The 57,671-nt window shown below is 74.2% G+C and carries 52 protein-coding genes (2 of these 52 only partly in view); 32 read left to right on the forward strand and 20 right to left on the reverse strand.

Annotated features, from left to right (window positions below):
* Positions 1 to 1,799, forward strand: partial view of an acyl-CoA thioesterase/BAAT N-terminal domain-containing protein gene (locus HH311_RS07815; protein WP_169183039.1) — the 3' portion only. Its footprint begins 175 nt before the window's first position; only the last 1,799 of its 1,974 coding nucleotides appear in the window; its start codon lies off the left edge, out of view; its stop codon occupies positions 1,797 to 1,799.
* On the opposite strand, the gene HH311_RS07820 is transcribed toward HH311_RS07815, so the two are convergent.
* Both HH311_RS07820 and HH311_RS07825 read right to left on the reverse strand, forming a co-directional pair.
* Positions 1,761 to 2,255: an Lrp/AsnC family transcriptional regulator gene (locus HH311_RS07820; RefSeq protein ID WP_169183040.1), complete on the reverse strand. Its 495-nt coding sequence runs from the start codon at positions 2,253 to 2,255 to the stop codon at positions 1,761 to 1,763. The genes HH311_RS07815 and HH311_RS07820 overlap by 39 nt on opposite strands.
* A 94-nt stretch (positions 2,256 to 2,349) precedes the next feature.
* On the reverse strand, positions 2,350 to 3,825 hold the full coding sequence (locus tag HH311_RS07825; protein WP_169183041.1) for a PLP-dependent aminotransferase family protein: 1,476 nt from the start codon (positions 3,823 to 3,825) through the stop codon (positions 2,350 to 2,352).
* A 114-nt stretch (positions 3,826 to 3,939) separates the two neighbouring features.
* On the opposite strand from HH311_RS07825, the gene HH311_RS07830 reads away from it, so the two are divergent.
* Positions 3,940 to 4,212 (forward strand): hypothetical protein, encoded by a 273-nt coding sequence (locus HH311_RS07830; protein WP_169183042.1) that lies wholly within the window; start codon positions 3,940 to 3,942, stop codon positions 4,210 to 4,212.
* A gap of 321 nt (positions 4,213 to 4,533) precedes the next feature.
* Here HH311_RS07830 and pgl read toward each other — a convergent pair whose 3' ends face one another.
* The 6 genes from pgl to tkt are packed head-to-tail and all read right to left on the reverse strand — an operon-like array spanning position 4,534 to position 12,769.
* The gene (gene pgl, locus HH311_RS07835) at positions 4,534 to 5,355 is read right to left on the reverse strand and encodes a 6-phosphogluconolactonase (protein WP_211189778.1); all 822 of its coding nucleotides are present in this window, start codon (positions 5,353 to 5,355) and stop codon (positions 4,534 to 4,536) included.
* On the reverse strand, positions 5,352 to 6,302 hold the full coding sequence (locus tag HH311_RS07840; protein WP_169183043.1) for a glucose-6-phosphate dehydrogenase assembly protein OpcA: 951 nt from the start codon (positions 6,300 to 6,302) through the stop codon (positions 5,352 to 5,354). The genes pgl and HH311_RS07840 overlap by 4 nt, the downstream gene beginning before the upstream one ends.
* Positions 6,303 to 7,850, reverse strand: a complete 1,548-nt coding sequence (zwf, locus tag HH311_RS07845) for a glucose-6-phosphate dehydrogenase (RefSeq protein ID WP_169183044.1) — start codon at positions 7,848 to 7,850, stop codon at positions 6,303 to 6,305.
* Positions 7,847 to 9,541, reverse strand: coding sequence for a glucose-6-phosphate isomerase (locus HH311_RS07850; RefSeq protein WP_169183045.1), 1,695 nt, complete (start codon positions 9,539 to 9,541; stop codon positions 7,847 to 7,849). The genes zwf and HH311_RS07850 overlap by 4 nt, the downstream gene beginning before the upstream one ends.
* A complete protein-coding gene (tal, locus tag HH311_RS07855) occupies positions 9,538 to 10,659 on the reverse strand; it encodes a transaldolase (protein ID WP_169183046.1) in 1,122 nt (373 codons plus the stop codon). Before tal ends, HH311_RS07850 begins: the two co-directional genes overlap by 4 nt.
* A gap of 31 nt (positions 10,660 to 10,690) precedes the next feature.
* On the reverse strand, positions 10,691 to 12,769 hold the full coding sequence (tkt, locus tag HH311_RS07860; RefSeq protein ID WP_169183130.1) for a transketolase: 2,079 nt from the start codon (positions 12,767 to 12,769) through the stop codon (positions 10,691 to 10,693).
* 470 nt (positions 12,770 to 13,239) lie between these two features.
* Between tkt and HH311_RS07865 the strand changes: the two genes are divergently transcribed.
* Positions 13,240 to 14,196, forward strand: a complete 957-nt coding sequence (locus tag HH311_RS07865; protein WP_169183047.1) for a heme o synthase — start codon at positions 13,240 to 13,242, stop codon at positions 14,194 to 14,196.
* Between the two features lie 87 nt (positions 14,197 to 14,283).
* Here HH311_RS07865 and HH311_RS07870 read toward each other — a convergent pair whose 3' ends face one another.
* From HH311_RS07870 to mptB, 6 genes are all read right to left on the reverse strand, one after another.
* Positions 14,284 to 15,165: a hypothetical protein gene (locus HH311_RS07870; protein WP_169183048.1), complete on the reverse strand. Its 882-nt coding sequence runs from the start codon at positions 15,163 to 15,165 to the stop codon at positions 14,284 to 14,286.
* A gap of 120 nt (positions 15,166 to 15,285) precedes the next feature.
* Positions 15,286 to 16,248: a quinone oxidoreductase gene (locus tag HH311_RS07875; RefSeq protein WP_169183049.1), complete on the reverse strand. Its 963-nt coding sequence runs from the start codon at positions 16,246 to 16,248 to the stop codon at positions 15,286 to 15,288.
* Between the two features lie 69 nt (positions 16,249 to 16,317).
* Positions 16,318 to 17,280: a COX15/CtaA family protein gene (locus HH311_RS07880; RefSeq protein ID WP_312029996.1), complete on the reverse strand. Its 963-nt coding sequence runs from the start codon at positions 17,278 to 17,280 to the stop codon at positions 16,318 to 16,320.
* 39 nt (positions 17,281 to 17,319) lie between these two features.
* Entirely contained in the window at positions 17,320 to 18,108 is a 789-nt protein-coding gene (locus HH311_RS07885) for an ABC transporter permease (protein ID WP_396027427.1), read from the reverse strand.
* Positions 18,105 to 19,031, reverse strand: coding sequence for an ABC transporter ATP-binding protein (locus tag HH311_RS07890; protein ID WP_169183050.1), 927 nt, complete (start codon positions 19,029 to 19,031; stop codon positions 18,105 to 18,107). Before HH311_RS07890 ends, HH311_RS07885 begins: the two co-directional genes overlap by 4 nt.
* 65 nt (positions 19,032 to 19,096) lie before the next feature.
* Positions 19,097 to 20,734 (reverse strand): polyprenol phosphomannose-dependent alpha 1,6 mannosyltransferase MptB, encoded by a 1,638-nt coding sequence (gene mptB / locus HH311_RS07895; protein ID WP_312029997.1) that lies wholly within the window; start codon positions 20,732 to 20,734, stop codon positions 19,097 to 19,099.
* Between the two features lie 202 nt (positions 20,735 to 20,936).
* Here mptB and HH311_RS07900 point away from each other — a divergent pair, with 202 nt between their 5' ends.
* The 7 genes from HH311_RS07900 to HH311_RS07930 all read left to right on the forward strand — a co-directional run bounded on the left by HH311_RS07900 (position 20,937) and on the right by HH311_RS07930 (position 27,538).
* Entirely contained in the window at positions 20,937 to 21,779 is an 843-nt protein-coding gene (locus tag HH311_RS07900) for a metalloregulator ArsR/SmtB family transcription factor (protein WP_312029998.1), read from the forward strand.
* The gene (gene sufB, locus HH311_RS07905; RefSeq protein ID WP_169183052.1) at positions 21,776 to 23,236 is read left to right on the forward strand and encodes a Fe-S cluster assembly protein SufB; all 1,461 of its coding nucleotides are present in this window, start codon (positions 21,776 to 21,778) and stop codon (positions 23,234 to 23,236) included. The genes HH311_RS07900 and sufB overlap by 4 nt, the downstream gene beginning before the upstream one ends.
* Positions 23,233 to 24,489 carry a Fe-S cluster assembly protein SufD gene (sufD, locus tag HH311_RS07910; protein ID WP_169183053.1) on the forward strand — a complete coding sequence of 419 codons (1,257 nt, stop codon included), beginning with the start codon at positions 23,233 to 23,235 and terminating at the stop codon, positions 24,487 to 24,489. Before sufB ends, sufD begins: the two co-directional genes overlap by 4 nt.
* A gap of 66 nt (positions 24,490 to 24,555) precedes the next feature.
* Positions 24,556 to 25,326, forward strand: coding sequence for a Fe-S cluster assembly ATPase SufC (gene sufC / locus HH311_RS07915; RefSeq protein WP_169183054.1), 771 nt, complete (start codon positions 24,556 to 24,558; stop codon positions 25,324 to 25,326).
* Entirely contained in the window at positions 25,323 to 26,654 is a 1,332-nt protein-coding gene (locus tag HH311_RS07920; RefSeq protein ID WP_169183055.1) for a cysteine desulfurase, read from the forward strand. The genes sufC and HH311_RS07920 overlap by 4 nt, the downstream gene beginning before the upstream one ends.
* 9 nt (positions 26,655 to 26,663) lie before the next feature.
* Positions 26,664 to 27,137: a Fe-S cluster assembly sulfur transfer protein SufU gene (sufU, locus tag HH311_RS07925; RefSeq protein WP_169183056.1), complete on the forward strand. Its 474-nt coding sequence runs from the start codon at positions 26,664 to 26,666 to the stop codon at positions 27,135 to 27,137.
* Positions 27,134 to 27,538, forward strand: a complete 405-nt coding sequence (locus tag HH311_RS07930; protein ID WP_169183057.1) for a metal-sulfur cluster assembly factor — start codon at positions 27,134 to 27,136, stop codon at positions 27,536 to 27,538. The genes sufU and HH311_RS07930 overlap by 4 nt, the downstream gene beginning before the upstream one ends.
* A gap of 51 nt (positions 27,539 to 27,589) precedes the next feature.
* On the opposite strand, the gene HH311_RS33180 is transcribed toward HH311_RS07930, so the two are convergent.
* The 5 genes from HH311_RS33180 to HH311_RS07955 all read right to left on the reverse strand — a co-directional run bounded on the left by HH311_RS33180 (position 27,590) and on the right by HH311_RS07955 (position 31,640).
* Positions 27,590 to 28,615: an adenylate/guanylate cyclase domain-containing protein gene (locus tag HH311_RS33180; RefSeq protein ID WP_169183058.1), complete on the reverse strand. Its 1,026-nt coding sequence runs from the start codon at positions 28,613 to 28,615 to the stop codon at positions 27,590 to 27,592.
* Positions 28,612 to 29,058, reverse strand: coding sequence for a universal stress protein (locus tag HH311_RS07940; RefSeq protein WP_169183059.1), 447 nt, complete (start codon positions 29,056 to 29,058; stop codon positions 28,612 to 28,614). Before HH311_RS07940 ends, HH311_RS33180 begins: the two co-directional genes overlap by 4 nt.
* A gap of 118 nt (positions 29,059 to 29,176) precedes the next feature.
* Positions 29,177 to 30,427 (reverse strand): lycopene cyclase family protein, encoded by a 1,251-nt coding sequence (locus HH311_RS07945; protein ID WP_169183060.1) that lies wholly within the window; start codon positions 30,425 to 30,427, stop codon positions 29,177 to 29,179.
* Entirely contained in the window at positions 30,394 to 30,792 is a 399-nt protein-coding gene (locus tag HH311_RS07950; RefSeq protein ID WP_211189779.1) for a hypothetical protein, read from the reverse strand. Before HH311_RS07950 ends, HH311_RS07945 begins: the two co-directional genes overlap by 34 nt.
* Before the next feature lie 47 nt (positions 30,793 to 30,839).
* Positions 30,840 to 31,640, reverse strand: a complete 801-nt coding sequence (locus HH311_RS07955; RefSeq protein WP_169183061.1) for an SDR family oxidoreductase — start codon at positions 31,638 to 31,640, stop codon at positions 30,840 to 30,842.
* Between the two features lie 183 nt (positions 31,641 to 31,823).
* Here HH311_RS07955 and HH311_RS07960 point away from each other — a divergent pair, with 183 nt between their 5' ends.
* The 19 genes from HH311_RS07960 to HH311_RS08050 all read left to right on the forward strand — a co-directional run bounded on the left by HH311_RS07960 (position 31,824) and on the right by HH311_RS08050 (position 53,713).
* Positions 31,824 to 33,446, forward strand: a complete 1,623-nt coding sequence (locus HH311_RS07960) for an ABC-F family ATP-binding cassette domain-containing protein (RefSeq protein WP_169183062.1) — start codon at positions 31,824 to 31,826, stop codon at positions 33,444 to 33,446.
* 198 nt (positions 33,447 to 33,644) lie between these two features.
* Complete coding sequence (locus tag HH311_RS07965; protein WP_169183063.1) at positions 33,645 to 33,854, forward strand: helix-turn-helix domain-containing protein; 210 nt, start codon at positions 33,645 to 33,647, stop codon at positions 33,852 to 33,854.
* Positions 33,855 to 34,185: 331 nt separating this feature from the next.
* Positions 34,186 to 36,042, forward strand: coding sequence for an ABC transporter ATP-binding protein (locus tag HH311_RS07970; RefSeq protein ID WP_169183135.1), 1,857 nt, complete (start codon positions 34,186 to 34,188; stop codon positions 36,040 to 36,042).
* A gap of 259 nt (positions 36,043 to 36,301) precedes the next feature.
* Positions 36,302 to 37,669: an ergothioneine biosynthesis glutamate--cysteine ligase EgtA gene (gene egtA, locus HH311_RS07975; protein WP_169183064.1), complete on the forward strand. Its 1,368-nt coding sequence runs from the start codon at positions 36,302 to 36,304 to the stop codon at positions 37,667 to 37,669.
* Complete coding sequence (gene egtB, locus HH311_RS07980; protein ID WP_169183065.1) at positions 37,666 to 39,027, forward strand: ergothioneine biosynthesis protein EgtB; 1,362 nt, start codon at positions 37,666 to 37,668, stop codon at positions 39,025 to 39,027. Before egtA ends, egtB begins: the two co-directional genes overlap by 4 nt.
* Positions 39,028 to 39,032: 5 nt before the next feature.
* The gene (gene egtC, locus HH311_RS07985) at positions 39,033 to 39,797 is read left to right on the forward strand and encodes an ergothioneine biosynthesis protein EgtC (RefSeq protein WP_169183066.1); all 765 of its coding nucleotides are present in this window, start codon (positions 39,033 to 39,035) and stop codon (positions 39,795 to 39,797) included.
* Between the two features lie 105 nt (positions 39,798 to 39,902).
* Positions 39,903 to 40,886: an L-histidine N(alpha)-methyltransferase gene (gene egtD, locus HH311_RS07990; protein WP_169183067.1), complete on the forward strand. Its 984-nt coding sequence runs from the start codon at positions 39,903 to 39,905 to the stop codon at positions 40,884 to 40,886.
* A 1-nt stretch (position 40,887) separates the two neighbouring features.
* On the forward strand, positions 40,888 to 41,421 hold the full coding sequence (locus tag HH311_RS07995) for a bifunctional 2-polyprenyl-6-hydroxyphenol methylase/3-demethylubiquinol 3-O-methyltransferase UbiG (protein ID WP_169183068.1): 534 nt from the start codon (positions 40,888 to 40,890) through the stop codon (positions 41,419 to 41,421).
* An 89-nt stretch (positions 41,422 to 41,510) separates the two neighbouring features.
* A complete protein-coding gene (locus HH311_RS08000; RefSeq protein WP_312029999.1) occupies positions 41,511 to 41,744 on the forward strand; it encodes an AbrB/MazE/SpoVT family DNA-binding domain-containing protein in 234 nt (77 codons plus the stop codon).
* Positions 41,741 to 42,133, forward strand: coding sequence for a PIN domain-containing protein (locus HH311_RS08005; protein ID WP_169183070.1), 393 nt, complete (start codon positions 41,741 to 41,743; stop codon positions 42,131 to 42,133). The genes HH311_RS08000 and HH311_RS08005 overlap by 4 nt, the downstream gene beginning before the upstream one ends.
* Positions 42,134 to 42,326: 193 nt before the next feature.
* Positions 42,327 to 44,435 (forward strand): hydantoinase/oxoprolinase family protein, encoded by a 2,109-nt coding sequence (locus HH311_RS08010; protein ID WP_169183071.1) that lies wholly within the window; start codon positions 42,327 to 42,329, stop codon positions 44,433 to 44,435.
* Positions 44,436 to 44,438: 3 nt separating this feature from the next.
* Positions 44,439 to 46,745, forward strand: a complete 2,307-nt coding sequence (locus tag HH311_RS08015; protein WP_169183072.1) for a hydantoinase B/oxoprolinase family protein — start codon at positions 44,439 to 44,441, stop codon at positions 46,743 to 46,745.
* Positions 46,746 to 48,386 (forward strand): FAD-dependent monooxygenase, encoded by a 1,641-nt coding sequence (locus HH311_RS08020; protein ID WP_169183073.1) that lies wholly within the window; start codon positions 46,746 to 46,748, stop codon positions 48,384 to 48,386.
* On the forward strand, positions 48,383 to 50,005 hold the full coding sequence (locus HH311_RS08025) for a (2,3-dihydroxybenzoyl)adenylate synthase (protein ID WP_169183074.1): 1,623 nt from the start codon (positions 48,383 to 48,385) through the stop codon (positions 50,003 to 50,005). Before HH311_RS08020 ends, HH311_RS08025 begins: the two co-directional genes overlap by 4 nt.
* Entirely contained in the window at positions 50,002 to 50,757 is a 756-nt protein-coding gene (locus HH311_RS08030; protein WP_169183075.1) for a maleate cis-trans isomerase, read from the forward strand. The genes HH311_RS08025 and HH311_RS08030 overlap by 4 nt, the downstream gene beginning before the upstream one ends.
* Before the next feature lie 25 nt (positions 50,758 to 50,782).
* A complete protein-coding gene (locus tag HH311_RS08035) occupies positions 50,783 to 51,520 on the forward strand; it encodes a TetR/AcrR family transcriptional regulator (RefSeq protein WP_169183076.1) in 738 nt (245 codons plus the stop codon).
* A 71-nt stretch (positions 51,521 to 51,591) separates the two neighbouring features.
* Positions 51,592 to 52,224 carry a VOC family protein gene (locus tag HH311_RS08040; protein ID WP_169183077.1) on the forward strand — a complete coding sequence of 211 codons (633 nt, stop codon included), beginning with the start codon at positions 51,592 to 51,594 and terminating at the stop codon, positions 52,222 to 52,224.
* A complete protein-coding gene (locus HH311_RS08045) occupies positions 52,221 to 52,466 on the forward strand; it encodes a hypothetical protein (protein WP_169183078.1) in 246 nt (81 codons plus the stop codon). The genes HH311_RS08040 and HH311_RS08045 overlap by 4 nt, the downstream gene beginning before the upstream one ends.
* A complete protein-coding gene (locus HH311_RS08050) occupies positions 52,463 to 53,713 on the forward strand; it encodes an alpha/beta hydrolase (protein ID WP_169183079.1) in 1,251 nt (416 codons plus the stop codon). The genes HH311_RS08045 and HH311_RS08050 overlap by 4 nt, the downstream gene beginning before the upstream one ends.
* 89 nt (positions 53,714 to 53,802) lie before the next feature.
* On the opposite strand, the gene HH311_RS08055 is transcribed toward HH311_RS08050, so the two are convergent.
* On the reverse strand, positions 53,803 to 54,189 hold the full coding sequence (locus tag HH311_RS08055; protein WP_169183080.1) for a hypothetical protein: 387 nt from the start codon (positions 54,187 to 54,189) through the stop codon (positions 53,803 to 53,805).
* Positions 54,190 to 54,390: 201 nt separating this feature from the next.
* On the opposite strand from HH311_RS08055, the gene HH311_RS08060 reads away from it, so the two are divergent.
* The 3 genes in view from HH311_RS08060 to HH311_RS08070 are tightly spaced (each overlapping or abutting the next) and all read left to right on the forward strand, a layout consistent with a single transcriptional unit that may run on beyond the window.
* Entirely contained in the window at positions 54,391 to 55,887 is a 1,497-nt protein-coding gene (locus HH311_RS08060) for an aldehyde dehydrogenase family protein (RefSeq protein ID WP_169183081.1), read from the forward strand.
* On the forward strand, positions 55,884 to 57,443 hold the full coding sequence (locus HH311_RS08065; protein WP_169183082.1) for an APC family permease: 1,560 nt from the start codon (positions 55,884 to 55,886) through the stop codon (positions 57,441 to 57,443). Before HH311_RS08060 ends, HH311_RS08065 begins: the two co-directional genes overlap by 4 nt.
* Positions 57,443 to 57,671 carry the start of a GMC family oxidoreductase gene (locus HH311_RS08070; protein WP_169183083.1) on the forward strand. The gene runs 1,343 nt beyond the window's last position, so the window shows 229 of its 1,572 coding nt (coding positions 1-229); the start codon lies at positions 57,443 to 57,445; its stop codon lies beyond the right edge, outside the window. The genes HH311_RS08065 and HH311_RS08070 overlap by 1 nt, the downstream gene beginning before the upstream one ends.

A 57,671-nucleotide genomic window follows, 5' to 3' on the forward strand; every position in this document is an offset into this window, starting at 1 on the left:
CGCTGCTCGCGGTGGCCGCCTTCGTCGTGCCGGACGCCCTGCTCGCGCGCTGGCTGCAGCCGCTGGGCAACGCCGGACTGCTGCTGGTCGCGCTCGTCGGGGTCCTCGCCGGGCATCCGTTCGTCCGGGACTACGCCGTGGCGTCGGTCGACGCGGCGACCGCCCGCTCCGACGGCTTCCGGGTCGTGACGACGGCGATGACGTGGCTGTGGGTCGGGGCGTTCGCCGCGATGACGGTGGTCTCCGCGGTCCCCCCGCTCCTCGACGGCGACGCGACCCTGCGCGACGCGGGGGACCCGCTCTCGGTCGTCTGCTACTGGGTGGTGCCGTTCGTGCTGCTCGGGCTCGCCGGCCTGGTCAGCGGGCTCTTCCCGCCGTGGTTCGACCGCGCGACGGCGGCCGTGGACGCGCGCACCGCCCACGACCCGCCGCCCGCGACCCAGCCTGTGCCGGTGCCGCCGGCCGCGTCAGGGCTCGTCGTCGAGGCCCCGGCGGACTCCCGCCACGACGAACCGTTCGCGCTGGTGGTCCGGGGTGCCGCGGCCGGCGCGACCGTCCGGGTCACGACCGAGGGCGTCGACCTCGCCGGCCGGCCCTGGCGGTCCGTCGCGGACCTCGTCGCGGGCGCGGACGGCGCCGTGGACGCCGCGGTGACCGCCCCGGTGGCCGGTGACTGGGACGGCGCCGACCCCGACGCGGCGCTGTGGGCGATGCGGTTCGCCGCGACCGGGGAGGTGCCCGACCTGTTCGTGCCTCCCGACCCGTGGCTGGTGACGGTGCGCGCCGCCGTCGCCGACGGCCCGTCCGGTGGCGTCGTGGTGCGGCGGCGGGCCGCGGACCCCGACGTGCGGACGCAGCCGTTCCCGGTGGAGGGCCGCCCGGGGCTCCTCGCCCTGCCCGCGGGCCCGCCCCCGGCCGGCGGGTGGCCGGGCGTGGTCTGTTTCGGGGGCTCCGAGGGCGGCCACGAGTCGCAGATCGGGTCCGCGCTCCTGTACGCCTCGCACGGGTATGCCGCGCTCGCCGCGACCTGGGTCGAGGCCGGGCCCGACGGCGAGGTCGTCGTCGCCCACGTGCCCCTGGAGCGCTTCACCACCGCGATCACCGCCCTCGCCGCCCACGCCGACGTCGACGCCGCGCGGATCGTCGCGACGGGCATCTCCCGCGGCGCCGAGGGCCTCCTCGCCGCGTGCGCGCAGCCCGCGACGCCCGCGCCGGCCGGGGTGGTGCTGCTCAGCCCGAGCAGCGTGGCGTGGCAGGCCGTGGGCGGTGACGGCGAGGTCCCCGGAACCGGGTCGTGGACGACGGGCGGCCGGCCGGTCCCGTGGCGACCGCTGCCCGCCGGGGCGCTCATGCCCCAGATCGTCCGCAACGCGTGGCGGCTCGGCGCCGACGAGCGCGCCCACCGGCCGAGCCTGCTGCGGCTGCGGCCCGCCTACGCCGCCGGCCTCGCGGCAGACGGACCGGGCGCGATCGACGCCGGGCGGGTGGCGGCGCCGGTGCTGCTGATCGCCGGCGACGACGACGCCGTCTGGCCCGGCGGTCCCATGGCCCGGGAGCTGGCCGACCGGCGGTGGCGGCCCGACGACGAACTCGTCATCCACCCCGGCGCGGGGCACCTGACGCGGCTCGGGACGCTGCCCACCGACGCGCCCTGGACCGGCGGCATCGCGCTCGGGGGCGAGCGGGCCGCCCAGGCCGCGGCGAACCGCGACGCCACGGCCCGCGTGCTCGCCTTCCTCGCCCGGGTCTGCGCCCCCGCGTCAGCCCGCGATGCCGACCGGCCGGGGCTCCACCAGTGACGTCTTGATCACCGAGGTGACCGTCGAGCCCCGGTCGATCCAGAGCTCGAGCACGCGGTCGAGGTCGGCCACGTCGCGCACCTGGATGCGGACGAGCAGGCAGTCCTCCCCGGTGATGCGGTGCGCCTCGACGACCTCGGGCTGGCGCGCGACGAGCTGCTCCACCGCCTTGCCCTGCCCGAGCGCGGGCCGCACCCGGACCCAGGCACCGATCGGGAAGCCGACGGCCGCCGGGTCGATGTCGAGCCGGTAGCCGCGGATCACCCCCGCGCGCTCGAGACGCTGCACCCGCTCGGTCACCGCGGGCGCGGACATCCCGACGCGGCGGGCGAGCGCGCTCATCGACGCCCGCGGGTCGTCGGCGAGGGCCCGCAGGATGGCCCGGTTGACGTCGTCCAGGAGGCCCTTGTCGTTCTCCAGGCCGTGGGCCGTCCCGGCTTCGCGAACTGCAGTCACCTGGCCACTATGACCGTGGTTCCGCCATGGAGTCCAGCCCTCCGGCTTCGGAGGATGGAGGCCTCGGTGACGGAGGTGGGACGCGGTGACCAGGTCAGACGACGGGCGCGAGCATCGCCGGAGCACCGACCCCGAGCGTCTCCCACGCGGTGGCGAGGCGGGCCACGGCGTCGTCGAGCACGTCGACGGGGTGGGTGTAGGGCACCCGCAGGAACCCCTCGAACGCGCCGCCGGTGCCGAACCGCGGCCCCGCCGCGAGGTGCAGCCCGTGCCGTGCGGCCGCCTCGACGAGCACGCTCGAGCGGGGCGCGCCGAGGTCGACCCACAGGCTGAGCCCGCCGCCCGGCCGCGGGGCGTGCCAGTCGGGCAGGGCGCGCGCGAGCGCGGTGAGCAGGTGGTCGCGGCGCGCGGCCATGACCGCGCGGCGTTCGGGCAGCAGGTCGTCGAGCCGGCGCAGCAGGGCCGCCGCCACGAGCTGCTCGAGCACCGGCGAGGCGATGTCGTCGGAGGCCCGGCTGGTGGCGACCCGGCGCAGCACCGCCCGCGGCCCGCGCAGCCAGCCGATCCGCACGCCACCCCACACCGACTTGGAGAGGGACCCGAGGGTCAGCACCGGCGCCTCGCCGGGCACCGTCGCCCAGGACCCGAGCGGCGGCGGCACGGGGTCGTCGAGCCACAGGTCGCGCAGGCAGTCGTCGACCACCAGCGGCACCCCGTGGCGGCGGGCGGCCGCGGCGACGCCGCCCCGGGCCTCGGCGTCCATCACGCCGCCGGTGGGGTTGTGGTGGTCGGGGACGAGGTAGGCCAGCGCCGGGGACGACTCCCGCAGTCCCGCGGCGAACGCGGCGACGTCCCAGCGGGCCCGCCCGGCGGCGTCGCGGTCGAGGGCCATCGGTACCGGGCGCGCCGAGGCGTGGCGGACCAGGTCGATCGCGTTGGGGTAGGTGGGCTGCTCGAGCAGCACCCGGTCCCCGGGCCGGACCAGGGCGCGCACGACGAGCGCGTGGGCGTGCTGGGAGCCCGCTGTCACCATCACCTCGTCCGGCGTGGTCGGCAGGCCCTGCGCGGTGAGCCGGTCCGCGACGAGCCCGCGCAGGACGGGCAGGCCGAGCAGGTCGTACCCGGGCCCGACGAGGTGGCCCGGCAGCTCGGCGAGGGCCTCCTGTCCGGCCTCGGCCATCGCGTCGGCGGGCGCCGCGGGGGCGGCGTGGGCGAGGTCGATGACGTCCGAGGCGATCCCCGAGGGGCTGGCGCTGGTGGGCGCGAAGGGGACGACGGGGGTCGACGACGAGCCCTCGCCCGGCAGCGCCGTCCAGGTGCCCGAACCGCGTCGCCGCGCGAGGTGCCCGCTGCCGCGCAGGTCGTCGTAGGCGGCGGCCACCGTGCCCCGCCCGATGCCGAGCGCGGCGGCGAGCTCGCGCTCGCTGGGGACGCGGGTCCCGACGGCGAGGCGGCCGTCGGAGAGCAGCGTGCGCACCCGGTCCGCCAGCGCCGCGTACCCGGCCCGCCCGTCGGCCGAGAGGTCCCCGAGGTGGCGCACGAAGGCCGACCCGTTCAGCTGCTGCTCCATGGTGCGCCTGCCACTTCTGCCACTGTTCCTGCCACTCGGCTGCCACTGGCGGTGTCGCCACCTGCCACTGGGGGCCACTGTAGACCCAGAACCTGCCACCGGAGGAGAACCACCATGCTCACCGTGCTCGGAGCCCTCGTCGTCCTCGCCGTCCTCGCGGTCGCCCGCTACGGCGCCGACACCCGCTTCGACAGCGGGCCCGATCCGCGCGATCCGGCCCGCCCGCGGGGACCGCAGTACGCGCACACCCCGGCGGCCGACCTCCGGCTGCTGGCCGCGTTCGGCCGGCGCGTGGCCGCCCACCGGCACCTGTGGGACGCCCACGACCGGGCGCTGCGCCCCTGGGAGCGCGAGCGCGCCGGCGCTCGGCCGCGCGTCAGGGGCTGAGGTTCGGTGCCGGCGCCGAGTGGGCTCCCACGGCTGCCCGGGGAGCCGTGAGGGTCCACTGGGCCGGGCCGCCGGTGCCGAGCGGGCTCCCAAGGTTGTCGAGGGAGCCGTGTGGGTCCACTGGGCCGGGCCGGCGATGCCGAGTGGGCTCCCACGGCTGTCGGGGGAGCCGTGAGGGCCCACTGGGCCGGGCCACCTATCCCGAGTGGGCGCCCACGGCTGTTCGGGGAGCCCTGAGGGCCCACTCGGCCGGCTCGACAACCGGCCGGCCGGTCCCGAGTGGACTCCTACAGCTGCCCGCCGAGGACGGCGGACCGGGGGTCAGAGCTGCGACGCGGCCTCGCGGTCCAGCAGCCACAGCGTGTGCTCGGACCCGGCGAGCCCGGCGAGCGGGACCTCGACCTCGCTCGCTCCCCGCGCGGCCCGGCCCAGCGCCTCGGCCTTGGCGGAGCCCGTCGCGAGGAGCCAGACGTCGCGGGCGGCCCGCGACGCGGCGAGGGTCAGCGTGATGCGCGTCGGTGGCGGCTTCGGGCAGTCCCGGACCGCCACCACGCCGGCCGCGGTGGCGTGCACGGCGGGGGAGTGGGGGAAGACCGAGAGCGTGTGGCCCTCGGGCCCGCACCCGGCGAGGAGCACGTCGAACGCCGGCACCCCGGGCACCCCGGGGGCCTCGCCGAGCCGCGCGGCGGCCGCCGTCAGGACCTGTGCGTAGGCCTCGGCGCCCTGGTCGGGGTCGGCCGTGCCGTGCAGCTCGACGTCCCCCGCGTCCTGCGCGGCGTGCCCCGGGGACGAGGACGCCATCGGGTGCACCCGGGCGGGGTCGAGCGGCAGCGAGTCGAGCAGGGCCTCCCGGGCCTGGGCGTCGTTGCGCTCGGGGTCCCCGGCCGGCACGAAGCGCTCGTCACCCCAGAAGACGTCGACCCGCGACCAGTCCACCTGGTCCCGGCCCGCCGTGGTGGCGACGGCGCGCAGCATCGCGATGCCGATGCCGCCGCCGGTGAGCACCACCGACGCGACCCCGCGCGCGGCCTGCGCCTGCGCGAGCGCGGCCACCAGCCGCGCGGCGCCGTCGGCCGCGACCTCCTGCTCGTCGTCGTGCACGACCACCTCGCGGCCCGCCACGACCCGTCCGCCGGTGCTCATGCCTTCACCTTCGCACGCGACGACCGCCTGCCGTGCGACCGCGGCACGTTCTCGAGCGCCTCGCGGAAGATCTCGTCCGGGTCGAGGCGCCGCAGCTCCTCGGCCAGGCACTCCCGCACCGTGCGGCGCGCCAGCGCCACGCGACGGGTCGGCTGACCGGGCTGGGAGAGGCGGGCGGTCTTGCTGTCGATGCGGCGGAGCTCCACCGGCCCGGAGGGACGCTCGAGGCGCACCGAGCCGATGCCACCACCCGGCACGTCGGCGACGGTGACCTCGACGGGCGCCCCGAGCCGGGACGAGAGCCATCCGGCCAGCAGGTCCGCCGAGGCGGAGTCCGCCTCGCCGGACACCTCGATGCGGGTGACGTCCTCGTGCGGCGGCTCGTCGAGCGCCGCGGCGAGCAGGCCCCGCCAGGAGGTGACGCGGGTCCAGGCGAGGTCGGTGTCGCCGGGCCGGTAGTTCCCGCCGACCTTGGCGAGGGTCTTCGACGGCGAGCGCGTGGTGGACACGTCGGTGATCCGCCGCCCGGCGACCGACCCGATCGGGTCCTCGGCCGGCGCGGCCGGCGGCTCGCCGGGCCACCACGTGACGATCGGGGCGTCGGGGAGCAGCAGCGGCACGATGATGCTGCCGCCCTGGTCGGAGAGCGGCCCGTACATCCGCAGCACGATGACCTCGCTCGCGCCGGCGTCGCCGCCGATGCGGATCTGGGCGTCGAGCCGGGAGGCCGCCCGCCGCTGACCCCGCGCGAGCACGAGCACGCGGCACGGATGCTCGCGCGAGGCGTCGTTGGCGGCCTGGATGGCGCTCTCGGCGCCGGACCCGTCCTCGGTGGAGATGACGAGCGTGAGCACCCGGCCCAGCGCCACCGCGCCCGCGCTCTCGCGCAGCTCCACCATCTTGCGGTTGACCGCCGACGTGTCGGTCGACGGGAGGTCGACGATCATCTACGGACGCCTCCAGACGCGGCCGGTGCGCGAGAGCATCTCGTCGGCGGACTTCGGGCCCCAGGTACCCGCCGGGTAGGCGTCGGGGGAGCCCTCGCGGTGCCACTTCTCGATCACGGGATCGAGGATCCGCCAGGACAGCTCGACCTCGGTGTTGGTGGGGAAGAGCGACGGCTCGCCGAGCAGGACGTCGAGCAGCAGGCGCTCGTAGGCCTCGGGGGAGGCCTCGGTGAACGCGGTGCCGTACCCGAAGTCCATCGTCACATCGCGGACCTCCATCCCCGACCCGGGGACCTTGGAGCCGAACCGCAGCGTCACGCCCTCGTCGGGCTGCACCCGCACGACCAGCGCGTTCTGACCGAGCTCCTCGGTCATCGTCTGGTCGAACGGCAGGTGCGGGGCGCGCTTGAACACCACCGCGATCTCGGTGACGCGGCGCCCGAGCCGCTTGCCGGTGCGCAGGTAGAACGGCACCCCGGCCCAGCGGCGGGTGTCGACGGTGCAGGTGATGGCCGCGTAGGTCTCGGTGACCGAGTCCGGCGGGAAGCCCTCCTCCTGCTGCAGGCCCTTGACCTCGGTCGAGCCCTGCCACCCGGCGGTGTACTGCCCGCGGGCGGTGGTCTCGTCCAGCGGCTCGGCGAGCTTCGTCGCCGAGAGGACCTTGATCTTCTCCTCGCGCAGGTCGTGCGGGGAGAACGACAGCGGCTCCTCCATCGCGGTGAGCGCGAGCAGCTGCAGCAGGTGGTTCTGGATGACGTCGCGGGCCGCGCCGATGCCGTCGTAGTAGCCGGCCCGGCCGCCCACCCCGATGTCCTCGGCCATCGTGATCTGCACGTGGTCGACATGGTGGGAGTTCCAGATCGGCTCGAACAGCTCGTTGGCGAAGCGCAGCGCCAGCAGGTTCTGCACCGTCTCCTTGCCGAGGTAGTGATCGATGCGGAACACCGACTCCTCGGGGAAGACGTCGTTGACGATCTCGTTGAGCTCCCGCGCGGAGGCAAGGTCGTGCCCGAACGGCTTCTCGATGACCACCCGGCGCCAGGCGTCCTCCGTGGAGTCCGCGAGGCCCGACCGGGAGAGCTGCTTGCACACCGTCGGGAACGCGTCCGGCGGGATGGAGAGGTAGAACGCGTGGTTGCCGTTGGTGCCGCGGCTCTCGTCGAGCTCGTGCACGCACGCGGCGAGCGTGTCGAACGCGTCGTCGTCGTCGAAGGTGCCCTGCACGAAGCGCAGGCCCTCGGCGAGCCGGTCCCACACCTCCGAGCGGAACGGCGTCCGCGCGTGCTCGCGCACCGCGTCGTGCACCACCTCGGCGAAGTCCTCGTCCGCCCAGTCCCGCCGGGCGAACCCGACCAGCGCGAAGCCCGGCGGCAGCAGGCCCCGGTTCGCCAGGTCGTAGATCGCCGGCATGAGCTTCTTGCGCGCGAGGTCGCCGGTCACGCCGAACAGCACCAGCCCGCTCGGGCCGGCGATGCGTGGCAGCCGCTTGTCCCGCGGGTCGCGCAGGGGGTTGTTCCAGCCGTCGGTCGGGGAGCCGTCACGGCTCACCGCGTCACCTCCGTGACCGCGTTCGCGAGGGCCACCAACCCGGCCGCCCGGTCGGCCAGGTGCACGCGCAGCACGGGACGCCCGTGGTCGGTGAGGACCTGGGCGTCGCCCGCCGCCTGGGCGTGCTGGAGCTGGCCGAACGTGAAGGGCTGGTCGGGGATGGCCAGGTCGTCGGCCACCGAACCCGTGATCTGCAGGAACACGCCGTTCTGGTGGCCGCCCTTGTGGTACTGCCCGGTGGAGTGCAGGAAGCGCGGACCCCAGCCGAACGTCGTCTGCAGGTGGGTCCGCTCCGCGACCTCGGGGCGCAGCACCCCGGCCGAGGCGTCGTCGAGCCGGTCGAGATAGGCCTGCACGGCGACGTAGCCGTGGTCGGGCGCGGCGTCGATCAGCGCCTGCAGGGCCTGGGCGAGCGTGCCCGGCGAGCCGAGCCAGTCCCCGCCGCGCACCTCGACGGGTCCCTCGACGAGCACCGGGGGCTCGTCCTGCGCCGGGCCCGAGCCGGAGCCGGCCGCCGCGAGCAGGTCACGCGTGGCCTGCTTGGCCGACTCGACGTCGGGCTGGTCGAACGGGTTGATCCCGATGAGCCGCCCGGCCAGCGCGATGGCCGTCTCCCACAGCAGGAACTGGCCGCCGAGGGTGCCCTCGGCCGCGATCTGGGCGTTCCCGACGGCGGGCCCGATCGTCACCACGGTCGCGTCGCTGCCGTGGTCGGCGAAGCCCGGGGCCTCGGGCGACTCGACGACGACGGGCAGCAGCCCGAGGCCCTGCTTGCCCGTCGACTCCGCGATCAGCTGCTCGGCCCAGTCACCGAAGCCGATCAGGCCGGAGCCGGAGTCGGCCAGCACGACCTTCTCGGCGCCCGCGTTGTGGGCGGCGGCCAGCGCCGCACCGAGCAGGACCGCCGGGTTGTCGGCGCTGTCGGCCTGCAGCGCGGGCGCCGCGGCCGCGGCCTCGTCGAGCAGCTGCCCGACGTCGACCCCGGCGAGCGCGGACGGCACGAGCCCGAACGCGGTGAGCGCCGAGTAGCGCCCGCCCACCTCGGGGTCGGCCTCGATCGTGGCGCGGTAGCCCAGCTCGGAGGCGAGCTGCTCGAGCTTCGTGCCCGGGTCGGTCACGACGACCATGCGGCTCGCCGCGTCGATGCCGTTGGCCTCGAAGACCTGGGTGAACGTGCGCCGCTGGCTGTCGGTCTCGACGGTGCCGCCGGACTTCGAGCTCACCACCAGCACCGTGCGCGACAGGTCCCCGGCGAGCGCGTCGGAGACCTGGCCGGGGTCGGTGGTGTCGAGCACCGTGATCGGGTGCGCGCCCCCGACCGCGGAGCCGGAGCGGGTGTGGCAGATGACCTCGGGGGCGAGCGACGAGCCGCCCATGCCGGCGAGGACCACCCGGTCGACGCCCTCGGCGTGCAGGTCACCGCGCAGGGCGGAGAGCCGCTCGACCAGCGGGCGCGACGTCTCGTGCAGCGACACCCAGCTCAGGCGCTTGGACGCCTCGCTCTGCGCGTCCGGCCCCCACAGCGTGGGGTCCTGGCGGGCCAGGGCCGACGGCACGGCGTCGCCGACGAGCTTCTCGACGAGCGCCGCGGCGGCGTCGGCCAGCTGCGGGTCGACCAGGGAGACCGAGACGCCGCTGCCCCCCGCTCCATGGGTCGAGCTCCGCTGCGCTCCGTCTCCCGCCGCGCTCACGCCTGCTCCGGGCTGCGCCGCGTCAGCTGCTCGGACACGGTCTCGAGCAGCTCCTTCCAGGCGTCGTCGAACTTCTGGACGCCCTCGTCCTCGAGGACCTGGTAGACGTCGTCGACGTCGATGCCCACCTCGGAGAGCGCGGCGAAGACCTCGGCCGCGGCGTCCGCCGTGCCCGACACCGCGTCCCCGTGCAGCTCGCCGTGGTCGGCGAACGCCTCGAGGGTGGCCTCGGGCATGGTGTTGACCGTGTTCGGGGCGACCAGCTCGGTCACGTACATCGTGTCCGGGTAGGCCTTGTTCTTGACGCCGGTGGAGGCCCAGAGCGGGCGCTGCGGGTTGGCGCCCGCCCCCTGCAGCGTCGCCCACCGCTCGGTGCCGAACACGTCCAGGTAGGCCTGGTAGGCGAGGCGGGCGTTCGCGACGGCGGCCGTGCCCCGCAGCGCGAGCGCCGCGTCGGTGCCGATCTTCTCGAGCCGCTTGTCGACCTCGCTGTCCACGCGCGAGACGAAGAACGAGGCGACCGAGGCCATGCCCGAGATGTCGTGGCCGTTGGCCTTGGCCTGCTCCATCCCGGCGAGGAAGGCGTCCATGACGGCGCGGTAGCGGTCGACCGAGAAGATCAGCGTGACGTTCACGCTGATGCCCTCGGCGAGCGTCCGCGTGATCGCCGGGATGCCCTCGGGCGTCGCCGGGATCTTGATCATCAGGTTGGGGCGGTCGACCGTCTTCCACAGGTCGACGGCCTCGTCGACGGTGGCGTCGGTCTTGTGGGCGTTGCGCGGGTCGACCTCGAGGGAGACCCGACCGTCCTTGCCGCCGGTCTCCGTCCAGACCCCGCGGAAGATGTCGCACGCGTGCCGGACGTCGTCGGTGGTGATCTCGCGGACCGCCTCGTCGACGTCGGCGCCGCGGCGGGCGAGGTCGTCGAGCTGCTCGGCGTAGTAACTGGCGTCGGCCAGGGCGTTCTGGAAGATCGACGGGTTCGAGGTGACCCCGACGACGTGCTTCTGCTCGATCAGCGTCTTGAGGTTGCCGCTCATGATCCGCTGACGGGAGAGGTCGTCGAGCCAGATGGAGACGCCGGCGGCCGAGAGGTCGGCCAGGGGGGTGGTGCTCATGGTGTCCTCCGGATGGGACGTTGGTGGCCGGTCAGGACGTCGCGCGGGCCAGTGTGCGGCGCGCCGCGTCCACGACGGCCTCGGCGGTGAAGCCGAACTTCTCGAACAGGGTCTTGTAGTCCGCGCTCGCGCCGAAGTGCTCGATGGAGACGGGCTCGCCGACGGCGCCGAGGTGGCGGAACCACGGCTGGGCGACGCCGGCCTCGACGGAGACGCGGGCGGTCACGGAGGAGGGCAGCACGCTCTCCCGGTAGTCGTCGTCCTGGTTCTCGAACCAGTCGAGGCAGGGCACCGAGACCACGCGGGTCGGCACGCCGTCGGCCTCCAGCGTGGTGCGGGCCTCGACCGCGAGCTGCACCTCGGAGCCGGTGGCCATGATGATCACCTGCGGGGTGCCGCCACCCGCCTCGGCGAGCACGTAGGCGCCCTTCGCGACGCCCTCGGCCGAGGTGCCCTCGAGCACCGGCAGGTTCTGGCGGGTGAGCGCGAGGCCGGCCGGTCCCGTGGGGTTGTCGAGGATCGCCTTGAACGCGTGGGCGGTCTCGTTCGGGTCGGCCGGGCGGACCACGGACATCCGCGGGATCGCCCGCAGGCTCGCCAGCTGCTCGATCGGCTGGTGGGTCGGCCCGTCCTCGCCGAGCCCGATCGAGTCGTGGGTCCAGATGTAGAGGGTGTTGAGGTTCATCAGGGCCGCGAGGCGGACCGGCGGGCGCATGTAGTCGGAGAAGATGAGGAAGGTCCCGCCGAACGGGCGGGTGCCGCCGTGCAGCGTGATGCCGTTGAGGATCGAGCCCATGGCGTGCTCGCGGACCCCGAAGTGCAGGACCCGGCCGTAGGGGCTCATCTGGCCCCACATGTTCGTCTTCACCGTCGACGGCCCGAACGACGGCGAGTCCGGGATCGTCGTGTTGTTGCTCTCGGCGAGGTCGGCCGAGCCGCCCCAGAGCTCGGGGAGCGCGGGACCCACGGCGCCGAGGATCGCCTGCAGCGCCTTGCGGGTGGCGAGCGGCTTGTCGTCGGTGCTCCAGGTGGGCAGGTTCTCCGCCCATCCGGCGGGCAGCTCGCGCTTGGCCATGCGGTCGAAGAGCTCGCGACGCTCCGGGTTGGCCGAGGCCCAGTCGTCGAACTGCTTGTTCCAGGCCTCGTGGGCCTCGCGCCCGCGGTCCTTCACCTTGCGGGCGTGGGAGAGCACCTCGTCGGAGACCTCGAACGACTTGTCCGGGTCGAAGCCGAGGATCTTCTTGACGGCCGCGACCTCGTCGGCGCCGAGTGCGGCGCCGTGTGCCGTGCCGGTGTTCATCTTGTCCGGCGCCGGATAGCCGATCACGGTCCGCAGCGCGATGAAGCTCGGCCGGTCGGTGACCGCCTTGGCGTTGTCGATCGCCTCGCGGATCCCGACGACGTTCTCGCCGCCGCGCACCACCTGGGTGTGCCAGCCGTAGGCCTCGTAGCGGCCGACGACGTCCTCGGAGAGCGCGACGGTGGTGTCGTCCTCGATCGAGATGTGGTTGTCGTCGTAGAAGACGATGAGGTTGCCGAGCTGCTGGCGGCCGGCGATCGAGCTGGCCTCCGCCGTCACGCCCTCCTCGATGTCCCCGTCCGAGGCGATGACGTAGATGAAGTGGTCGAAGGGGCTCTCCCCGGGCGCGGCGTCCGGGTCCCAGAGGCCGCGCTCCCGGCGGGCCGCCATCGCCATGCCGACCGACGAGGCCAGGCCCTGGCCCAGCGGGCCGGTGGTGATCTCGACGCCGGTGGTGTAGCCGTGCTCGGGGTGCCCCGGGGTGCGGGAGCCCCAGGTGCGCAGCTGCTCGAGGTCCTGCAGCTCCAGGCCGTACCCGGAGAGGAAGAGCTGGATGTAGAGCGTGAGGCTCGAGTGGCCGGCGGAGAGGACGAAGCGGTCCCGGCCGGGCCAGTCGGCGTCGGTGGGGTCGTGCCGCATCGTGTGCTGGAACAGCGTGTAGGCCAGCGGGGCCAGGGCCATCGCCGTGCCGGGGTGGCCGTTGCCGACCTTCTGCACCGCGTCGGCGGCCAGCACCCGGATGGTGTCGACCGTGCGGTCGTCGATCTCGGACCAGTCGTCCGGCCGGTGCGGGGTGGTGAGGGCCGCGATCTCGTCGGGCGATTCACTCGCCGGGTGGGTGCCTTCCACGTCGGTCGTCGTCACGAACGTGCTCTCCCTGCTCTCGCGTGGTGAGCCGCGGTGCGGCGCCCGCAGCTCCGTTTCCTCCGGACCCACCGGCGGGCCGTTCGGGGTCTGACCTGCTGGTCGGCCGGCTGGATCGATCCCGAACTCCCGTCGAGACCATCGTGCCACGCCGAGGTGGCACCTGGCTGCACCCTCGGATGCCGGTTCGCATCTACCCGTTCCCGCGTGCGCGGACACGCGCGCCTACGATCGGTGCCCGCTCCCGCGGATGCGCCTGCGTGTGGACCGGCCCGCACCTCCACCGCCGGACCGGGGGCCGGGCGAGCGCGACCGGCGCCCGGGGTGCAGACTGCACCGACGACAGCGTGTAGGAGGCGGCGGTCCGGGACGCTCCGGACGCCGCCGGTGGACGCGGGAGAGGACCGGGTGATCGGGTGAGCACGGCGGTCGGTCCGGCGCCGACGGGGGACCGGACCAGGCTCGGCGGGCTGTGGGCCCGCGCAGTGGCCACCGTCCGGGCCTACCTGGCGCTGACCAAGGCCCGGATCATCGAGCAGCTGCTCGTGGTCACGGTCCCGGCGATGATGCTCGCCCAGCGCGCCGTGCCGTCCCTGTGGCTCGTGCTCGCCGTCCTGCTCGGCGGGGCGGCCGCGGCGGCCAGCGCCCACGCGCTCAACTGCGTCATCGACGCCGACATCGACGCGAAGATGGCCCGCACCCGCAAGCGGCCGCTGGCCCGTGACGCGGTGCCGCGCTCGCACGCGCTCGTCTTCGGGCTGGTGCTCGGAGCCGCGTCCGCGGTGTGGCTGGGGCTGACCGCGAACTGGGTGGCCGCCGGGCTCTCGGTCGCCGCGATCGCCTTCTACATCGTGGTCTACACACTGGTCCTCAAGCGCCGGACCTCGCAGAACATCGTCTGGGGCGGCGCCGCGGGCTGCATGCCGGTGGTGATCGGCTGGGCGGCGGTGACCGGCTCGGTCGGCTGGCCCGCCCTCGTGCTGTTCGGGATCATCTTCTTCTGGACGCCGCCGCACTTCTGGGCGCTCGCGATGCGCTACCGCGACGAGTACGCCGCGGCCGGGGTCCCGATGCTGCCGGTCGTCGCCGCGCCGCAGCGGGTGAGCCGCCAGATCGTCCTGTACTCGTGGGCGATGGTGGCGTGGTCGGCCCTGCTGATCCCGGCGACGTCGTGGATCTACCTGGCCACGGCCGTCGTCGGCGGGGTGTGGTTCCTCGTGGCCGCGCACCGTCTCGACCGGGCCGTCCATCGCGACGAGGTCGTCAACTCGATGCGCCTGTTCCACCTGTCGAACACCTACCTGACCGGGTTGTTCGTGGCCGTGGCGGTGGACTCGGCGTTCGGCTGGCCCGCCCTCGGGTGGCCGTTCTAGGACGTCGCTCCTGCTCGGGGTCCGCGATTCCGAGGGGCCACTGAGCGCAGCTCGGTCGGGCTCCGGGTCTGCCTCGTGTGCTCGTGATCAACGTCCCCGGGTGGACAGGGCCGCCTTCACCCGCACGGCGAACGCGTGCGGGAAGCGCAGGTCGAGGGCCGTGCACGGGAGCACGAGCCACCCGGCCGCCGCAAGCGCCGCGAACCGGGCCTGGTCGCGCCTCCACTGCTCGCGGTCGGTGCGGTGGTGGTCGCCCTGGTAGTCCGCGGCCACCTCGACCTCCTCCCAGCCGAGATCCACCCGCCCGACGAACCAGCCGTCGTCGTCGAACACCTGCACCTGGGGCACCGCCGGCGGGACGCCCTCGTCCGTGAGGCCGAGGCGCATCCGCGTCTCCGGAGGTGATCCCGCGCGGGGGTCGGCACGCGCCACGGCAGGGGCGACGCGGCGCCATCCGCGGCTGCCGGGCCGGCTCTCCCCGAGCACCAGCAACTCCTCCGGGGCGAAGCCGCCGACGCGTGCCAGTGCGTCGAGCGCGACGACCCGCTCGACCGGGTCCCCGAGCCTCCGGACCAGGTCCCAGGCCGTCCGTAGCGCCGAGGTGACCAGGACGTCCTCGACGGCCACCACCTCGTCGGCGGCGAGCACGTCCTGGTGCAGCCGCAGGCCCGGGCGCGGACGGAGGCGCCGGCGCCCGACGACGAGGTCGACGGGCACCGTCGCCGGCCCACAGCCCGCGCCGAGGAGCTCGGCCGCGGCGTGCCCGCCGACGACCGGCGGCTCGCCCCGGACGTAGAGGACCGCCTCACGCGCCCGGCCCGCGAGGTCGTCCGCCGCGGCGACCTGTCCGGCGAGGGCGTGCACGTTCGGGAAGAGACGCCGCACGCCGGGACCCGCCACGCGACCGCGCGTGATCCGCCCGGCCCGGACCGCCTCGCTCGCCCGGAACGGCCCCGCGATGTCCTCCACACCTCTTCGAGTCCGCGGACGGCCTCCGGGTTCCACCCTTCCGCGAGGGGTACAACAGGCAGCTCCAGCGGCCGCGGGACCTGCCCCACGTGCTCGTGATCATGAGCAGGGGAGCCGCGCTCACGGGATGAGCAGCAGCTTCCCCGTCGTCGTCCGGCCCTCGAGGTCGCGGTGCGCCTGGGCGGCGTCGTCGAGCGGGTAGCGCCCGCCGACGCGGATCGGCAGCGACCCGTCGGCGACCATCGCGAACACGGCCGCCGCCCGCTCCCGCAGCGCCGCCGTCGTCATGACGTGCCACCCCAACGAGGGCCGCGTCAGGTACAGCGACCCCCCGGAGTTCAGCCGCTGCGGGTCCACCGGCGGCACCGGCCCGGACGCCGCCCCGTAGAGCGCCAGCACGCCGCGCACCCGGAGCGAGGCGAGGGAGCCGTCGAACGTCGTCGCGCCCACGCCGTCGTAGACGACCGCCACGCCCCGGCCCTCGGTGAGCTCGCGGACCCGGTCGGCGAACCCCTCGTAGCGCAGCACGTGGTGCGCGCCGGCCTGCCGGGCGAGCTCGCCCTTGGCCTCGGTGGAGGTGGTGGTGATGACCGTGGCGCCGAGCGCCGACGCCATCCGGCACAGCAGCAGGCCCATCCCGCCCGCCCCGGCGTGGACGAGGACGGCGTCGCCGGCCGCGACGGGATGCGTGTCGTGCACCAGGTAGTGCGCCGTCATGCCCTGCAGGAGCGACGCCGCGGCCAGCTCGGTGGGCACCGCGTCGGGGATCGGCACCACCCGGGCCGCCGGGATCACCGCCCGCTGCGCGTAGCTGCCGGGACCGTCGGCGAAGGCCACCCGGTCGCCCACGGCCACGTCGGTCACCCCGGGCCCGACCGCGGTGACCGTCCCGGCGCCCTCGAGGCCCGGCGTCGTGGGCAGCGTCGCGGGGTAGATGCCCTGGCGCAGGTAGGTGTCGATGTAGTTGATCCCGACCGCGCCCACCTCGACGAGGACCTCACCGTCCCCCGGCGAGGGGTCGGGGACGTCCTCCGGCACCAGGACCTCGGGCCCGCCGTGGGCATCCACCCGGACGGCTCGCATCGCCGCTCCCTCTCCGCTCCTCGGCAACCGGCAGCTCGTCGGCAACCGGCACCCCGACGAGAGGATGCCCTACGACGCCGACAACGCGGGCGACGCGACCGCCCCGGTCCCGCCCGAGGGCTCGCGCGGCACGGGCGCCGTCGTCGCCGCCCAGAGCCACGCCGTGGTCGCCGTCGTCAGCATCGCCCCGAGCACGTGCAGCGCCACGAGGACCTCCGGCACCCCGAGCGCGTACTGGACGCCCCCGAGCGCGCCCTGGGCGAGCGTGATCAGCACGAGGACGCGGAAGCGCACCACGACCGGGCGCGGCGCCCCCACGGCGTGCAGGAGGAACCCGAGGCCCACGAGCAGGCCGAGGAAGACGCAGAGCAGGTCCGCGTGCAGCGTCGCGAGCTGCGGGACGGTGAGGGCGTCCAGCCGCGGCGTGGCCGCGTCGCCGGCGTGCGGGCCGGCGGAGGTCACCAGCGTCCCGGCCACGAGCAGCGCGACCAGCACCACCCCGGTGACGACGAGGAGCCCGCGGACCGCGCGCGGCACCGTCGTCACCCGGGACTCCCCGGCGCGGCCGAGCGCCCAGGCGTCGCGGGCGAGCAGCACCGCGAGCCACACCAGCGGCACGGACACCAGGAAGTGCGCCGCGACGGTGTACCAGGCCAGTCCGGTCAGCACGGTGATCCCGCCGAGGACGGCCTGCGCGACGACGCCGAGCGGCATCGCCGCCGCCAGCCAGCGCAGCCGGCGCCGACGGGGCCGGACGAACACCGCCGCGACCACGCACGCCGCGACGACGACCACCAGGGCGATCGTCAGCAGGCGGTTGGAGAACTCGACCCACTGGTGCAGCGTCGCGACCTCGGGGTTCGGGGTGGGGACGAGGCTGCCGGGGAAGCACTCGGGCCACGTCGGGCAGCCGAGACCGGAGCCGGTCACGCGCACGACGGCCCCGGTGACGGCGATGCCGCCCTGCCCGACGACGGCGAGCACGGCCAGCACGCGCATCAGCACCGGGGGCGTGGACCACCGTGTCGTCACGTCGCCCAGCCTACGACAGCCGGTAGGAGAGCCACGGGGTCAGTCCCAGCGCAGGGTCCGCGCCGCCGCGGTCCCGGCGACGAGGGTCCACACGAGGAGCACCACGATCTGCGAGAGCGCGGGCGTGCCGCCCAGCAGGACGGTGCGCAGGCCCTCGGCGAGCGCCCCGCTCGGGAGCAGCGCGACGACGGCCCCGAGCGGGCCGGGGAGCTGCGCGGCGGGCACCACGATCCCGCCGACGAACAGCAGGACGAACCAGACGACGTTCGCGATGACGAGCACGAGGTCGGCGCGGACGGCCCCGCCGAGCAGCAGCCCGCAGGCCCCGAACGCGGCGGCGCCGAGCACCACGAACAGCAGCGCCCAGCCGACCGCCGCCCCGTCCGGGCGCCACCCCAGCAGCAGCGCGACCCCGCCCAGCACGACGACCTGGATGACGACGACGGCCGCCGTCCCGCCGAGGCGCCCGGTGACCACGAGCCAGCGGGGGATCGCGGTGGCGGCGAGCCGGCGCATCAGCCCGTAGCGGCGGTCGAACCCGAGGGCGATGGCCTGGCTGGTGAAGCCGGTGGACATCATCGCCAGCGCGAGCACGGTGCCCAGGGCGGCGTTCACCCGCGGGTCGGGCAGCGCGACGAGCCCGCGCAGCAGCGTCAGGCCGACGAGCAGCGCCAGCGGGATGACCAGGGTGAGCAGCAGCTGCTCGGAGTGGCGCAGCGCGAGCACCGTCTCGGTGCGGGTGTGGACGGCGAGCATGCGGGCCCGCGAGCCGATCCCCGGGTCGGGGGTGAAGGTGCCGCCCGGGAACGGCGTGGTGGGGGTGCTCACGAGCGCAGCTCCCGTCCGGTGAGGTCGAGGAAGACGTCCTCGAGGCTGCGGCGGCCGACGCGGACGTCGTCGGCGAGCACGCCCTGGCGCGCGCACCACGCGGTGACCGCGGCGAGCACCTGGGGGTCGATCGCGCCCTCGACGGTGTAGTGCCCGGGCGGTCCCTCGGAGCTGGCGTGGCCCTCCGGGAGCACCTCGGTGAGCAGGCCGAGGTCCATCCCCGGCGCCGCGCGGAACCGCATCCGCTGCTCGGAGCCGGAGGCGGTGAGCTCGTCGGGCGAGCCGGCGGCGACGACCCTGCCGTGGTCGACGATGACGACGTCGTCGGCGAGCGCCTCCGCCTCCTGCATGAGGTGCGTGGTGAGCAGCACCGCGACGCCGTCCGCGCGCAGGGCGCGCACGAGGTCCCAGACGAGGTGGCGGCCCTGGGGGTCGAGGCTGGCGGTGGGCTCGTCGAGGAACACCAGCTCCGGGCGCCCGACGACCGCGCACGCCAGGCTGAGGCGCTGCTGCTGGCCGCCGGAGAGCCGCTTGTAGGGGAGCCGGGCGCACGACTCCAGCCCCAGCGTGCGCACCAGCCAGCCGGTGTCGAGGGGCCGGGCGGAGCAGGCCGCGACCAGGTCGAGCATCTCGCGCACCCGCACCATCGGGTACGCGCCGCCGCCCTGCGGCATCACGCCCATCCGCGCCCGCAGGGCTTCGGGGGCGCCGGCGGGGTCGGCCCCGAGCACCCGGACGGTCCCCGAGGTGCGCTCCCGGAAGCCCTCGCACACCTCGACGGTCGTCGTCTTGCCCGCGCCGTTCGGGCCGAGCAGGGCGAGGACGCGGCCGTGGTGCAGGTCGAGGTCCAGCCCGTCGACGGCGGTGGTGGTGCCGTAGCGCACGACGAGGTCGCGGACCTCGACGGCCGGTTCCGTCCCCACGGCGCCCAGCCTAGGTCCCGCAGAGCCGGACGGCCGGGCACGGGTGGGGCCGGGCGGGTGCCCGCTCAGGAGACCTCCTCGGGCTCCGGCGCGACCGGTGCCGGGTCGCGGCGGGGCGGGATCCGGGGGATGTTGCCGCGCGCGGCGAGCAGCGGGACCACGGCGACCGCCAGCGCGGCGAAGATCGCCATCGGGAGCTGGTAGGCCCGGAACGTGAAGTCGTTGCCGGTGGGCGGGACGAGCAGCGCCACCGCGGCGCAGATCGCGACGGCGGCCCCGCGGATGCGCGGCGCGGTGACCGAGGCGGCCAGCGGCACCATCAGCCACAGCAGGTACCAGGGGTGCAGCACCGGCCCGGCGAGGAACACCGCGCCGAACCCGTACGCGACGCCCGCCACCGGGTGCAGCCGCCCGCGCACCACGGCGAGCACCAGCAGCGCGCACACCAGCGCCGACACACCGAGCCCGGCGGACCGGGTGAGCGAGAGGACCGCGTCGGTGTGGTCGCCCAGCCCCAGCGCGATCCCGATCTGGCCGCCGAGCACGCCGAGGTCGGTGGTGACCGACAGCCAGCTGCGCAGCAGGTTGGGCACGGACAGCGCGGCGATCCACCCGAAGCCCAGCCCGGAGAGCACCGACACCGCGACGACCACGCCGAGCCCGGTGGCCGTCACCAGCGCACCCCACCCGACGAGCGCGACCAGGCCGTCCCGCCCGCGGGGGTCGCGGCCGGCCGCCAGGCAGCGCTCCCGGGCGACGTGCGCGGCGAGGAACGCCAGCGCCAGGATCGCCGGGATCTTCCCGGAGGCGCCCAGCCCGATGATCAGCGCGCCGAGGAACCAGCCCTTGCGGAAGCCCATCTCCAGGCCGAAGAAGACGACGCCGAGCATGATCGCGTCGTTGTGGATGCCCGAGACCAGGTGGAAGAGCACCAGCGGGCTGACCGCGAGCCACAGGGCGGCGATGGGCTCCACCCCGGCGCGGCGCGCCAGGTGGGGCGCCGCCCAGATCACCAGGCCGATGCCGACGAGCGCCAGCACGCGGTGCAGGTAGACGCCGAGCACGATGTCGTCGCCCGCGATCGCGGTGACCAGCCGGCCGAAGGTGAGGAAGCCGGGGCCGTAGGGCGACGGGGTGGTCCGCCAGATCGTCGGGATCGAGGCGACCAGGGGATCGTCGAGACCCAGCGCCTGCGCTGCGCCGTAGACGTAGGGGTCGAAGCCCCGGGAGACCACCTCGGACTGCGAGAGGTAGCCGTACACGTCGGTGGAGAACAGCGGGGGTGCGACGGCGAGCGGCGCGGCCCACATGACGAGGATGCGGGTGAGCTGGCGGACCGACAGGCGCACACGTCCCGGCCAGGCCAGCCGGCCGAGCCAGAGCCACGCCAGCACGACCATCCCCATGCCGACGTAGGCGAGCGTCAGCGAGACCGTCGGCAGCCGGGCGGGGAGGCCGAGCACGCGGACCCCGAGCACCGGGTTGTAGGCCGAGGCCGGGGCGGCGCCGCACCCGAGCGCGCCGACCGCCATGAGGAGCGAGCCGGTGAACCCGAAGCGCCGGCAGAAGCGCAGCCGTCGGCGCTCGTCGGGGGTGGCGGGCGCCTCGGGCCCCGTGATCTCGCCGGGCCCGCCCGCGCCCGGCGCGGCGGTGCCCGACGGCGGGGGCTCCTCCGGGGGCGCCGTCGGGGCCGTGGCCGTCACTCCGGGAACGATACCGAGGGGCTGATCGGCCTCCGGCCGGACCCGGCCGGGTGAGGCGCGACACGCCCCCGGGCACCGACTTTGCCGCCCGTCGCCATATAAGCAAGACTGGTGTTGTCAAAAGCGGCGGTGCGGGGTCATGATCGGCCCCGGTGATCGCGGCGACGCGACGCGACGCACTCGCGGGACGGGAGGTGACGACGTGACGGGGTCCACGCAGAAGACGGCGGGGCACGGTCCGGCCCACGCCGAGCACGCCCGTTCCGCGGCGGACGGGCGGACCCGGGACGCCGTCGTGCGCCTGCTCCTCGAGCAGGGCCCGACGACGGCGGCCGGGCTGGCCGAGGCGCTGAACCTGTCGGGGCCCGGCGTGCGGCGCCACCTCGACGCGCTGGTCGCCGAGGGCACCGTCGCCACCCGGGACGCTCCGCAGCCCGGGGGGCGCAAGCGTGGCCGGCCCGCGCGGCAGTTCCTCCTCACCGCGTCCGGGCGTGCCCGGGCCGGCCGGGAGGAGCACGGCTCGGCCGAGCTCGCGGTGGCGGCGCTGCGCCGCCTCGGCGAGGCGGCCGGCGAGGACGCGGTGCGGGCCTTCGCCCGGGACCGGGCGCTGGCCATGGTGGGGGAGCACCGCGAGCACGTGCTCGCGGGCGCCGACCGCGGCGAGCGCGCCGCCCGGCTCGCGGGGGCGCTCACCGCCGAGGGCTACGCCGCGACGACGCGGGGGGCCGGGTCGCACGACGGCCTGGACGCCCGGGTCACCGGCGAGCAGCTCTGCCAGCACCACTGCCCGGTCGCCGACGTGGCGGCCGAGTTCCCGGCGCTGTGCGAGGCGGAGGCCGAGGTCTTCGCCGAGCTCCTGGGCACCCACGTCCAGCGGCTCGCCACCATCGCGCGTGGTGACGCCGCGTGCACCACCCACGTCCCGGCGCAGCAGGCGCGCGGGGCGGAGCAGGACCAGCACGACGAGCACGACGAGCAGACGGGCACCATCCCCGCCGTCACCACCGGTGCGGGGCCCGACGTCAAGGGAAGGCAGGTCGTATGACCACCGCCGCGGAGCGGACCACCCCGCAGGAGAGCCCCCAGAAGGAGGCCCTCAGCCAGGAGGAGACCCTCGCCTCCCTGGGGAGCTACCAGTTCGGCTGGCACGACAGCGACGTCGCGGGCGCCAGCGCCCAGCGTGGGCTCAACGAGGCCGTGGTGCGCGACATCTCGGCCAAGAAGGACGAGCCGGACTGGATGCTCCAGCTGCGCCTCAAGGCGCTGGGCATGTTCGAGAAGAAGCCGATGCCGCAGTGGGGCTCGGACCTCTCGGGCATCCACTTCGACAACATCAAGTACTTCGTCCGCTCGACGGAGAAGCAGGCCGCCTCCTGGGAGGACCTGCCCGACGACATCAAGGCGACCTACGACAAGCTCGGCATCCCCGAGGCCGAGAAGGAGCGCCTGGTCGCGGGCGTCGCGGCGCAGTACGAGTCCGAGGTCGTCTACCACCAGATCCGCGAGGACCTCGAGCAGCAGGGTGTCATCTTCATGGACACCGACACCGGGCTGCGCGAGCACCCGGAGCTGTTCGAGGAGTACTTCGGCTCGGTGATCCCGGCCGGCGACAACAAGTTCTCCGCGCTGAACTCGGCGGTCTGGTCCGGCGGCTCGTTCATCTACGTGCCCAAGGGTGTCCACGTGGACATCCCGCTGCAGGCGTACTTCCGGATCAACACCGAGAACATGGGCCAGTTCGAGCGGACGCTGATCATCGTCGACGAGGACGCCTACGTCCACTACGTCGAGGGCTGCACGGCGCCGATCTACTCGAGCGACTCGCTGCACTCCGCGGTCGTCGAGATCGTCGTGAAGAAGGGCGGCCGCTGCCGCTACACGACCATCCAGAACTGGTCGAACAACGTCTACAACCTGGTCACCAAGCGCGCCAAGGCCGAAGAGGGCGCGACGATGGAGTGGGTCGACGGCAACATCGGCTCCAAGGTGACCATGAAGTACCCGGCCGTCTGGCTGACCGGGCCGCACGCCAAGGGCGAGGTGCTCTCGGTGGCGTTCTCCGGCGAGGGCCAGCACCAGGACGCCGGCGCCAAGATGGTGCACCTCGCGCCGCACACGTCGTCGACGATCATCTCGAAGTCGGTGGCCCGCGGCGGCGGCCGGACCTCCTACCGCGGGCTGGTCCGGGTCAACAAGGGTGCGCACCACTCGCGGTCGACGGTGAAGTGCGACGCGCTGCTGGTCGACACGATCAGCCGCTCGGACACCTATCCCTACGTCGACGTCCGCGAGGACGACGTGACGATGGGCCACGAGGCGACCGTCTCGAAGGTCAGCGAGGACCAGCTCTTCTACCTGATGTCCCGCGGCCTCACCGAGGACGAGGCCATGGCCATGATCGTGCGCGGGTTCGTCGAGCCCATCGCGCGCGAGCTGCCCATGGAGTACGCGCTCGAGCTCAACCGCCTGATCGAGCTGCAGATGGAGGGTGCTGTCGGATGACCGAGCCGGTGGCTCAGTCGGGTGGCGGGATCGTCGACGCACCGGGTGCCCCGGTGCTCGACGTCGACCCCGGCATCAGGACCGCGGGGCCGGTCACGGCCCCGTGGGAGGAGCGTTTCACCTCCTACGACGTCGAGGCCTTCGAGGTCCCGCGCGGGCGCGAGGAGCAGTGGCGGTTCACGCCGCTGCGGCGCCTGCGCGGGCTGCACGACGCCTCGGCACACGTCGACGGGGCCGTCGACGTGTCGGTGCGCGCCGGCTTCGGCGAGGACGCCGGCGAGCTGACGGGCAGCGGGGTGCGCCTCGAGACCGTCGGCCGCGACGATCCGCGGATCGGCGACGGCGGCATCCCCGCCGACCGGGTCGCGGCCCAGGCGTGGTCGGCCTTCGAGCAGGCCCACGTGGTGACGGTGAACGAGGCACGGTCCGACGACGACCCGCTGACGATCACCGTGACGGGCCCCGGCGAGGGCGCCACGGCGTACGCGCACCTGCAGCTGCGCCTCTCCCACCACGCTGAGGCTGTGGTGGTCCTCGACCACCGGGGCTCGGGCACGGTCGCGGCGAACACCGAGTTCGTCGTGTCCGACGGCGCCAAGCTGGTGGTCGTCGAGGTGCACGACTGGGCCGACGACGCCGTGTACGTCGGCGCCCAGCACCTCTCGGTGGGCCGCGACGCGACGATCCGGCACACCTCGGTGACCCTCGGCGGCGACCTGGTCCGGCTCTCGCCGGTGGTCAACTACCGGGCGCCCGGCGGCGACGCCGAGCTCGACGGGCTGTACTTCGCCGACGGCGGGCAGCACTTCGAGCAGCGCCTCCTCGTCGACCACTCGGTGCCGAACTGCCGCTCCCGCGTCATGTACAAGGGCGCGCTGCAGGGGGCCGAGGGCGACAAGGCCGCGCACACCGTGTGGGTCGGCGACGTGCTCATCCGCAAGGCGGCCGAGGGCACCGACACCTACGAGCTCAACCGCAACCTGCTGCTCACCGACAACGCCCGCGCCGACTCGGTGCCGAACCTCGAGATCGAGACCGGCGAGATCCTCGGGGCGGGGCACGCGTCGGCGACGGGACGGTTCGACGACGAGCAGCTGTTCTACCTGATGGCGCGCGGGATCCCCGAGGTCGCCGCCCGCCGGCTCGTCGTGCGCGGGTTCTTCGGCGAGGTCATCCAGAAGATCCGCGTCCCCGCGCTGCGCGACCGGCTCGAGGCCGCCGTCGAGACCGAGCTCGAGGCGATCGGATCGTGATCAATGGTCGGCTCGTGAGCCGGCCGCCGTTCCCCACCACCACCGCTCTGTGCTGAAAGAGGCTTGATGTCCACCCTCGAGATCCGCGACCTGCACGTCGAGGTCGAGACCGAGTCGGGCCCCAAGGAGATCCTGCGCGGCGTCGACCTGACGGTGAACTCGAACGAGACCCACGCGATCATGGGTCCGAACGGGTCCGGCAAGTCGACGCTGGCCTACTCCATCGCGGGCCACCCGAAGTACACCGTCACGAAGGGCCAGGTGCTCCTCGACGGCGAGGACGTCCTGGAGATGGCCGTCGACGAGCGCGCCCGCGCCGGGCTCTTCCTCGCGATGCAGTACCCCGTCGAGGTGCCCGGCGTCTCGATGTCGAACTTCCTGCGATCCGCCGCCACGGCCACCCGCGGCGAGGCGCCGAAGGTGCGCCATTGGGTCAAGGAGGTCAAGAACGCGATGACCGACCTCGAGATCGACCCGTCGTTCGCCGAGCGCTCGGTCAACGAGGGCTTCTCCGGCGGTGAGAAGAAGCGCCACGAGGTGCTCCAGCTCTCGCTGCTCAAGCCCCGGTTCGCCGTCCTCGACGAGACCGACTCCGGCCTCGACGTCGACGCCCTGCGCGTCGTGTCGAAGGGCGTGAACGACTACAAGGCGTCCTCGGACGTGGGGATCCTGCTGATCACCCACTACACCCGCATCCTGCGCTACATCGCGCCGGACAAGGTGCACGTGTTCGTGAACGGCCGGGTCGCCGAGTCCGGGGGCCCCGAGCTCGCCGAGGAGCTCGAGGAGAACGGCTACGAGCGCTTCACGGGCACCAAGGAGGAGCAGCCGGCATGACCACGTTCGCATCCGCTCCCACCACGGCGGGTGCGACCCTGGATGTCGAGAAGATCCGCGCGGACTTCCCCATCCTGAGCCGCACCGTCCGGGACGGGAAGCCCCTGGTCTACCTGGACTCGGGCGCCACCTCGCAGCGTCCGCGCCAGGTGCTCGACGCCGAGCGGACGTTCCTCGAGACGTCCAATGCCGCCGTGCACCGCGGCGCGCACGCGCTCTCCGAGGAGGCGACCGACGCCTACGAGTCGGCGCGCTCCCGGATCGCCGCGTTCATCGGCGCCGAGCCCGACATCGAGACCTCGGAGATCGTGTTCACGAAGAACGCGACCGAGGCGCTGAACCTCGTCGCGTACTCGATGTCGAACGCGACGTCCTCGGACGACCCGGCCGCCCGGCGCTTCCGGGTCGGGCCCGGCGACGAGGTCGTCGTCACCGAGATGGAGCACCACGCGAACCTCGTGCCCTGGCAGGAGCTCTGCCGGCGCACCGGGGCCACGCTGCGCTGGTTCTCCGTCCAGCGCGACGGGCGTCTGGACCTCGACTCGCCCGAGGCGCAGTCGGTCATCAACGAGCGCACGAAGATCGTCGCCTTCACCCACCAGTCCAACGTGCTGGGCACCGTCCCGCCGGTGGCCGCGCTGGTGGAGCGGGCGAGGGCCGTCGGGGCGTACACCGTGCTCGACGCGTGCCAGTCGGTGCCGCACACCCCGGTCGACGTGCACGCCCTCGGCGTGGACTTCGCGGCGTTCTCCGGGCACAAGATGCTCGGCCCCTCGGGGATCGGCGTGCTCTACGGGCGGCGCGAGCTGCTCGAGGCGATGCCGCCGTTCCTGACCGGTGGGTCGATGATCGAGCTGGTGCGCATGGAGGGCTCCACCTACGCGGCGCCGCCGGCCCGGTTCGAGGCCGGCGTGCCCATGACCTCGCAGGCCGTCGGACTCGGCGCCGCCGTGGACTACCTCTCGGCCATCGGCATGGAGAACGTCCACGCCCACGAGACCGCGCTGACCGCCGCGGCCCTCGAGGGGCTGCAGGCCATCGACGGCGTCACGATCATCGGGCCCCGCACCACCGAGGCGCGCGGGGGAGCGGTGTCGTTCGAGATCGACGGCGTGCACCCGCACGACGCGTCGCAGGTGCTGGACGACTCCGGCATCGCGGTCCGCGTCGGCCACCACTGCGCGTGGCCGCTGCACCGCGCGTTCGGCGTCCAGAGCTCCATCCGCGCGAGCTTCCACGTGTACAACACGCTCGACGAGGTGCAGGCCCTGCTCGACGGGGTACGCCGCGTGCAGGACTTTTTCTCCGGTGGCGGCGTTGCTCTCTAGGGAGGTGCCGTGAAGCTCGAATCGATGTACCAGGAGATTATCCTGGACCACTACCGCAACCCGCACGGCCACGGCCTGCGCGACCCGTTCGACGCCGAGGTCCACCACGTGAACCCGACGTGCGGCGACGAGGTGACGCTGCGGGTGCACCTCGACGGGTCCGGGCGCGACGCCAAAGTCGTCGACGTCTCCTACGACGCGCTGGGCTGCTCGATCAGCCAGGCCGCGACGTCGGTGCTGAACGACCTCGTCGTCGGGCACACCGTCGGGGAGTCGTTCGACGTGCTGGCCGAGTACCAGAAGATGGTGCAGGGCCGGGGCAAGGTCGAGCCCGACGAGGACGTCCTGGACGATGCGGTGGCGTTCGCCGGCGTGGCCGCCTACCCGGCGCGGGTGAAGTGCGCGCTGCTGGGCTGGTTGGCGTTCAAGGACGCGGTGGCCCAGGCTGACCAGAACGCTCCGGAGCTGGAGGGGCAGGCATGACCGAGACCGAGACCGACACCACCCGCGGTGCCGAGGGGATGCCCGACGCGCCCGCGCCGACGGCGGAGACGCCGTCGATCGACGACCTCGAGGAGGCCATGCGCGACGTCGTCGACCCCGAGCTGGGGATCAACGTCGTCGACCTCGGCCTGCTCTACGGCATCGACGTGCACCACGAGGACACCGGCACGGTCGCGACGCTCGACCTGACGCTGACCTCGGCGGCGTGCCCGCTGACCGACGTCATCGAGGACCAGTCCCGCGCGGCGCTCACCCGCGGTCCGGGCGGCGGGCTCGTCGACGACGTGCGCATCAACTGGGTCTGGATGCCCCCGTGGGGCCCGGACAAGATCACCGACGACGGCCGCGAGCAGCTGCGGGCACTCGGCTTCACCGTCTAGGTGGCCTTCGGCCTGGTGAGCAGAAAGTGTCGGTATACCGACACTTTCTGCTCACGAGCGCGTGCGCCCCTCACGCACCACGTGCGGCTTGAGGTGCTTGTAGCCGCGGACGTTCAGCGGCGGGACGGAGCGCAGCTCCACGTCGAGGCCCTGCTCGCGGACGGCGGCGGTCAGCTCGTCGTCCAGCAACGTCGTGCCCGGCCGGGCGTGCGACGTCAGCCGGCTCGCGATGTTCACCACCGGCCCGTAGACGTCGCCGTAGCGGGGGAGCACCTCGCCGTGGGCCAGGCCGATCCGCAGCGCGAGGCGGCCCTCGTCGTCGGGGACCTCGCGGTGCAGGTCGGCCGCGATCCCGAGCGCGCCCGCGACGTCGGGGCAGACGAACAGCACCTCGTCGCCCAGCGTCTTGACGATCCGCCCGCCGCGGCGTGACACGACGTCGGTGCTGACGCTCTCGAAGCGCTCCAGCAGCGACCGCAGCTCGTCGGCGTCGACGGCGCGGGACAGCGCGGTGAAGCCGACGAGGTCGGCGAACCCGACCGTCGTCGTCGTGGTGCGCCCGTCGCCGTCGTCGTCGGCCTCCGCCTCCGCGATGGCGGACAGCATGCGGCCCGCGGTCACCGTGAGGTGCCGCCGCCACGTGTAGGCCTGGAGCTTCTCGAGCAGCGGCACCAGGGTCCGGACGGAGTCCACGACGGCGTCCGGGTCGTCGACGTCCCCGCGGTCGGCGATCGTGCGCCGCAGCAGGTTGGCCTGCCACTCGGCGAGCCGGGCCATGCTCTGTCCGAGGGTCCGGGCGATCGCGAGCGCCTCGGCCTCGTCGAGCGCCTCGTCACCGAGGAGCTCCTCCACCAGGGCCAGCGCGTCGAGGTCGGCCTGGGCGAACGCGGCCACGTCGTCGGGGACCCGCGGGAAGCCGAGCGCGCTCCACAGCCGCGCGGTCTGCTCGAGGCCGACCCCGGCGCGCTCCGCGACGTCCCCACGCCGCAGCGTGCGCTCACCGCCGAGGAGGAAGTCCTCGACCTCGCGCTGCGCCTCGCCCCAGCGACCCGACGGGTCCTCCGACGACGGGCTCACGTGGTGTGGACGATGAGGACGTCCGTCGGCGCCTTCCGCGAGATGCCCTGCGGGACGGAGCCGAGCAGCCGGCCCGACAGGCTGTTGAGGCCGCGGTTGCCGATGACGAGGAGGTCCGCCTTGCGGTCGGTGACGACGTCGGTGACGACCTCGATGGGGTCGCCCTCGACGGCCACGGTCTCGACGCTGCCGGCGCCCTTCGCGGAGGCGCGCTCCTTGGCGTCCCGCAGGGTCTCCTCGGCCGGGGTGGACCCGACGACGTGGTAGGCGGCGTCCTCGCCGAGCTGCTGCTCGGCCTGGCCGGTGTTCCGGGCCGGGTGGTACGCGCAGATGATCAGCAGGGTGGCCGAGGAGTCGGCGGCGACGGTGGCCGCGCGGTCGACGGCGCGGTAGGAGGACTCGGACCCGTCGGTCCCGACGGCGACGAGCTGGTAGGCGCCCATGGCGTGCTCCGATCTCAGGGCTCTGGTCCGGACGTCAGTGGAACGAACGTGTACCGGAGGGGCCGCATGCTAGCGCGATGACCCGGACGGAGGCATTCGACCCCCCGGTCGGCGGCGGTCAGGGGCGTTGCGCCTCACCCGGTCCACACAGCGTTCCGGCGACGAGGTGCCCACGGAGGCGGGGGTTCAGTCGTGCGAACACACACAGCATCGCCCGCATCGCCTCGGCGACGTCCTCGTCCGACCCGTCCGACCCCAGGTACGCGCGCCGGTGCGGGGCGGGCAGCGAGAAGAAGCGGTCGAAGAACTCCGGCACCTCACCTGCGGGGAGTCGCAGGAGGACGTCGAGTCCGCGGCGCCGCATGCCGTGCACGACGCGGGCCGACCGGCTCCGTGCGGCACGCCGCGCGCGGGTCGCTCGACTCGCGGCGTCGACGCCCGCACGATCGTCCGATCGAGCGACGACGGCGTCAGCCAGTCGAGTGGCGACCCGCAGTGAACGTGCCACCGAGAAGCCGGACGCGGGGTGGACCAGGGGAGCCGCGGCACCGAGCGCGACGACACCGTCCGGGGAGCGGTGCGACGGGGTGTCGACCGGGAACCGGACGTGCTCGACGCGCCCCGGGTCGTCGAGGGGGACCTCGGCGTCGCGCAGCCCGGCCGCGCGCAGCCGCCGGCGGAGGCGCTCGGCGAGCTCGGGCAGCGGCAGACCCGGCCGGCGGGCCAGCGAGGTCTCCTCGAGCAGCACCCGGCCGTCCCCGAGCGGCACCGCGTACAGGAACGTCGGCCAGCCCGGCAGGCCGTGCAGCGGTCGCCAGTCCATGAACAGCAGCCGCCCGTCGGTCACGCGGGCCGCCGTGGCCGCGTCGACGACGACGCCGAGCGCGGTCTGTTCGGCGCGCCGCCCGCCCCGGGCGCCGGTCGACAGCGCCTGGACGGCGCCGGTCGCGTCGGCGACCACGTCCGCGGCGAGCTCGGTGCCGTCGGCGAGCACCGCCCGGCCCCGCCCGGCCGCGACCACCCGCCCCCGGTGCACCCGCACCCCGTCGTGGTGCAGCGCCCGCTGGAGCCCCGGCGTGTCGAGGATCGCGTACTCGTCGTCGAGCCGGTGGGCGTGCGTCGCGATCGCCCACCCGACGTCGTGCGCGGCGACCACCCCGGGGGGCAGCGGGTCCGGTCCGGCGGGCAGCTCGTGGCACCACGCGCCGTAGGTGTGGCGCCAGGTGCGGTCGGGCCGGGGGTCGACGAGGACGACGTCGAGCCCCTGACGTGCGCAGGCGCGCGCGGCCGACCAGCCGGCGGGTCCGCCGCCGGCGACCAGCAGGTCGGCCCCCGTCAGTCCCGGTCGGTGCCCATCTCGCGGTCCCACGCGCGCAGCGTCTCGCGATCACGCTTGGCCCGCGCGTTCCAGTCCCGCATCGTCTGGGGGTAGCCGGTCACCGTCACGTCGTAGATCGGCACGCCGCACTTGCGGGCGAGGCGCTCGGCCGCCCGCGGGGTGCCGACGCGACGGCGGGTCCACTCACCGTCGACCGCCACGGCCACGACGGTGGTGTCGGTCGCGGTGGTCTCCGGCTCGACGAAGAACTCCACGCCGCCCCGAGACCGGGCGAACGAGCGCAGGTGCTCCAGGTCGGCCGGGCCGCCCTCGCGGTCGAGGACCTGGCGCCGGCCGTCGGCGCCCACCCCGCCGCCGCCCGATGCGCCGCCGCGCAACCAGCTGAACAGGCCCATGACGCCCAGTGTCCACGATCTCGGGCGGGAGGGGTGTGAAGCGACCCCTATCCGGCGGCCAGCGTGCCGCCGTCGATGCGCACCGTCTCCCCGGTGATCCACGACGCGGCGTCGGTGCAGAGGAACCCCACGAGCGCGGCGACGTCGGCGGGGTCGCCGAGCCGCTTGAGGGGATAGCCGTCCGCGACCCCCTGCTCGTCGGCGGTGTAGAGCGCCTCGGCGAAGCGGGTCCGGACGATGGCCGGGGCCACGGCGTTCACGCGGATCCGCGGACCCAGCTCCGCGGCGAGCTCCTCGGTGAGGCGGATGAGCGCGGCCTTGGACGCGCCGTAGGCGGCGATGGCCCGGGTCGACCGCAGCCCGGCCACCGAGGCGATGTTGACGACGCTGCCGCCGTGCTCGCCCATCCACGCCGCGTGGGCCTGCTGGAGGAAGCCGAGGGCCGCGACCACGTTGACGTCGAAGATCTTCGAGACGGCGCCGAGGTCGGCCTGCATCAGCGGCCCGTACACCGGGTTGACCCCGGTGTTGTTCACCAGCACGTCCAGGCGCCCGAAGCGCTCGACGGTCCCCGCGACGGCGGCGGCGCGCGCCTCGGCGTCCCCGGCGTTGCCGGGGTGGGCGAGCACCCGGTCCGGCGCCCCGAGGCCCTCGGCGGCCGTGTGGAGCACGTCGGGCTTGCGGGCCGTGATCGTGACGCTGGCGCCGCGCGCGAGCAGGTCGGCGGCGATGGCGAGCCCGATGCCGCGGCTCGCCCCCGTGACCAGCGCGACCTTCCCGTCGAGGCGGTCGCGCGGGCCGCCGGGGGAGGGCGCGGTGGTGGGCTCGCCGCCCGCGGTGACGCTCATGACAGGCGACCCTAGCCACGTCGCGGGGCGCGGGGCCGGGGGCCGCCGACGAGGCTCACCTACACTGGGGTGGAACACCAGCGGCGTGGTGTCCGCACCTCGGCGTCCCCTGTGGCCCGTCGCGACCGCCGCCTGCGTCGCCGCCGACGCGACGCGAACCCCGACCCCGGGATGAGGCCCCCTGTGATCACCGCGTCCGATCTCGAGCTGCGTGCCGGCTCCCGTGTCCTGCTCGCGGGGGTCACCCTGCGCGTGCAGCCGGGGGACCGCATCGGCCTCGTCGGGCGCAACGGGGCCGGCAAGACCACCTCGCTGCGCGCGCTGGCCGGCGAGTCCGAGCCCTACGGCGGCACCGTCCGCTCGACGGGCCCGGTCGGCTACCTCCCCCAGGACCCCCGCGAGGGCGACCTGTCGGTGCTCGCGCGGGACCGGGTGCTCTCCGCCCGGGGGCTCGACCAGATCCTGCGGGACATGGAGAAGGCCCAGACCGCGATGGCCGAGCTCGCCGACGACGCCGAGCGCGACAAGGCGGTCGCGCGCTACGGCAAGCTCGAGACCCGGTTCGCCGACCTCGGCGGCTACGCGGCCGAGAGCGAGGCCGGCCGCATCTGCTCCAACCTCGGGCTGCCCGACCGGGTGCTCGCCCAGCCGCTCGAGACGCTCTCCGGCGGGCAGCGCCGCCGCGTGGAGCTCGCGCGCATCCTCTTCGCCGCCTCCGGCGACGGCGGCAACGCCGGGACGACGCTGCTCCTCGACGAGCCGACGAACCACCTCGACGCCGACTCGATCTCCTGGCTGCGCAGCTTCCTGCGGGCCCACGAGGGCGGGGTCGTGGTGATCAGCCACGACACCGACCTGCTGGCCGACGTCGTCAACAAGGTCTGGTTCCTCGACGCCACCCGCGGCGAGCTCGACGGCTACAACATGACCTGGAAGAACTACTTGCGGGCACGCTCCGACGACGAGGCACGGCGCCGGCGGGAGCGGGCCAACGCCGAGAAGAAGGCCTCGGCGCTGCAGACCCAGGCCGCGAAGATGGGGGCCAAGGCGACGAAGGCCGTGGCCGCCAAGCAGATGCAGCGTCGGGCGAACGCCCTGCTGGAGGGGCTCGACGAGGAGCGGGTGTCCGACCGGGTGGCCGCCATCCGGTTCCCGACCCCGCAGGCCTGCGGCCGGACCCCGCTCACCGCCGCCGGGCTCTCGAAGAGCTACGGCTCGCTCGAGGTGTTCACCGGGGTCGACCTGGCCGTCGACCGCGGCTCGCGGGTGGTGATCCTCGGGCTCAACGGCGCGGGGAAGACGACGCTGCTGCGCATCCTCGCGGGGGTGGAGCACCCCGACACCGGCGAGGTGGTCCCGGGACACGGACTGCGCACCGGGTACTTCGCTCAGGAGCACGACACCCTCGACATGGGCCGCAGCGTCTGGCAGAACGCCCGCTCGGCGGCGCCCGACACCCCGGAGCAGCAGCTGCGGACGCTGCTGGGGGCCTTCCAGTTCTCCGGCGAGCAGCTCGAGCAGCCGGCGGGCACGCTCTCCGGCGGCGAGCGGACCCGGCTGGCGCTCGCCGGCCTGGTGTCCTCGGCCGCGAACGTGCTGCTCCTGGACGAGCCGACCAACAACCTCGACCCGGCGTCGCGGGAGAAGGTGCTCGACGCGCTGCGCCACTACGAGGGCGCCGTGGTCCTCGTGACGCACGATCCCGGCGCGGTCGAGGCGCTCGAGCCCGAGCGCGTCATCCTCCTGCCCGACGGCACCGAGGACCACTTCTCGGCCGACCACCTCGAGCTCGTCGAGCTCGCCTGAGGACTCGGCCGTTCGGCCCAACCTCGCGGCGTAGGGCCTTCGTGAGCTGGAACGATCGAGCGATGGGCCGCCTGGGCGGATCTCGATCCGATCGGCGCAACCGCTCACCGATCATGTGAAATGTGCCGTGGCGCACACCGGCTCTCACGATCATCATGGGTCCACCGGGCACCGTCCGGGAGAGGGGTGGACCGAACCATGGCCGATCTGAAGAAGGGCGCCCGCATCACGGGTGACCAGCGGGACAAGCTCGCCACGGATCTCAAGAAGAAGTACGAGAAGGGCGCGAGCATCCGCTCGCTCGCCGAGTCCACGGGTCGCTCGTACGGCTTCGTGCACCGGGTGCTCTCCGAGTCCGGCGTCACGCTGCGCGGGCGTGGTGGGGCCACCCGCACCAAGAAGTCCTGACGACGCACTCCTCGCGAACCGGGCCTCGACCGCACGGGGTCCGGACGAGGGGCACAGCACGCATGCCCAGCGGGCTGTCGGGCTGCCCCACGTGCTCCTGATCACGGGCGCGCACGCCGATCGTCGCGTCCGCCTGTGCTCACGGCGAACACGGCGCGCGCACGCGAGCGCGATCACCTGCGCTCGCGGATACTCGGGCGCGGACCGGCGGACCACCACCCGCCGGACGTGACCCGCGCCCGCTCGTCCGCTTGACCTCAACAATCGTCGAGGTCGCACGCTCGGCGCCGAGGTCCGAGCGAACGGGGTGAGCGGCGTGGAGAACGCCTGGATGCTGATGATGTCGATGTCGCGCGGGGAGTCGCTCCCGCGCTCGGTGCCCCGCGGCACGCTCCGTCGCATCTGGCGCTTCGCCGGCGCGCACCACCGGATGCTCTACGGCTTCCTCGCGCTCACCACGCTCTCCGCCGTGATCGCGGTGCTGGTGCCGGTGCTGGCCGGGCGCGTCGTGGACGCGATCGTCCACCGGACCGCGCTCGGCACCGTGGTGACCATTGCGCTGGCCATCGCCGCGCTCGCCGTCGTCGACTCGCTGTCGGGCCTGGCCGAGCGGTGGATGAGCTCGCGGATCGGCGAGGGGCTGATCTACGACCTGCGCCGGGCCGTGTTCTCCCACGTCCAGGCGATGCCGGTCGCGTTCTTCACCCGCACCCGGACCGGGTCGCTGGTCAGCCGGCTCAACAACGACGTCATCGGCGCCCAGCGGGCCTTCACCTCGACCCTCTCCGGGCTGGTCACCAACGTCATCCAGCTCGTCCTGACCGTCGCGGTGATGATCACCCTCGCGTGGCAGGTGACGCTGCTCGCGCTCGTCCTGCTCCCGATCTTCATCCTCCCCGCGCGGCGGATGGGCCGGACGATCGCCGCCCTCCAGCGCGAGTCCGCGAACCTCAACGCGGCGATGACCGGCCAGATGACCGAGCGGTTCTCCGCCGGGGGCGCCACGCTGGTCAAGCTTCTCGGCCGTCCGGAGGCCGAGGCGGAGGAGTTCGGGGACCGGGCGGACCGGGTGCGCGCCATCGGGGTGCGCACCGCGATGGCGAACCGGGTGTTCATGACCAGCCTGACGCTGGTCAGCTCGCTGGCGCAGGCGATGGTCTACGGCGTCGGCGGCTGGCTCGCGTTCACCGGGCGGATCGACGCGGGCACCGTCGTGAGCCTCGCGCTCCTGCTCACGCGCCTCTACGGCCCGCTCACCCAGCTCGCGAACGCCCGGGTCGACGTCATGAGCGCGCTGGTGAGCTTCGAGCGGGTCTTCGAGGTGCTCGACCTGCGCCCGTCCATCGTCGAGCGGCCCGACCCGACGCCGCTGCCGGCCCGGGAGCCGGTCGGGGTGCGCCTGCGCGGGGTGCGCTTCACCTACCCCAGCGCGGACGAGGTCTCGCTGGCCAGCCTGGAGGAGGTCGCGACCCTCGACCACGCCGAGAACGCGGAGGTGCTGCACGGGGTGGACCTGGAGGTCGGCCCCGGGCAGATGCTCGCGCTGGTCGGGCCGTCCGGGGCGGGCAAGTCGACGATCGCCTCGCTGGTGCCCCGCCTCTACGACGTGGACGCCGGGGCGGTGGAGGTGGGCGGGCCGGGCGCGTGGACCGACGTGCGCGACGTGACCTTCGCGGACCTGCGGGGCACGGTCGGCGTCGTCACCCAGGACGGCCACCTGTTCCACGACACCGTGGCCGGCAACCTGCGCTACGCGAAGCCGGAGGCGACCGACGCCGAGCTGCTCACCGCGCTCGAGCGCGCCCGCCTCGGCCCCCTCCTGCGCCAGCTGCCCGAGGGCCTCGACACCGTGATCGGCGAGCGGGGCTACCGGCTCTCCGGCGGGGAGCGCCAGCGCCTGACGATCGCGCGCCTGCTGCTGGCCGCGCCGCGGGTCGTGATCCTCGACGAGGCCACGGCGCACCTCGACTCGGAGTCGGAGGTCGCGGTGCAGGAGGCGCTGGCCGAGGCGCTCGTGGGGCGCACGGCCATCGTCATCGCCCACCGCCTCTCGACCATCCGCAGCGCCGACACGATCGCCGTCGTCGAGGACGGCCGGGTGGTCGAGCAGGGCCCGCACGAGCTCCTGCTCGGCCGCGGGGGGCGCTACGCCGACCTGCACCACACCCAGTTCGCGCCCGCCGCGTGACCCGCTGTTGATCACGGCGGGTCACGGTGTCGGGGGTCAGTGATACGACGAACACCGTCACGGCGAACCCCTGCACGGGCCCTGGGCCGCGTGTAGCGTCGATCGCCGTGCTTCCCGGGGCTCCTGGGGCGGGCGGGGCGCATGACCCCCGATCTGCCGACGGAGCACGGGACGCGCACCACGTTCGGTGACCCGCCCGGTGCGGGTACGAGATCCGTACGCGGCAGGACGACGGCGTCCGCCGAGGAGAGGGGTGGGCATGGCTGCTCCTGTGGTCGAACTCGACCCCGCGGCGCCGGTCCCGGACCGTGCGGCCGCGGCGGCCTACGTGGCCTCGATCTGCTTCAAGCACGGCCCGCCGCGCTACGTCGGCGCCGAGCTCGAGTGGCTCGTGCGCTCCGCGACCCGTCCCGCCGATCGTCTCGACCCCGCGGTCCTGCTCCGTGCCCTCGGCCCCCACGCGCCGGGCACGCTCCGCTCCTCGGTCCCCCCGGGGCCCGGGGCCGCACCGCCGCCCCTGACCCCCGACACTCCGGTCCCGCTCCCCGCCGGGAGCACGGTGACCGTCGAGCCCGGGGGACAGGTGGAGATCGCCACCCCGCCGCTCGAGGGCCTCGCCGCCGTCGTCGACGCCGTCCGCATCGACAGCGACGCGATCCGGTCCCTGCTCGCGGAGGAGGACCTCGTCCTCCTCGACCGGGCCTCGGATCCGCTGCGCCCGCCCCGCCGGATCCTCCGCGTCCCGCGCTACGCCGCGATGGAGGCGGCCTTCGACCGCGTGGGTCCGCACGGCCGCACGATGATGTGCTCGACGACGGCCGTCCAGGTCTGCCTCGACGCCGGCGAGGGATCCGCGGTCACCGACCGGTGGCAGGCCCTGCACGAGCTCGGGCCCACGCTGGTGGCGACCTTCGCGAACTCGCCCGCCGTGCACGGCCGACGCACCGGCTGGAAGTCCTCGCGCATGGCGAGCTGGCTCGCGCTCGACCCCGAGCGCACCCGCCCGCCCGCCGTCCTGGGCCCCGACCCGGCGGCCGAGTGGGCCGAGCGGGCCCTGGACACCAGCCTGCTCTGCGTCCGGCGCGACGGCACGTGGAGCGCGCCGCCCGCGGTGACGTTCGGCGACTGGATCGACGGCCACGGCGGGCTGGACATCCGGCCGACCCGCGAGGACCTCGACTACCACCTGACCACGCTGTTCCCGCCGGTCCGCCCGCACGGCCACGTCGAGGTCCGCTACCTCGACCAGCAGCCCGGCGACGAGTGGGCGGTGCCGATCGCGGTGGTCACCGCGCTGCTCGAGGACCCGCCCACCCTCGACCGCGCTCGCGAGGCCGTCGCCCCCGCCACCGACCGGTGGGCCGCGGCGGCCCGCCACGGGCTGGAGGACGGTGTGCTGCGCCGGGCGGCCGGCCGGGTCGTCGAGCTCGCCCACCAGCGCCTGCTCACCACCGACCCCGCCCTCGCGGGCCTCGTCGCGGACGTCGCGGAGCGCCGGGTCCTGCGGGGGCTCTGCCCCGCGGACACCGGAGTCGGCGAGCCCGGCGAGGACGAGCTGCGCCCCGCCGAGGAGAACCCGTACCCCGACGACACCACGCCCGGAGAACCCGGAGGCGATCACGCATGACCAGCGACCTGTCCGCCCAGCCCGCCGCCCGCTACCCGGACGCGCTGCGCCACCGCCTCGCCGAGGACCTGCGCACCGCGCGGCGCCGCACGCAGGCGCTCACCGACGCCGTCGACGACGCCGAGCTCACGCGGCAGCACTCCCCGCTGATGTCGCCGCTGCACTGGGACGTGGCGCACATCGCCAACATGGAGGACCTCTGGCTCGTGCGCCGGGCCACGCCGGGCGACGAGCCGACGCCGGGGGTGCGCGAGGACCTCGACCACCTCTACGACGCCTTCACCAACCCCCGCGCCGGCCGGCCGGCCCTCCCGCTGCTCGACCCGGTCGAGGCGCGGGCCTACGGGGCGACGGTGCGCGAGCGTGCCCTCGCGATCCTCGAGCAGGCGGGCCCCGACGGCCGCGCGCTGCTCGACGACGGGTTCGTCTACGGCATGATCGCCCAGCACGAGCAGCAGCACGTGGAGACGATGCTCGCCACCCACCAGCTGCGCGTCGGGCCGCGGGCCCTCCACGCGCCGCCGCCCCCGGCGTCGTCGCTGGCCCGCGAGCTGGTCGGCACCGAGGTGCTCCACCCCGCCGGCACCTTCGCGATGGGCACCGACGCCACCGGGCCCGACCGGTACGCGCTGGACAACGAGCGCCCGGCCCACCGCGTCGAGGTCGCCGCCTTCCACCTCGACGCCGTGCCGGTCACCAACGCCGAGTACGCCCGCTTCCTCGACGACGGCGGGTACTCGCGGCGGGAGCTGTGGTCGGAGGCCGGTTCGCAGCACATCACCGACGAGGGCTGGACCGCGCCGATGACGTGGGAGCGTCTCGACGGCGCCTGGCACCGCACCTCGTTCGGGGAGCGGCAGCCGATCGCCGACGTCGCCGACCAGCCGGTCCTGCACGTGAGCTTCCACGAGGCCCTGGCCTACGCCACCTGGGCCGGCAAGCGGCTGCCCACCGAGGTGGAGTGGGAGTACGCGGCCCGGTACGACCCGGCGTCGGGGGAGACCCGCCGGTTCCCGTGGGGCGACGACGACCCGACCCCGGAGCGCGCCAACCTCGACCAGCGCCACCTCCAGCCGGCACCGGTGGGCGCCTACCCGGCCGGGGCGTCCCCGCTCGGGGTGCACCAGCTCGTCGGGGACGTCTGGGAGTGGTGCGACTCGGGCTTCGAGGGCTACCCGGGCTTCGCGCCGTTCCCGTACAAGGAGTACTCGGAGGTGTTCTTCGGCGGCGACTTCCGGATGCTGCGGGGCTCGTCGTTCGGGGTCGGCACGGTCAACGCCCGCACGACCTTCCGGAACTGGGACCTGCCGATCCGCCGGCAGATCTTCTCCGGCTTCCGCTGCGCACGGGACGCCTGACCCCGATGTGCCGCCACCTGGCCCACGTGGGCCCGCGGCCGGTGACCCTCGCCTCGCGGGTCACCGAGCCGCCGCACTCCCTGCTCGTCCAGGCGTACGCGCCGGCCGACATGCGCGGCGGCGGGACCGTGAACGCCGACGGCTTCGGTGTCGGCTGGTACGCCGCCGACGGCTCGCCGCACTCCTACCGCGCACCCGTCCCGATGTGGACCGACGCCTCGTTCCTCGACCTCGCGACGACGGTGCAGAGCGCGGCGTTCGTGGCGGCGGTCCGCTCGGCCACCGTCGGGATGCCGGTGTCGGTGGGGGCGTGCGCGCCGTTCCGCGACCGCGATCGGGTCTTCAGCCACAACGGCGTCGTGCGGGGCTGGCCGGGGAGCCTGGCCGACCTCGCGGGCGAGCTCGACACCGAGACGTTGATGACCCTCGAGGCCCCGACCGACTCGGCGGTGCTGTGGGCGCTCGTCCGCCGCCACCTCGACGCCGGCAAGGACCCGGTCGACGCCGTGCTCGACGTCGTCACCCGCGCCCTCGCCGCCGCGCCCGGCTCGCGGCTGAACCTCCTGCTCCTCACCGCCGACGCGGCCGGCGAGCCGACGCTGGTCGCGACGGCCGTCGACCACGCGCTGTCGTACCGCTCCGGCCCGGACGGCACGACGATCGCCTCCGAGCCGCTCGACGCCGACCCGGACTGGACGGCGGTGCCGGACCTGTCCGCCGTCGTCGTGCGCGGCGTGACCGCCACCCCCGAGGTCCTCCCGCTGACCTGACCCGCGCGGCCGCCGTGCCGCCCTCCGACGACGTTCCCGACGCCGTGAACCAGGCCTGCCCCTGCCCCGGGGGATGCCGCAACCGATCGGACGTGACCCCCCGCCGTGAACACCCCTGGCACCCTGCCGGAGCTCGACGTGCACCTCACCGAGGCGGACGCCGACGCCGCGCTGCGCGAGGACGCGCGCCGCGGCCTGACCTCGACCCCGAAGGTGCTGCGCCCGCAGTGGCTCTACGACGCCCGCGGCTCGGAGCTCTTCGAGGAGATCACCGCCCAGCCGGAGTACTACCCGTTCGCCGCCGAGCGCGAGGCGCTCACGATCGGTGCCGACGAGATCGCGCGCCTGTCCGGGGCCGACACGTTCGTCGAGCTGGGGTCGGGGTCGTCGACCAAGTCGACGCTGCTGCTCGACGCCCTGTCGCGCACCGGGACGCTGCGCCACTACGTGCCGGTCGACGTGTCCGCCGCCGCCCTCGAGGAGGCGGTGCCCGGCCTCGTCGCGAACTACCCCGACCTCGCCGTGCACGGCGTGGTCGGCGACTTCATCGCCGACCTGCGCAGCGTCCCGAAGGTCGGCCGGCGGCTCGTCGTGCTGCTCGGCGGGACCGTCGGCAACTTCGAGCCCGACGACCGCCGACGCTTCCTCGCCGCGCTCGCCGACACCCTCGACGAGGGCGAGCACTTCCTCGTCGGGACCGACCTGGTCAAGGACGAGGAGACGCTCGTCGCGGCCTACGACGACGCCGCCGGGGTCACGGCGACCTTCGAGCTCAACGCGCTGACCGTCCTCAACCGCGTGCTCGGGGCGGACTTCGACGTCGACGGCTTCTCCTACGTCGCGGCGTGGGTGCCGCAGGCGAGCCGGATCGAGATGCGGCTGCGGGCCCGCCGGGACATGACCGTGTCGGTCCCGGCGCTCGACCTGATCGTCGAGTTCGCCGAGGGCGAGGAGATGCGCACCGAGATCTCGACGAAGTTCACGCGCGAGGGGATCGCCGGCGAGCTCGACGCGGCCGGGTTCGACGTCGCGCACTGGCTCACCGACCCGGCCGGCCGCTTCGGGCTGACGCTGGCGCGGCGCCGCTGACATGGCCGACGCGGACCGGGAGCGCTGGGACCGGCGGTTCGCGACCGTCGGACCCGGCACGCCCGGTCCGCCGTCGGCGCTGGTCGGGCGCGAGGACCTGGTCCCGACGACCGGTGCCGCGCTCGACCTCGCCTGCGGGCGCGGCACCGTCGCGGTGTGGTTCGCCGGGCGGGGCCTGACGACGACGGCGGTGGACGTCTCGCCGGAGGCGCTGCGGCTCACGGCCGCGCTCGCGGAGGCGCGCGGCGTGGCGGTGACGACGGTCCGGGCGGACCTCGACGACGGCCTGTCGGTGACGGGACCGTTCGACGTCGTCGTCTGCCAACGGTTCCGCGATCCCCGGCTGTACGCGGGGTTGATCGAGCTGCTCGTGCCCGGCGGGCTCCTCGTCGTCTCGGTGCTCTCGACGGCCGGGGACGAGGGAGGGTCCTATCGCGCCGGGCCGGGCGAGCTCCGGTCGGCGTTCGGGCACCTCGACGTGCTCGTCGACGAGGAGGGGAACGGCGAGGCCCACCTGGTCGCCCGCGTGCCGTGAGGGCCGGGACTCCAGCGTCGTGACACATTCCTATGCCTCGTGTCAGCTATCGTGGACCTGTGTCACACGACTCGGGGAGCGAGACGACCGTGACCCCGCAGGGTCGCGTGACCATCCCGGCGCAGCTGCGGCGCGAGGCCGGCATCGAGGTCGGCGACACCGTGGTCGTGCACGTCGAGGACGGCCGGGTGGTCGTCGAGACCCGCGCCCAGCTCGCGGCGCGGACCCGGCGGGACGTCGCCCGCGCCGCGGGCGGCGGGTCGGCCGTCGACGAGCTCCTCGCCGAGCGTCGGGCCGAGGCGGCGCGCGAGCAGGAGGGATGACGGGTCCGGAGGTCGTCGTCCTCGACGCCTCGGCCCTGCTCGCGTGGCTCTTCGAGGAGCGGGGCGCCGACGTCGTCGAATCGCTGCTGCCCGCGGCGGTCCTCTCGACGGTGAACCTCGCCGAGGTCCGGCAGAAGCTCGATCACCGCGGCGTGGACGCCGACCGCACGGTGCGTCGGCTCCGCCTCCTCGGCCTGCGCACCGCACCGTTCTCCGACGACGATGCGGCGCGGGCGGCGGGACTGTGGCAGGCAGGTCGTCGGATCGGCCTCTCGCTCGCGGATCGGTGCTGCCTCGCCGTGGCCGGCCGCCTCGGTGTGCCGGCCGTGACCGCCGACCGGTCGTGGGGCGGGATCGACCTGCCGGTGGAGGTCCGGGTGCTCCGCTGAGCGTCCGACCATGACCACCCCGACGTCGTGGTCGTCCCGCGTCGCGCCCGCGGCCGTGACGTCCCGGTGACCACGACGGCGCCGGTCCCCGCCGCACCCCACCCTTGACAGTCTCGGCACTTCCGTCGAACAATCCACGCATCCGTCAAATGCGTGGCCCGGGTCACGCTCTGCCTCAGCGAGGAGTGTGGTCATGGCCTACGTGATCGGCGTCGACGTGGGCGGGACGTTCACCGACGCGGTGCTCGATGACGACTCCGGGTCCGTCATCGCCGCGAAGGCCCCGTCGACCCCGCCGGACTACTCGCAGGGTGTGCTCGACGTGCTCGAGCAGCTCGCCGAGCAGCTCGGCCGCACCGTCGAGGAGATGCTCGCGGAGACCCACCACGTCGCCCACGGGACCACCTCGAGCCTGAACGCGCTGGTCATGCGCCGGGTGCCCGACGTCGGGTTCCTCACCACCAAGGGCCACCGCGACTCGATCTTCATCATGAACGTCGAGGGCCGCTACCTCGGCCGGAGCCCGCACGAGCTCCAGCACGTCCTCGCCCAGGACAAGGACCACCACCTGCTGCCCAAGCGGCACGCGCTCGAGGTCACCGAGCGCGTCGACCGCGACGGCAACGTGATCGTCGCGCTCGACGAGGACGGGGTCCGCCGCCAGGTCGAGACCCTGCGGGCCGACGGCATCCGGGCCATCGCGGTCTCCCTGCTCTGGGCCTTCCGCAACCCCGTCCACGAGCGACGGATCCGCGAGATCGTCCACGAGATCGACCCCGACATCTACGTCGCGCTCTCCAGCGAGGTCAGCCCCCGCATCCGCGAGTTCGCCCGCAACTCGACGACGATCATGAGCACCCAGGTCGGCCCCGGCCTGCGGGACTACCTGACCAACCTCGAGTCGGGCCTCAAGGCGCGGGGACTGGCCGGCCCGTTGCTCGTCATGCAGTCCAACGGGGGAGCGGTCGCCGCCTCCGAGGCCCCGCAGCAGGCCATCTCCACCGTCGGGTCGGTCCTGACCGGCGGCGTCGTCGGCTCGGGCCAGCTGGGCCGCCGGCTCGGTCACCGCAACATCATCTCCACCGACGTCGGCGGCACCACGTTCCTCGTCGGGCTCATCGTCGACGGCGAGCCCGAGCGCGACACCACGACCGTCATCAACCACCACCCGATCAACGTCCCGACCCTGCGCGTCCACGCGATCGGCTCCGGCGGCGGGGCGATCGCGTGGGTCGACGCCGGCGGCAACCTGCGCATCGGGCCGCACAGCGCGCAGGCCGACCCCGGCCCCGCCTGTTACGACCAGGGCGGGACCGAGCCCACCAACACCGACGCCAACCTGGTCCTCGGCATCCTCCCGACGACGGGTCTGCTCGGCGGTCGCAAGGTGCTCGACCTGGAGAAGGCCCGCGAGGCCATCCGCACCAGGATCGCCGAGCCGCTGGGTCTGTCCGTCGAGGACGCCGCGGCCGCCGTCCACGCCGCCCAGAACGCGCAGACCGGGGACCTGCTGCGCAAGAGCGTCGTCGAGGCCGGCCACGACCCCCGCGACTTCGTCCTCTACGCCTTCGGCGGCTCCGGCCCGGCGTTCTGCGCGAAGTACGCGACGCACCTCGGGGTCTCCGAGGTCGTCGTCCCGCTCGGGCCGGTCGCCTCCGCGTTCTCCGCCTACGGCCTCGCGGCGTCCGACATCGCCCTCGCCCAGGAGCTCTCGGACCCCGCCCAGCTCCCGGTCGACCCGGTGCGCGCGGAGAAGAACTTCGCGCAGCTCGAGGACCAGGTCCGCCAGGGCCTCGACCGGCAGGGCCTGAAGTTCGACCGCGTCGAGATCGTCCGCGAGGTCGACATGCGCTACGCCATGCAGCTCGCCGAGGTCACCGTCGCGGTCGGCGACGGCCCGCTCGACGCGAGCGCGATGCAGGCCGCCGCGGACCGGTTCGAGGCCAGGTACGCCGAGCTCTTCGGCCAGGGCTCCGGGTTCAGCGCCGCCGGCATCCAGGCGATCACCTACCGCGTGCGCGGCCGGGGCGTCCTTCCGTTCAGCCCCGAGCTGCCGCCGCTCGAGCGGGCCACCGGCGACCCGGAGCCCCACGGCCGACGCCCCGTCCACCTCGAGATCGGCCAGGGCTTCGTCGACACCCCGATCTACGACTACGCGGCCCTGCGCGCGGGCCACGTGATCACCGGGCCGGCGGTCATCGAGGTCCCGACGACGACGGTGGTCGTCCCGGAGGGACGCACCGGCACCGTCGACGAGCTCGGCAACCTCCACATCACCCACGATGAGAAGCACGGAGCCTGAGACATGACGATGGCCGTCCCCGGCTCCGAGAGGTTCTCGAGCCGCCCGATCGACCCGGATACCCTCGCCGCCACGCTGCCGGCGAGCCTCCCGGTGCACACCGTCACCCAGGAGCAGATCGACGCGCTCGACCCGCTGACCTACGAGGTCGTCCGCCACCGCCTCTGGTCGGTCACCGACGAGATGGGCGAGGCGCTCAAGCGCATGTCCGGCTCGCCGATCGTCACCGACGCGAACGACTTCGACTTCGCCGTCTCCGACGAGCTCGGCCAGGAGGTGCAGGTCGGGCTCTACAACACGATGCTCGTCGGCGCCGTCGACCTCGCCATCTACTGGACCCTGCAGCACCGCGCGACCAACCCCGGCATCGCCGAGGGCGACATGTTCCTCACCAACGACCCGTGGGTCGGCGGCGGGCTGCACCAGAACGACGCGATGGTCTACCAGCCCGTCTTCTGGGAGGGGAAGCTCTTCGGCTGGACCTCCGCGATCGCCCACCAGCCCGACCTCGGCGGCGTCGGCCTCGGCTCGTTCTCCCCGGCCGCGCAGGACGTGTTCTCCGAGTCGCTGCCCACCCCGCCGATCAAGGTGGTGCGCGACGGCGTGCTGCAGGACGACGTCGCCGACGTCTGGGTCCGCCGCTCCCGGGTGCCGATGATGATCGGGCTCGACCTGCGGGCCAAGGTCGGCGCCAACACCGTCGGCCGCGACCGCCTGCTCGCGGTGATCGAGCAGTACGGCGCCGACACCGTCAAGGCCGTGATGAAGCGGATGATGTCCGACGCCGAGTCGCGGCTGCGGGGCAAGCTGCGCGGCCTGCCCGACGGCACCTGGCGGGCGACCGGCTACCAGGACCAGTCGCACACCGGCGACCGGGAGCTCCACAGGATCACGGTCGCGATGACGAAGACCGACGACCACATCGCCTTCGACTTCACCGGCACCGACCCGCAGTCCGGCGTCGTCAACTGCACCTACGCCGGCATGCGCGGCGGGGTCATGCTCGCGCTGCTGCCGATCCTCGCCGGCGACATCCCCTGGTCGGCGGGCGGGCTGATGCGCTGCTTCGACCTGGTCGCCGAGGAGGGCACGATCAACAACGCCAGCTTCCCGGCCGCGGTCGGGCGCGGGCCGATCGGGCCGGCCTGGTTGACCGGCAACCTCGTCGCCGAGTGCCTCTCCCAGATGCTGGACCAGTCGCCGGCTCTGGACGCCCACGTCCAGGCCACGTGCTGCGGCACCTGGGACACCGCCGTGATCGCCGGGCTCGACCAGCGCGGCGCGGTACCGACCCCGTTCCTCTCGATCATCATGGACCCGATGGCCGGCGGGTACGGCGCCCAGCCCCAGGCCGACGGCATGGACACCGGCGGGCTGTTCTGCATCCCGTTGGGCCGCGTCCCCGACGTCGAGATGACCGAGTTCCTCTACCCGGTCCTCGCGCTCTGGCGCCGCGAGGAGCCCGACTCGGGCGGCCCGGGCCGGCGGCGCGGCGGGGTCGGCGCGTCGATCGCGATCACCCCGCACGGCACGAGCTTCCCGATCGGCCTCGTCCTGGCCTCCAACGGCAAGGCGGTCAGCCAGAACAACGGCCTGGCGGGGGGCTACCCCGGCAACACCGGCGTCGAGTGGATCTCCCGGGGGAGCGACGTCACGACGATGCTCGGCGCGGGGACGCTCCCCGGCGACCTCGACGACGTCGGCGGCGCCCCCGAGCTGCAGCCCTGCTACGGCGAGACCTACGTCGCCCCCGGCGAGGTGTTCACGATGTTCTGGCAGGGCGGCGGCGGCTACGGCGACCCGCTGGTCCGCGAGCCCGAGGACGTCGCCCGCGACGTGCGCGAGGGCAAGGTCAGCGCCGGGCAGGCGGACGCGGGCTACGGCGTCGTCCTCGACGGCGCCGGCGCGGTCGACGCCGCGGCGACCGGGACCCGTCGTCGGGACCTGCGGGAGGCGCGGCGCGCCCGCAGCGGGAACCAGGAGCCACGGCCCACGATCGACGTCGCCGACGGCCGGCGGCTGGACGACAACCTCGTCGCGGTCGGCGCCGAGGTCGCGTGCCGGCACTGCGCGACGCTGCTCGGGTCGGGCGCGGTCGGCGAGCTCGACCTCGTCCGCCTCGAGGGCCCGGTGTCCGACGCGGGCCCGCAGGTCGTCGACGGCGCCGGCGAGTACGTCGACCGCGAGGTGCACTTCCGCCAGTACTGCTGCCCGGGGTGCTTCACCGCGATCTCGACCGCCGTCGTGCCGGTCGACCACGTCGACGACGTCACCAGGACCAGCCGCGTGCTGGCGGACGCGAGGGCCTGAATGGACCTCCGACGAGTCGCCGTGCTCGGCGGGGGACCGGGAGGTCTCTACGCCGCACGGCTCCTGAAGCTGGCGCGGCCGGACTGCGAGGTCGTCGTGCACGAGCAGGGCGTCCCCGACGAGACCTTCGGGTTCGGCGTCGGGCTCGCCGCCCGGACCCAGCGCCGTCTCGCCGAGGCCGACCCGGCGTCGCTCGACGACATCCTGGCGAGCTCCTGGTCGCACGACATGCGGATGCGCGTCGGCGGCCGGGAGGCCGGGATGAGCGTGTCGAGCCTGGTCGCGATCGGGCGGGCCGAGCTGCTCGCCGTGCTGCGGCGCCACGCCGAGGACGCCGGGGTGAAGCTCGAGTTCGGGGCCCGCCGGGGCGCTGACGACCTCGACGCCGACCTGGTCGTCGCCGCCGACGGCGTCGGGAGCGCGACGCGCGCCGCGGGCGACTTCGGCGCCGAGGTCGAGACCGGGTCGGGCTGGTACCTGTGGGCCGGCACCGACGTCGCGCTCGACCACGCGCTGTTCGCGCCGGAGCGCACCGAGCACGGCGTGTTCGTCACCCACGCCTACCCCTACGCGGCGGAGCGCAGCACGTTCCTCGTCGAGACCTCGGAGGCGACGTGGCGGGCGGCCGGGTTCGACCGGAGCACCGCCGCCACGCCCGCCGACGCCTCGGACGAGACCGCACTCGACCACCTCTCCGACGTGTTCGCCCCGCACCTCGGCGGACACCGGCTGATCGGCAACCGCACCCGCTGGCTGCGGTTCCGGACGGTGCGGTGCGCGCGCTGGCACCGGGGACGGACCGTCCTGCTCGGCGACGCCGCGCACACCGCGCACTACTCGGTGGGCTCGGGGACGAAGCTCGCCATGGAGGACGCGATCGCCCTGGTCGCGGCCCTGGGGGAGGCGGACGACCTCGGGACGGCGCTCACCGCGTACACCACGGCCCGCCGGCCGGCGGTCGCCCGGATCCAGGACATCGCGGAGCGGTCCCGCCGGTGGTGGGAGACGTTCCCGGAGCGCCTGGACCTGCCGGTGGAGCAACTGCTCGTGGCCTACATGAGCCGGGCGGGCAACGTGCCGCTCGACCGGTTCGCGGCCGGCTCGCCGGAGGTCGTGCACGCGGCGCTGACCCAGTGGGCGGGGGAGGAGCCGCCGGCCCCGCGTCAGGAAAGCCACGTTCCGGACACTGGACGTCCGGAAACCGGCGTTGATCATGCGCTGTCGGAGTGGGTGCTCGAGCGGCCCCTGCGGCCGTCGACGCCCGGGCAGGAGCCCGTGGCCGACGACGACCCCGTCGGGCCCCGCGGCTTCGACACCCGCATCGTCCCCGACGACCCGGCCGCGCTCGGGGCCACCGTGCTCGACGTCGGCACCGACGCCTCGCCCGCCGGCTCCGAGGCGGCCGTCGAGGACGCGGTGCGCCGCGGGTCGGCGGTGACCGGCCGCGTGTGGCTCACCGGCGGCGACGACCGGGCGAGCCTGCTCACCCGGCTCGAGGTCGCCGAGCGCCTCTGCCGCCGCAGCGACTCCCTCGTCGTCGTCGCCGGTCCCGCGCAGCTCCGCGCCGACCTCGCCGACGGCCTCGCGGCCGACCGCACCCACCTGGTCGCGCTGCGCGGCGACGGGGGGTCGCCCCGATGACCGCCACCCGCCCCGCCCGGTTCCCGGACGACGTCGTCGGCACCTACCGCGACGCCGGACTGTGGGGACGCAGGACGATCGCCGAGGAGTTCCACGCGGTCGCGGTCGCCCACCCCGACCACGACGCCGTCGTCGCCGCCGAGGGCCGCCTGACCTACGCCGAGCTCGACGCCCGCACCGACCGCCTCGCCGTCGGGCTGGCCGACCTCGGCCTGGAGCCGGGCGACCCGGTGATCGTCCAGGTCACCAACCGGCTCGAGACGGTCGTCGCCTGGTACGCGCTGCTCAAGGCCGGGCTCGTCCCGGTGGCCACGCTCGCGGCCCACCGCGGCCACGAGATCGCCCACATCAGCCGCGCGGTCGGCGCGCGGGCCCACCTGGTCGAGGCCGATACCCGCGGCGCCGATCTCGTCGCGTTCGCCCACGACCAGGCCCGCGACCACCCGACGATGCGCCACGTGCTGGTCCTCGGGGACCTGCCGGCGGCGGAGCTCGACCCCGACGCGGCGCGCGAGCGCGTCGCGGGGATCCAGCGGGGGATCGACCCCGACGACGTCGCGGTGTTCCAGCTCTCCGGCGGGACCACCGGGGTCCCGAAGCTGATCCCGCGCCTGCACGCCGAGTACTGGTACAACGCCCGCGCCTACGCGGCGGTCCTGGGCTGGACCGCCGCCGACCGCGTCGGGCACCTCATCCCGATCGTCCACAACGCCGGCATCGTCTGCGGGGTCCACGCCCCCCACAGCGTCGGCGCGACGCTGGTGCTCACCGACCACGACCTCGACACCGCGATGCCGCTGCTCGTCGCCGAGGGCACCACCTCCGTGCTCTTCGGGCACGTGCACTACCGCGCGCCCGCGCACCCGCACTACGACGAGCTCGCGGCGACCCTGCGGGTCGTCCTGCTCTCCGGGGCGAAGGTCTCCGAGGAGCTGTTCGCGGCGACCGGTCGCGGCGGGGCACGGGTGGGCCAGCTCTTCGGGATGGCCGAGGGCATGTTCCTGGTGACCCCGCTCGACGCGTCGCCCGAGCTGCGGCGCACCACGGTCGGGGTGCCGATCTCGCCGCTCGACGAGATCCGGGTGCTCGAGCCGGGCACCGAGGAGGAGGTCCCCGACGGCGAGGTGGGGGAGCTGTGCTGCCGGGGGCCGTACACCCTCCGGGGCTACTTCGGTGAGGACCGCCCGCAGGCGTTCACCTCGGAGGGCTTCTACCGCACGGGCGACCTGGCCGCGGTGCGGCTGCTCGACGGGCACCGGGCCCTCTCGGTCGAGGGCCGTATCAAGGACCTCATCAACCGCGGCGGCGAGAAGATCAACGCCGAGGAGGTCGAGCTCCTGCTGCTCTCCCACCCGCGCGTCGTGGAGGTCGCGCTCGTCGCGATGCCCGACCCGCGGCTGGGCGAGCGGGGGTGCGCCTTCGTCGTCGGCGACGGCGCCCCGCTGACGCTCGACGACGTGCGCGAGCACCTGCGCGCCCTCGACGTCGCGAAGTACAAATGGCCCGAGCGGGTCGAGGTCGTGCCTTCCCTGGCGCGCACGAAGGTCGGGAAACTGGACAAGAAGGCCATGGCCGCCGAGATCACCGAGACCCTGCGCTCCGAAGGAGTCGTCCCGTGACCTACCACCGCGTCGGGATGATCGTCCCGAGCTCCAACGTCACCGTCGAGACGGAGGTGCCGGCGCTGCTCGCCCGCCACCCCGACGCGACCTTCTCCTTCCACGGCAGCCGGATGCGGATGCACACGGTCTCGCCCGAGGAACTGGCCGCGATGAACGCCCAGCGCGGGCGGTGCGTGGACGAGCTGGCCGACGCCGGGGTCGACGCGCTGCTCTACGCGTGCCTGGTGGCGGTGATGGCGGCCGGGCCCGGCGAGCACCGTCGGGTGGAGGAGGCGGTGGCGGCGCAGCTGGCGGAGCGCGGGGTGTCGGCGGGCCTGACGTCCAGCGCGGGCGCCCTGGTCGACGCGCTCGCCGCGGTGCCGGCCCGCCGGATCGCGCTGGTGACGCCCTACGTGCGGCCGCTGGCCGAGCAGGTCGTCGGCTACCTGGAGGCCGAGGGCCTCGAGGTCGTCGACTGGGTCGCGCTCGAGGTGCCCGACAACGCCGACGTCGGCTGCATTCCCGGCGACCGGGTGATGGCGGCGGCCCGCGGGCTCGACCTCACCGGCGCCGACGCCCTCGTCATCTCCGCCTGCGTGCAGATGCCGTCGCTGCCCCTGATCCCGCGCGCCGAGGCCGAGTTCGGCCTGCCGGTGCTCTCGGCGGCGACGGCGGGCGCGTACTGCCTGTTGCGCTCGCTCGGCCTGCCCACCGAACTGCCCGACGCCGGGTCCCTGCTGCGGGGGCGCTCCGCCGCACCGGCGGGCTGAGCCGGCGTCGGTATCGTCGCCGCTCATGAGCTCGCCCGAACCCGCTGCTGCGAACGGCCGCGCCTCGGCGCGCCGCGAGCTCGTCGAGGCCCAGATCTACGAGCAGGCCACGCGGCTCTTCGCCGAGCGCGGGTTCGCCGGGACGAGCCTGCAGGACGTCGCCGACGCGATGGGCATGACGCGCTCGGCGCTCTACTACTACGTGAAGAACAAGGACCAGCTGCTCGCCCAGCTCGTCACCGAGATCACCGAGGGGCCGGCCGAGGAGGCGGCGGAGATCGCGGGCCGGGACCTCGACGCCCCGGAGAAGCTCCGCACCCTCGTCCGGCTCATCGCGGGGCGCCAGGCCCACCACCCGGCCCGCTTCCGGCTGGTCATCCGGTCGGAGTCCGAGCTGCCGCCCGAGCTCGCCGCCGCCCACGAGTCGGCGAAGCGCCGCGTGCTCGACGGGTTCGTCCGCGTCATCGACCAGGGCGTCCGCAGCGGGGAGTTCCGGCCGCGGCCGGTGCGCACGACGGCGCTCGCGCTCATCGGCATGTGCAACTGGGTCGCCTGGTGGTTCCGGCCGGGCGGCGCGCAGTCGGCCGACGAGGTCGCCGACCAGATGGCCGAGATGGCGCTGTCGCTGGTCGCCCAGACCCCGGACCGGACGCCGGACTCGCCGCGCCCCGACGACCCGGCGGCCGCGCTGCGGCTGCTGCGCCAGGACCTGGACTACCTCGAGCACGTCCTCGGCTCCTCGGCGCCACCGTCGAAAGATTGACGCGAGCGTCGAGCGCACCTAGTCTGGCCGTCGTCAGGACGAGTCGCGCGACGACGCAGGAGGTCGACGACATGCCCCTCGAGCCCCTCGAGCACAAGGTCCGCGGGGTGGACCACGCCGCGTTCCCGACCTTCGACCCCGTGGCGACGGTGCGCTTCTACCGCGACACCCTCGGCTTCCCGGTGGTGCACTCGATCTGCGCCGCGGGCTGGGGTCCGGAGGACCACCCGGACTTCATCCACTTCTTCTTCGACATCGGCAACGACGACCGGATCGCGTTCTTCTACTACTTCGGCCTCGAGCCGGTGCACGAGGCGCCGCGCGGCGACGCCTACGCCGGGTTCGGGCCCGACACCCCGGAGTTCTTCGTCCGGTCGCGCCACCTCGCCATCCACGTCGACGACCAGGACGACCTGCTGGAGTACCGCCGCCGGCTCGACGCGTCCTCGTGGCCGGTCGAGATGCAGATCCAGCACGAGACGATCGAGTCGATCTACACGCACGACCCCAACGGCTACATGGTCGAGTTCACCCGCGCGATGCGGCCGGTGACGCCGCAGGAGGACCTCGACGCGACCCTGACGATCGACGCGCTGCTCGACGTGGTCGGCGCGCCGGAGCCGAGCTTCGGCAAACTGCTGGCCCGCAAGGCCGAGCTCATCGTCGAGCGGGCGGCCGCCTGGGAGCTGGAGCAGAGCCGGTGACCGCGCTCTACGTCCTCGACGTCCCGGAGAACACGGCCGTGGCCAAGGTCGCCGGACAGGACCCCGACGTCGCCGTCGCGAAGCTCGGCCCGTATTTCGAGATCACGGCCGACGGCGCGATCGTCGTCGACCGGCGCGCCACGGGCTGCCGGCACGCGGTCTGGTACAGCTGCGTCGCCGGGGTCGGCGGCGGGGAGATCGTCCAGCACGACAAGGACGCCCTGCGGGTCGAGCCGCGGTGAGCGCGCCGACCCGCGGCCTCGGGGCCGGGCGCCACATCGTCGCCGACGGGCGCCCGGCGTCGACCACCATGAGCGTCCACGAGCTGACGACGGCGGACGGTGCCACGGTGCGCGGGGTGCTGGCGACGGTGCCCGGTGCGCGCACGGTCGTGTGCCTCGGGCACCCGCGGCAGGACCTCACGCACCACCCGCTCGTGCCGGCCCTGCTCGCCGCGGGGGCGGCGGTGTGGACGCAGCACACCCGCTCGGTCAACAACGACCTCGCCCTCGTGCACGAGCAGGCCCTGCTCGACGTCGCCGCCGGGATGGTGTTCCTGCGCGAGCAGGGGTTCGACGCGATCGTCCCGCTGGGCCACTCGGGGGGCGGGACCCTGTTCGCCTACTACCTCGAGCAGGCGGCGCTCCCGGGGCCCGACCGCGTCGCGACCACCCCGGGTGGCCGGCCCACGAAGCTCGCGGACGCCGCGATGCCGGTAACCGACGGCGTCGTCTTCCTCGCCCCGCACCCCGGCCAGGGCCGGCTGCTGCTGGGCTGCATCGACCCGTCGGTGTCCGACGAGCGCGACCCGCTGGCCGCGGTCGGAGAGCTGGACGCCTTCGACCCGGCCAACGGCTTCGCCGAGCCGCCGGCGAGCTCCTCGTACTCCGCCGAGTTCCTCGCCCGCTACCGGGCCGCCCAACGGGACCGGGTCGCCCGCCTCGACGCGACCGCCCGCGCCCTGGTGGCCCGCGCGGCGGAGGCCCGCGCCGCCCACCGGCGCACCGGCGACGCGGCCGACCGCCGCCGTGCGCTGGCCCCGCAGATCCTCACCGTCTACCGGACCGACGCCGACCCGCGCACCGTCGACCTCTCGATCGACCCGAGCGAGCGGCCCTACGGCTCGCTGTTCGGCGCCCGTCCCGACCTCATCAACTACGGCCAGGTCGGCTTCGGCCGGTTGACGACCCCGGAGGCGTGGCTCTCGACCTGGTCGGGGCTGTCGTCGTACGCCGACTTCGAGCGGTGTGCCCCGGGGGTGCGGGTGCCGACGCTGTTCGTCGAGCTGACCGGCGACCAGGCGGCCTTCCCGGAGGACTCCCGCCGGATGGTCGGGGCGCTCGGCGCCGCCGACCTCACGCACCTCGCCGTGCGCGGCACCCACTTCGGCGGAGCGATCGCGCCGGGGGAGCCGACCGGCAACCAGCTCGCCGCCGGGCGGATCACCGGCTGGCTGGCCGAGCGGGTCGAGCTGGCCCCGCCGGGCTGAGTCCCGCGCGGACGGTACGAACGGCCGGTTCGTGACCTTCTTCGGTCACGGATCGGCCGTTCGTGCTCTCCGGGTGGGAGCGCCGCCGATCAGGGCGCCGCGCAGACCGCGTCCTGGCCGGGCGCGCTGACGGTCTGCGTGGCCACGACCTGGCCGTCGACGCTGATGCGGCACGTGAGCCGGGAGTTCGGCGGCACCCCGACCAGCGACACCTGCATCTTGGGCTGGGGCGAGTAGCCCACCGGCATCGTCCGGTCGAACGGCACCGCGGCGAAGGTGATCTCCTGGTTGCTGCCCAGCTGCCCGACCGTCACGTAGCGGCCGAACGCGGTGCCGGCCGCCGAGGACGTGGCGGTGAACTGGATCGTGTGCTGCTCGCCGGGCGGCGGCGGGTCGCTCGAGCACGCCGCGGCCAGCAGGGCCACCGTCGCACCGGCGACCGCAGCCGCCGTCCGGACCCAGCCCCTGCGCCCCATGCGCCCTCCCGGTGCGACGACCGGCGGCCCCCGCCGGTGTGAGCGGATCGTAGGGCACCGTGCCGCGGCGCCTGGCGCGTGCCCGGGGTGGCGCCCGGAGTCGCGTTGGGGGGCTTCCGTCCGGGCCCGGAGGTGACATCATCGTGAGCCGATGGTGCCCAAACCGGGCAGACGGGTGACAACGGGCGGGGGAGCGAGCGCGTGGGGCAGCTCTACATCGACGGAGCGTGGGCCGACGCGGCCGAGGGCGGCACGCGCGAAATCCGGTCCCCGGCGGACGGTCACCTCGTCGCGGAGGTCAGCGAGGCGACCGCGAAGGACACCGAGCGCGCGATCGGCGCCGCCCGCGCCGCCTTCGACGACGGCCGCTGGTCGAACGTCCCGGCGGCCGAGCGCGGGCTGCTGCTCCTGCGCGTCGCGGACCTGCTCCAGCGCGACCGCGACCGGCTCGCGCGGGCCGAGACCGACGACACGGGCAAGCGGGTCGTCGAGTCCGAGATCGACATGGACGACATCACGAACTGCTTCCGCTGGTTCGGGCACCTCGCGGCCGCCGCCGACGGCCGGCTGGTCGAGACCGGGGTGCCGGACGCGCGGAGCAAGGTCGTCCACGAGCCCGTCGGCGTGTGCTCGCTGATCACCCCGTGGAACTACCCGCTGCTGCAGACGGCGTGGAAGGTCGCCCCCGCGCTCGGGGCCGGCTGCACGTTCGTCCTCAAGCCGAGCGAGCTGACCCCGCACACCGCGATCATCCTCATGGAGCTGCTCGCCGAGGCCGGGGTCCCCGACGGCGTCGCCAACCTCGTCCTGGGTGCGGGGGCGACGGCGGGCGGCCCGCTGTCGACCGACCCGCGCGTCGACCTCGTCAGCTTCACCGGCGGCCTCGCCACCGGGAAGGTCCTCATGGCGAACGCGGCGGCCACGGTGAAGAAGGTCGCGCTCGAGCTCGGCGGGAAGAACCCGTTCGTCTGCTTCGCCGACGCGGACCACGAGACCGCGGTGGACAACATCCTCACCGGGATCTTCCTCCACTCCGGGCAGGTGTGCTCGGCCGGCGCGCGCCTCGTCGTCGAGGAGACCGCCCACGACCGGATCGTCGACGACCTCGTCGAGCGCGCGCGGCGGATCCGCCTCGGCGGGCCGGACGAGGAGGGCACCGAGACCGGTGCGCTGATCTCGGAGGCGCACCGCGACAAGGTCGAGGCCTACGTGGCGCGCGGGGTCGCCGAGGGGGCGGTGCTGCGCTGCGGCGGGGAGCGGCCCACCGAGGAGCGGCTCGCGAACGGCTGGTTCTACCCGCCGACGATCCTCGACCGCTGCACGCGGGACATGTCCGTGGTGCACGACGAGTCGTTCGGCCCGGTGCTGACCGTCGAGACCTTCACCGACCTCGACGAGGCCGTGGCGATCGGCAACGACACCGAGTACGGGCTGTCCGGTGCGGTGTTCTCCGCCGACACCGGCGTGTGCGAGGAGGTCGCCGCGCGCCTCCGGCACGGCACCGTCTGGATCAACGACTTCGGCCCGTACGTCCCCGCCGCCGAGTGGGGCGGCTACGGCCACTCCGGCGTCGGGCGCGAGCTCGGCCGGGCGGGCCTGGCCGAGTACCAGGAGACCAAGCACATCTGGACCAACACCCGGCCCGGACCGACCGGGTGGTTCCCCTCATCGACTTCCACACCAGGGAGTGGTTCATGAGCTCGAGCCACGAGAAGGCACATCCGCAGGCGAGCGCCACCGACGCCGAGGACATCGACGAGTTCGGCTACCGACCGAGCCTCGTCCGCTCGCTCGGCAGCTTCCACACCTTCGCCGCGGGGATCAGCTACATCTCGATCCTCACCGGCACGTTCCAGCTGTTCTACCTCGGGCTCGGCACGGGAGGCCCGGCGTACTGGTGGTCGTGGCCGCTGGTGTTCGTCGGGCAGCTCATGGTCGCGCTGTGCTTCTGCGAGCTCGCCGCCCGCTTCCCGGTGGCGGGGTCGATCTACAACTGGAGCAAGCGGCTCTCGCACCACGGCGTCTCGTGGCTGGCCGGGTGGACGATGCTCACGGCGTCGATCGTGTCGATCGCCGCGGTGGCCCTCGCCCTGCAGGCGACGCTGCCGCAGATCTGGTCGGGCTTCCAGTTCATCCCCGCGGAAGCCACCAACTCCGAGGCGCTGAACGGCGTCATCCTGGCCGCGGCCCTCATCGTGTTCACCACGCTGATCAACGCGTTCGGCACCAAGCTCATGGCCCAGATCAACTCGACCGGGGTGTTCATCGAGCTGATCGCCGCATGCGTCCTGATCGTCCTGCTGGCGATCAACATCGTGCGCGGACCACAGATCGTGCTCAGCACGGGCGGCATCGACACCAGCGGGAGGCCGCTCGGCTACGCCGGGGCCTTCCTCGTGGCCATGTTCGCCTCGCTCTACGTGATGTACGGCTTCGACACGGCGAGCTCGCTGGCCGAGGAGTCGCACGACCCGCGGCGCAACGCCCCCAAGGCCATCCTGCGCGCGCTCTTCTTCTCCTTCCTGCTCGGCGGGCTCATCCTGCTGTTCGCGATCATGTCGGCGCCGGACCTCGCCGATCCCGCCTTCAGCCAGCTCGGCGGCCTGCAGGCGCTGGTCCTCGCCGTCCTCGGCCGGGGCGGCGGCACCGTGATCCTCATCGCCGTCGCGGTGGCCGTCGTGGTCTGCGCGCTCGCCGTGCACGCCGCCGCGATCCGCCTGGCGTTCGCGATGAGCCGGGACAACAACCTGCCCGCCGGCTCGAAGCTGTGCACGATCAGCCCGCGGTTCGGTACCCCGGTCGTCTCGTCGGTGACGATCGGGGTCATCGCGATCGTGCTGCTGCTCGTGACCTTCAGCCCGCAGATCTACACCGTGGTCACCTCCATCGCGATCATCATGATCTACACGGCGTACCTGCTCGTGACGGTGCCGATGCTCGTCCAGCGCCTGCGAGGGACCTGGCACCCCCGGCCCGACGGGTTCTCGCTGGGGCGGTGGGGCCTGCCGGTGAACATCCTCGCGATCCTCTGGGGCGGGGCGATGACCGTGAACCTCGCCTGGCCGCGGCGGGAGATCTACAACGCCTCCGAGCCGTTCCACTGGTACCTGCAATGGGGCGGTGTGCTGCTGCCCGGAATCATCCTCGGCGCGGGGTTCGCCTATTACTGGACCGTGCAGCGCCACAAGACCGGCGTCGTCGCTGAGCACGCGCGCGTCGGGACACCCATCGACGAGCCCGTCCAGGAGGCGTGATGGCCGAGAACGAATTCGACTACGTCGTCGTGGGCGGCGGCACCGCCGGGTGTGCCGTGGCGTCCCGGCTCTCCGAGGACCCCGACGTCACGGTGTGCCTCGTCGAGGCGGGCCCGTCGGACGTCGGCGACGACGCGATCCTCGACCTGTCCCGCTGGATGGAGCTGCTCGAGTCCGGCTACGACTGGGACTACCCGATCGAGCCGCAGGAGTTCGGCAACTCGTTCA

The sequence above is a fragment of the Actinomycetospora sp. TBRC 11914 genome, from assembly GCF_012933465.1.
GTDB lineage: Bacteria > Actinomycetota > Actinomycetes > Mycobacteriales > Pseudonocardiaceae > Actinomycetospora.

Bases quoted from the DNA above. Each gene is read 5' to 3' on its own strand.
- HH311_RS07825 (WP_169183041.1), bottom strand. From the start codon at position 3,825: ATGGAGCAGCAGCTGAACGGGTCGGCCTTCGTGCGCCACCTCGGGGAC.
- HH311_RS07830 (WP_169183042.1), top strand. From the start codon at position 3,940: ATGCTCACCGTGCTCGGAGCCCTCGTCGTCCTCGCCGTCCTCGCGGTC.
- pgl (WP_211189778.1), bottom strand. From the start codon at position 5,355: ATGAGCACCGGCGGACGGGTCGTGGCGGGCCGCGAGGTGGTCGTGCAC.
- HH311_RS07840 (WP_169183043.1), bottom strand. From the start codon at position 6,302: ATGATCGTCGACCTCCCGTCGACCGACACGTCGGCGGTCAACCGCAAG.
- tal (WP_169183046.1), bottom strand. From the start codon at position 10,659: ATGAGCACCACCCCCCTGGCCGACCTCTCGGCCGCCGGCGTCTCCATC.
- HH311_RS07875 (WP_169183049.1), bottom strand. From the start codon at position 16,248: ATGCGAGCCGTCCGGGTGGATGCCCACGGCGGGCCCGAGGTCCTGGTG.
- sufB (WP_169183052.1), top strand. From the start codon at position 21,776: ATGACCACCGCCGCGGAGCGGACCACCCCGCAGGAGAGCCCCCAGAAG.
- sufD (WP_169183053.1), top strand. From the start codon at position 23,233: ATGACCGAGCCGGTGGCTCAGTCGGGTGGCGGGATCGTCGACGCACCG.
- sufC (WP_169183054.1), top strand. From the start codon at position 24,556: ATGTCCACCCTCGAGATCCGCGACCTGCACGTCGAGGTCGAGACCGAG.
- HH311_RS07920 (WP_169183055.1), top strand. From the start codon at position 25,323: ATGACCACGTTCGCATCCGCTCCCACCACGGCGGGTGCGACCCTGGAT.
- HH311_RS07930 (WP_169183057.1), top strand. From the start codon at position 27,134: ATGACCGAGACCGAGACCGACACCACCCGCGGTGCCGAGGGGATGCCC.
- HH311_RS07940 (WP_169183059.1), bottom strand. From the start codon at position 29,058: ATGGGCGCCTACCAGCTCGTCGCCGTCGGGACCGACGGGTCCGAGTCC.
- HH311_RS07950 (WP_211189779.1), bottom strand. From the start codon at position 30,792: ATGGGCCTGTTCAGCTGGTTGCGCGGCGGCGCATCGGGCGGCGGCGGG.
- HH311_RS07955 (WP_169183061.1), bottom strand. From the start codon at position 31,640: ATGAGCGTCACCGCGGGCGGCGAGCCCACCACCGCGCCCTCCCCCGGC.
- HH311_RS07965 (WP_169183063.1), top strand. From the start codon at position 33,645: ATGGCCGATCTGAAGAAGGGCGCCCGCATCACGGGTGACCAGCGGGAC.
- HH311_RS07970 (WP_169183135.1), top strand. From the start codon at position 34,186: ATGCTGATGATGTCGATGTCGCGCGGGGAGTCGCTCCCGCGCTCGGTG.
- egtA (WP_169183064.1), top strand. From the start codon at position 36,302: ATGGCTGCTCCTGTGGTCGAACTCGACCCCGCGGCGCCGGTCCCGGAC.
- egtB (WP_169183065.1), top strand. From the start codon at position 37,666: ATGACCAGCGACCTGTCCGCCCAGCCCGCCGCCCGCTACCCGGACGCG.
- egtC (WP_169183066.1), top strand. From the start codon at position 39,033: ATGTGCCGCCACCTGGCCCACGTGGGCCCGCGGCCGGTGACCCTCGCC.
- HH311_RS07995 (WP_169183068.1), top strand. From the start codon at position 40,888: ATGGCCGACGCGGACCGGGAGCGCTGGGACCGGCGGTTCGCGACCGTC.
- HH311_RS08005 (WP_169183070.1), top strand. From the start codon at position 41,741: ATGACGGGTCCGGAGGTCGTCGTCCTCGACGCCTCGGCCCTGCTCGCG.
- HH311_RS08010 (WP_169183071.1), top strand. From the start codon at position 42,327: ATGGCCTACGTGATCGGCGTCGACGTGGGCGGGACGTTCACCGACGCG.
- HH311_RS08015 (WP_169183072.1), top strand. From the start codon at position 44,439: ATGACGATGGCCGTCCCCGGCTCCGAGAGGTTCTCGAGCCGCCCGATC.
- HH311_RS08020 (WP_169183073.1), top strand. From the start codon at position 46,746: ATGGACCTCCGACGAGTCGCCGTGCTCGGCGGGGGACCGGGAGGTCTC.
- HH311_RS08025 (WP_169183074.1), top strand. From the start codon at position 48,383: ATGACCGCCACCCGCCCCGCCCGGTTCCCGGACGACGTCGTCGGCACC.
- HH311_RS08035 (WP_169183076.1), top strand. From the start codon at position 50,783: ATGAGCTCGCCCGAACCCGCTGCTGCGAACGGCCGCGCCTCGGCGCGC.
- HH311_RS08040 (WP_169183077.1), top strand. From the start codon at position 51,592: ATGCCCCTCGAGCCCCTCGAGCACAAGGTCCGCGGGGTGGACCACGCC.
- HH311_RS08055 (WP_169183080.1), bottom strand. From the start codon at position 54,189: ATGGGGCGCAGGGGCTGGGTCCGGACGGCGGCTGCGGTCGCCGGTGCG.
- HH311_RS08065 (WP_169183082.1), top strand. From the start codon at position 55,884: ATGAGCTCGAGCCACGAGAAGGCACATCCGCAGGCGAGCGCCACCGAC.